Source organism: Streptomyces sp. NPDC047042 (assembly GCF_040644035.1).
Taxonomy (GTDB): Bacteria; Actinomycetota; Actinomycetes; order Streptomycetales; family Streptomycetaceae; genus Streptomyces.
This window is the reverse complement of record NZ_JBEYVP010000062.1, coordinates 1-48,485: the sequence shown is the minus strand read 5'-3', so window position 1 is coordinate 48,485 and position 48,485 is coordinate 1. Positions and strand designations below refer to the sequence as shown.

The window sequence follows — 48,485 nt, the reverse complement described above, 5'->3', positions numbered from 1 at the left end:
CAAGGCGACGGCCACCACGAAGTAGACCCACTCAACAGACCGGGGTCGGTCCCATTACATGAGCCGACCCCGGGAACATTCCGTGAGCGCCCACAAGCAGCGCTAGCGGTCCGGTGTACCGGTGCAGGATCGCGTGTGGGGCGCCGGCCTGCGCCAGTCGCTTGATGGTTTCGAGTTCGGCGCTGCGGCTGTGGATTGTCAGGGGGAGTGCGGTCGCACGCGGGTCGGACAGGATTGCTTCGAAGATGCGGAGTTGGGCGCGTCGGGATGGCCGGCGGGCGGGGGAGAGGTCCAGGCCGATCTCGCCGATCCAGGGGGCTGCCCGGGATCACGCTGCCCTCGAGCCGTTGCCGCCGTTGCCCTGTCTGGTGGCGGAGTGCGGCATCCCGCCCACTCCAAGCCTGGCTCCCGCTGCGCTTCAGCTGCTTGTGATAGGTGGCCTGGGTCAAGCCGAGACGACTGGGCCATTGCCGAAGTCGCGTTTGTTCAGGTGGGCCGCTGCCTCCTTGGCGAACGTGTCAATTGCTGAGTCCAGGCTGCTGAGTGCGGCGGGTGAGCGGCCTGGGTTCACGTGGTGCTGGCTGGGATCGGTCCAAAGTGACCTGTCAGGGTCCCGGAGTTTGGTCTGTCCGGCCTGGTCCAGGTAGTTCATGAGTGTCTGTGCGGAATCCCCCACCTTTATTGCGGCTCTCGCGACGTCGGTTTTGGCTGCCTCCAGCATCACCCGCTGGACGGCATTCGTGATCGCGCGGGGGTCGGTGGCGGTGGCGACCTGCTGCCGGTACGAGGCCACTATCGCCTCATCGAGCTCGGCATAAGCATGGCCCTCGTCGGCGAGCCGCTCAGCATGGTCCGCTGCCCTTTGGTCCCACCGCTCAGCCGCGACCACAGCAGCCTCGACGGTCCCCCTCCAGTCCTGGGTGGCGGCCAGGAGGCCTGCGAACACTTCGCGCTGCGCTGACCTGCGTGCGGTGTCGAGCGGGCCCAGGTAGGCCGATCGGGCGGCCTCCAGTGCGCTTGCCACCGCCGCCCGACTCGCATATCTCGCGGCCCACACAGCAGCTGCGCCGCCAAGTAGGGCGCCAGCCATGCCACTTGCTCCCCCGACGAGCGCTGCCGTCACTTCAGTATTCATGCGAGCATCCTGCCTGGACTGGAGGAGTTGTCGAGGCGCGTGAGTGGGAACCGGGCGAGCCGGCCGGACAGCCCCGCTCTCACATCGAGGAGGTCACCGGCCGCCTCGGTGAACTCGACGCAGAGGGGACCTGCGCAGCACCCTGACGCGACCCCGGTCCTGGACGCAGGCGAGTCCACCTCTGTTTGCTGATCCCGGCGCAGTTGTTCACGTCCTGAAGGTGTGCGGTCAATCTGCGCGGTGATGGCGTCCACGCCTCCGACTTCGCGGCGAACGTGCTGGACTGGTGGCGTCGTGTGCGTAACTCCCAGGGGGAGGAACCATGGGTGAGGCCGCCACGGCCGTGTCCGACGAAGTGTTCTCCGTACGTGTCGAGAACTTGGGCTACGTCCTTGAGGCCCGCGCGCTGCTGTGCGTCATCGCGCGGGAGGACGTCCAGGGTGAAGCCGTGGTGGAGGCCGCTCTCAGCCGCTGTGACGGGGCCGACTCCGTCGTGGTCACGACCGCTGTGCCGGGCAACCTCGCGGCGCTCCTGGACGCGTTTCACGCCGCCCTGCGCCTCGGTGCCCGGCCGCGACGGCTGGCCGACGCGCAGCGGGCTGTCGAGAACGAACTCGCCCGCCGTTCCTGGCCAGTTGTGTTCGTACGCGATGCCCATGTGCTGCGGACAGAAGCCCTGCAGTAGACATCCTTCTTCCCGTTTCGCCTGCTCCCGGGCGCGTGTGAGAGAGCGGACCGTTGCATGAGACAGGTGCAGGGCGTGTGCGAGAGGAAGCGTCCGCACAGCCAGACGGGCCTGCACGGGGCACCGCCTCAAGCCACGGGCCGGGTTCCTGGCTCGGATGTGCTGAAGCGGTTTCAACCGGCACGAACCCGGGCGCGTCAATGTTCCCTGCCAGAAGGGCCGCCAGCCCTCCCGGCAGATCCAGGACGTGTTTCACCAGCGTGACGTTCAGCTTTTCCTGGCTGCCCCACCCGGTGGAGAACGACCAGCCTGAGCACGGATGACCGCGCCGCACCGGAGCGAGCAGACCGGTCACCGTGACACCTGCCGCCTGGGCGAGGGTGGTGGTGCGGCCGACGTACTGAAGGCGGCCTTCGTCGTCGTTACCTGCCGAGCAGCAGCGTGCGGTGAACGGCGTGGGAGCCGGTGATCGCGCCGACGATCGCGTCGCTCCTCTCGCGGGGCTTGTATTTCTGCCAGGCCCTCACCGACGGGCGGTAGGCGTCGTCCAGCTGGTGTTGAGGTGTCCGTGGCTGTTGTCCAGTGTCAATGTGGATCGCGGGGTGGTGGGTGTGCTGCATTCGGCGGGGATCGGCGTGGCCGGGGGAGGTGATGTCATTCATGAGGGAGTTCGGCGGTCTGGATCAGCGGCTGGATGTCCTGGCGTGCACCCGCACGGTGGACATGGGCAGCGAGCCGGGCAAGCTCGATGTCGACGGTTACCGGACGCTGCGGCTATCCGCCCAGGGCTGACCTCTGGCTGGGCGGCCTACGGTGGCCGGCTCGTCCGGTCCTGCTGGTGGGGGCCAGGCGGTTCGGGCCCTGGTTCCCATGTCGGCGAGCGTGGTGGAGCCGGATGCGGCCGGTTTCAGGTGGGGCGGCGGACGGCCTCTACGGCGGTGTCGTAGAGCTCGAACATGTCGACCTGACCGCCCAGACGTACCCATTCCTCGTTGGCTGCCTGCATGCAGATGATCGCTGCGGCTGCGAGCGCGCGGGCTTGCAGGTTGCGCCGGCCGGAGTCGGGCAGTCGGGGCTCGATGTGCGGTGCGAACAGGTCCTGCCAGCGGCCTTGTTTCTCGGTGTGTCCGGCGCGTAGCGAGTCGTTGGCGAACAGCAGCGTGATGAATTCCAGGCGCCCTTCGGCTGGTATGTCCATCTCCTCGAGCACCTGGAACGCCGCGCGCAGCGCCGTCCAGGCATCCTCCTCGGCCGGGCGCTCGGCGAGGCGCGCGGCGATCAGCTCGCCCTGTTCGTCCAGGCCGCTGAGCGCGAGGTCCTCCTTGTTGCGGAAGTAGTTGAACAGGGTCCGCCGGGAGACGCCCGCGGCGGCGGCGACCTCGTCGAGGGTCGTGTTGTCGAAGCCCTTGGTCGCGAACAGCTCGATGGCGGTCCGGGCCAGCAGTGATCGAACCACGGAGCGGGTCTGTTCGCGGATGGGGGCCGGTTTCTGAGTCATGCACCGATGGTACGCCGCCTCACTCGATGCAGCTACTTGCACTCAGTGCAAAGATGTGCGTAGAGTGAATGTCATGAGCGACGTCGACTCCGTCCCCGCCGCCCTCATCAACAGCTAAGGAGCACGATCATGACCATCACCGACGTCGCCGCTCAGTCCACCGACGCGGAGCGCTTCCAGCACATCCTCCGGACCCAGCGCGCCGCCCACCTCCGTGACGGAGCGCCCTCCCTTCAGGCCCGGCGCGGCGATCTGAGCAGGTTCAGGGCGGCGCTGATCGCCCGGCGCGGAGCCATCGAGGAGGCGATAGACGCCGACTTCGGGCATCGCTCACGGCACGAGAGCGCGCTGATGGAACTGGTGGGCGTCGTGCAGGGCATCGACTACCTGCACCGCAACCTTCGCCGGTTCATGCGCCCGACCCACCGCCACATCGAACTGGCGCTGCGTTTCGGCCACAACCGCATCGAGTACCAGCCGCTGGGCGTGGTCGGCGTCATCTCCCCGTGGAACTATCCGGTCAACCTGTCGCTCATGCCCGTCGTCACCGCGATCGCCGCCGGCAACCGCGTCATGCTCAAGCCGTCGAAGCTGACCCCGGCGACGAACGCGGTGCTCGCGTCGATGCTCGGCGAGCTCTTCCCGCCGGAGCAGGTCACGATGGTCAGCGGCGACGGCTCCGCGTTCTCCTCGCTGCCGTTCGACCATCTCGTGTTCACGGGCAGCACCGAGGTCGGCCGGGCCGTCATGAAGGCCGCGAGCGACCACCTCGTCCCCGTCACCCTGGAACTCGGCGGCAAGTCCCCGACCATCGTGGCCAAGGGCCACGTCCGGGACCAGGCCGTGTCCGACATCGTCTTCGGCAAGCTCCTCAGCGGCGGGCAGACCTGCATCGCCCCCGACTACGCCCTGGTGCACGAATCCGAGATCGACGCCTTCATCTCCGCCTATGACCGACTGGTGAAGACCGCCTACCCCCACGGCCCGACCAGCAATGACTACACCTCGATCGTCGACGACAAGCAGTACGGGATCCTCACCGGCCTGCTCGACGACGCCCGCGCCCACGGGGCACGGATCATCGAGGTCGGACACCGCCCGGGCGACGCGGCCCGCCGCCCGCACACCCTCGCACCGACCGTCGTTCTCGGCGTCACCGACGACATGCGCATCGCCCACGAGGAGATCTTCGGCCCCATCCTGCCGGTCTTCGGCTACCGCGACATCGACGACGCCATCGACTACGTCAACGCCCGGCCGCGCCCCCTCGCCCTCTACTACTTCGGCGACAACGGCCCCGACCGCCGCAGGGTCCTCAACCGCACGACCTCGGGCAACGTCACCGTCAACGGCACGATCATGCACGTCGCGCAGGACGACCTCCCCTTCGGCGGCGTCGGCGCCAGCGGGATGGGCAAGTACCACGGCATCGAAGGCTTCCGCACACTCAGCCACCCCAAGGGCATCCACATCCAGGGCCGCTGGAACGCCACCCGCCTCCTGCACGCCCCCTTCAACAAGCGCACTGAACGCCTCCTCGACTTCTTCCTCCGCTGACGGAGCCACCCCCGGCACCCGCCGGTCCTCGACCATCGCCCAGGTGGGCTCCGAGCCCGCCTCGGCAACACATGAGCACCAGATGACGGTCACAGACCGTCGCAAGGATTGAAAGGAGAAGGGGCGGAGGTGCCCGCGAGGGCACCGCGTCCCCGACCGCCATGAACAAGATCGACTACCGTACCCAGACCACATTGATCACCGGCGCGAGCTCGGGCCTCGGCGCGGAGTTCGCCCGCCAGTTCGCCGAGCGCGGCTCCAACCTGGTGCTGGTCGCCCGACGTGCGGACCGGCTCCAGGTCCTGGCCGACGAACTGTCCGCGAAGCACAAGGTCACCGCCACGGTGGTGCCCTTCGACCTCGGCGCGCCGGCCGCGGGCCAGGCGCTGGCCGAGGAGGTGGCCAGGCGCGGGATCACCGTCACCAGCCTCGTCAACAACGCCGGCTTCGGCACCCATGCCCCCTTCCGCCAGGAGGACCCGGAGCGCGTCCAGCAGGAGATCGGCCTGAACGTGGCCGGCCTGGTCGACGTCACCAGGGCGTTCATCGGCCGGCTGACCGGTGTCCTGGTCAACGTCGCCAGCTCCCTCGGGTACCAGCCGTGGCCGAACGCCGCCGTCTACGGGGCGACCAAGGCCTTCGTGCTGAACTTCACCGAGGCGCTGTGGCAGGAATCGCGGGGGACCGGGCTGCGTGTGCTCGCTCTCTCCCCGGGCCCGACCCGCACCGAGTTCTTCGACACGGCCGGCTCCGACAACATGGCCCGCGGGGTGAGGCTGCAGACCCCACGCCAGGTGGTCGCCACCGCCCTGCGCACGCTGGACCGGCGCAACCCGCCGCCCAGCGTCGTCTCCGGCACCTTCAACTGGGTGATGACCCTGACCTCACGCTTCACCACCCGACGGGCCAACGCCCTGGCCTTCGGCGCGATGACCCAGTGGCAGATGCGCTCGAGCGGGCCTGGCCACTGACAAACATGCGCTCGGGCCACGGCCGCGGTTCCGGCAGGACCGCAGCCATGGCCCGCTCATGCTGTTCCTGGCTCACCCGACACCCGACACCCGACACCCGACGTTCGGCCTTGTCGGACCCAAGGAACTGGGGGTGCCGCCGGAGGTGTTCGGAGGCTGAGCCGGAAGTACCCGCTTTGGAGCCCCTGGCAGTCAAGTGGCGTGGGGGCGGCTACGCAGGCGGCGACGCTCGTTGGGTGGTGCGGAAGGTCAGGGGGGTGTGGCCGGTGTGGCGTTGGAAGAACTTGCCGAAGTGAGTGGCGCTGGTGAAACCGAGGTGGGTGGCGATGGTGGAGGCGGGTTCGGTGCCGTGGGCCAGGAGCCGCTTGGCCTCCAGGGCGAGGCGCTGGTCGAGGTAGTTTTTGGCGCTGAGGCCCACCGCGGCCTGGGTGGCGCGGGTGAGGGTGCGGGTGGAGTAGCCGAGTTCGCGGGCGTAGTCGTCGATGCGATGGGTGCGCGAGAAGCCTCGTTCGACAGCGTCACGGAAGCGCAGGAAGGGCTCGGGGGCGGATTCCGCGGCCCGGCCGTGCTGTCGCAGGTGGGCCAGGCGCAGGAGTACGACGTCGAGCAGGCGGTGCAGCAGGGCGGTGTGCACGGGCAGGGGATGGCGGTCCGAGTGGGAGAACTCCGCGGCCAGTTGCTCGGCCGCGGCTGCCAGTACGGGGGCCTCCGTGGACTCGGGGCTGTACAGGGGCATCGGGGCGGTGCCGGTGCCGAGTCCGGCCAGTTCCGCGGTCTCGGGGGCGACGAAGTCCTCCTGGAAGAAGATCAGGACAGCCTCGGCCTGGTCGGGGTTGTGCCACTGGTGCACCTGGCCGGGCCTGATCCACAGCCAGGAACCGGGCGGCAGGACGTACCCGGTGAAGTCGACGCGGTGGCGCAGGGTGCCGGCGGTGACCAGCATCAGGGCGTGGAAGTCCTGCCGGTGCGGGGTGGCGATGTGCCAGGGCCAGTCACGGATGCGGTCGCGGAAATCCGCCAGGGTCATGACCTCCAGGCCCGCCGGGGTTCCGGCCGGAGGATGGAAAACCACCTTCGGCAGTCCCGTCTCCCGCCGACCGGACTTCTGCCGCGCTTGTCGCCTGTGGACCATCACGAGACCGCAGCGTACCTCGCCGGACCTCCGGTTCCGTCCCAGGATGGAGTTGTTCCAGGGGCGTGGCCCGTGGGGACGGAAGGCCGGCCGTGTCCGCTACGGCCGATGGCCGATCGTGAACCGGCCAGCAACAATCCGCCCCTCCCCGCGTCCCCTCATCACCGCTCATCCGCATCACGACAGGAGCACAGCCATGCACGGCACCCTCACGGTCATCGACAAGGGCCAGGTCCGCGTCCACAGCTACGTCTCGCCCGAGGACGGTCTGGGCGTCACCACCCAGCTGATCGAGACGCCGTCGCGGATCATCGCCGTCGACGCACAGTTCGTCCTGGCCTACGCCGACGAGGTCGTCGCCTACGCCAAGAGCCTGGGCAAGCCGCTCGACCGCCTCGTCGTCAGCCACGCGCATCCGGACCACTACCAGGGCGCGGCCCGCTTCGGCGTCCCCGTGCACGCCCTGCCGGAGACCACCGCGGAGATCGTCGCCATGGGTGCCAAGACGGACCTGCCCACCGGCGCCGAGATCCCGCTCACCGACATGACTCCGACCGTGGAGATCACCCCGGGCACCGAAGTCATCGACGGGATCCCGTTCGTGTTCGAGAAGGTCACCGGCGGCGAGATCCACACCACCCTGGTGATCAAGCTGCCCGAGGAGGGTGTCCTGGTCGCTCAGGACGTCGTCTACAACCACACCCACCTGTGGCTCCTGGACAAGGACTTCGACGGCTGGCAGGCCAACATCGACCGCTTCGCGGCCGAGACCGGGTACGACACCATCCTGCCCGGCCACGGCGAGCCGACCACCCCCGCCGTCTGGGCCGAGCTCACCGACTACGTCAACGCCGGCCGGGAGCTCCTCGGTGACGACGGCGACGCCTACAAGAAGGCCATCACCGAGCGCTACCCCGCCTACCAGGGCGCAGCCCTCATCGACGTCGCCAACGCCTACATGTTCGGCCCCAAGAACTGAGGTCGCTCCGACCTTCCAGGTGCGATCTTTCGGCGTCGCGTCGGTGGTGGTGAGAGTCGGTGGTGGTGAGAGTCGGTGGTGATGTTCTGGGGTGGGGTGTTACAGGGCTGGTCAGCGGATGTTGTGGTGGGGTAAGTCGCTGTCATGAGGTGAGAGATTGATGGACGGGACCACTGTCGTGGGGCTTTATCGCATGGCAGCTGATGCTGTCTCAGGTTCGTGAGTTCTTATGCGCTGACGTGGGCTGGGCAGGTGTGATCGTGGGGTGGATCAAGGTGTAGGAGCCGGCCGTGGGGCTGTGCTGCCGAGGGGGTTGGTGGTGCGTCGTCTGCTGGAGAGGCAGCAGGTGGGAGAGTTGTCGACGCGGCATGTGCGTGCGGTTGCTGAGACGGTGGGTGTTTCGGAGCGTACGGTCTGGCGCTGGCTGGAGCAGGCGAAGGCGAAGGCGAAGGCGAAGGCGACGGGGCGGGCGGAGGCGCCGGTCCGGCAGGGATACGCGGTGTCGGACGAGGTTTGGGAACTGCTGGGTGAGGCGGGGGGCAATGTCTCGGAGCTGAGGCGTCGGCTGGTGGCTGCCGGCGGTGAGGTGCCAGTTCCGTCGATGTCGACGTTGAGCCGGGTGATCCGCAGGGACCGACGGGCGGGGCGGGCTTTGCTGACCGGGCGGGAGCCTGAGGTGGCCGGGCCGCGCAGGCCGGATCCCCTCAGCGAGCTGGGCCTGAACATGGTGGCCGCGAAAGGCGTCGGTGGGCAGGTGTTTCTGCGGGAGCAGGAGCACCTGGCGCAGGTCCCGGTCCTGGTCCCGGATGCCCAGGTGGTGCACACGCCTGCTGTGCGGTCGGTGCTGCGGACGGTCGCGCACGCGGCCGCGGTCGGGGCGGTGGTGTGTCTGTACGGCGACGCCGGCCAGGGCAAGACGGTCGCGTTGCAGTACGCTCTTTCCCAGTTGCCGCACCCGGCCCGGGTCCGTCGGGTCCATGTCGGTGTGCACCCGACGGTTCCGGAATTGCGCCGGGTGCTCGCGGATGCCCTGGAGCTGGGCAGGCGTCTGCCGCGTGGGGCGGGGGAGGCCGACCTGATGCTGGTGAACGCGCTACGGCAGCCCCGCGTGCTGGTACTGGACGAGGCACAGCGCCTTCCGGGGCCGGCGCTGGAGTTTCTGCGCGGGCTGTGGGACCACCCGGACACGGACACGGCCCTCGTGCTGGCGGGCGCGGGCAGCGAACGGGCGCTGCGCCGGGTGCCCGCGCTGGCCTCTCGGGTACTGACCTGGGAGTTGGTGCCGCGCCTCAGCCCGCGCGAGGTGGCAACCGTCATGGCTGCCTTCCACCCGCTGTGGGAGGACGTCAGCGAGGACGATGTCGTGTGGGTGGACGAGCATGTGGGACACGGCAATTTCCGAACCTGGGCGCAGCTCACCTCGCACCTGACCGCCGAGCTCTACGGCAAGAGCCGTGCGGTGGTGGACCGCCGGATGCTGGAGCGGGCCTGCGCACGGCTCATGGGGCCGCTGTGACCGGCGCGGCGGCCGGGCCGGAAGAGGGCACTCCCCGCTCCGGCGTGCACGGGGACGGTCCGGACACGCGGGGAGGTCTTCCTTCTTCCTCCTTGTCGGCGCTGCGCGGCCCTGCCGTGCGCCGGCTGCTCGCCCTGCGGCAGGACCAGAAACTGACGACCCGACATGTACGGCTGATGGCTCAGTCGTTGGAAGTGACCGAGCGCACGGTGTGGCGGTGGCTTGCCGCTGCCGAGCGTGACGAGTCCGCGGCGGAGCCCGGGGCGCGGGCCCAGAGCAAAGACCGCTTCTCCGTCACCCCGGAAGTGCGCCGCCTGCTGGCCTTGTGGAAGGGCAACGTCGCGGCGGTCCATCGTGAGCTGATCGCTCGCGCGGCCAAGGGCGAGGGGGAGCCGCCTCCGTCGATTCCGACGCTGCACCGGGCGATCCAGCGGGATCTGACGCCGGGGGAGCGGGCGGGGCTAGCGGGTGGGGAGCGGGCGGCGCGTAAGCATGATGTGTTCCTGGCCCGGCCGCGGGGCTGGCGCAACCAGGTGTGGGAGACCGATCACGTCCAGGCGCCGGTGCTGGTCGATGTCGATGGTAAGGCTCGCAGGCCGTGGATCACCTGGTTCACCGACTGCGCGACGAACGCGATCACCGGTGTCGCGGCCACGCCGGGGGATCCGTCGCGGGAGTCGGTGCTGGCCGCGCTGCGCTCCGCGGTCCTGCGCGAGGACCCCTACGGTCCGTTCGGCGGCGTGCCCGAGAAGGTACGGGTGGACCGTGGCAAGGACTTCCTGTCCCGGACGGTGACGGCCGCGTTCGATCTCCTGGACGTGACGGTGGAGGACCTGCCCGCCTACACCCCTCACCTCAAGGGCACCGTGGAGGGCCTGAACCGTGCGGTGGAGAGTATGTTCCTGGCCGCGCTGCCCGGCTATGCCCGCCAGCCGCGCCCCGGCAAACGGGCTTCTCGCCCGAAGGACGAGGTGCTGCTCGGCTTCGAGGACTTCACCGCCCGGCTTCTGTCCTGGACGCTCTGGTGGAACACCGAGCACTGCCCGGCGCCGTTGCGGGGAAAGACTCCGCTTCAGGCGTGGCAGGACGATCCCACCCCGCTGCGGGATGTGCCGGCCGCGGATCTGTGGACGTTCACCCTGGAGGATGCCGGCACCCGCACGCTGACCACCCGCGGCATCCGCTTCAAAAGGCGCGACTACGTGGGGCCGTGGATGACCGGCCAGGCCGGGATCCAGGTGAGGGTCCGCTTCATGCCCCACCACGATCACCGCATCGAGGTCTACCACGCGGCCACCGGCCGCTACTTGGGCCCTGCGGACCTGGCCGATCAGGCCACCGAGGAACAGCTCCGCGCGGTACGGCGGGCACGGTCCGTTCGCGCCCGCCGCCTGAAGAAGGACCTGGAGGCCTCGCAGCGCGAGCGCTACGCTGCTGTGAACCAGCCCGAGGTACCTCAGCGGCTCGGCGCGCTGACCACCGCGCAGGCCGAGGCCGAACTCGCCCAGACTGCCGACTCCGACCTCGCGCAGCTGGCGATGCCGGACCTCATCCCGCCCGCCGCGCCCCCGGCCGACTGGCGCACCCCTGCTTCCCTGGCCGCGCTGACCACGCCAGGCCCGCCCGTCCGGCACCCGTACAGCCTTGATGGCGCTTCCGCCCCGGACGGCCCGGGCGGGCGGGCCGCACCTCCCACCACCGACGAAGACGGAGACGCCTCGTGACCGCGGCCACCTACCAGTACTACGTCGACCTGCCCGATGCGTCCGTGGTCACCACCCGCGCCCTGCTCACCGCCCGGGAGAACATCTCCGACACGGTCGCCGCCCGCGCCATGATGTGCATCCACGGAGGTGCCGGCTTCGGCAAGACCCTCGCGGTCAACATCTGTCTGCGCGCACTCGAGCCCGGCGAGGACGTCCGCAAGATCACTTTCCGGGCCCGGCCCACCGCCCGCGCGGTGCGCTACGAACTGTTCACCGCGCTTGACCTGGCTGGCGAACCACCGCGCCATCCCAGCGAGTTCGACCGCCTGCTGAAGACGGCCCTGGCCGAACGCCCCCGCACTTTCCTTGTGTGCTGAGTCTCACTTCGGTGTCCGGTGAAGCTCTCATCCTGATGTGCTGCGCTCTTCTGTTGCTGCAGCCCTCTTCACGTGCTCACTTGCCGATCCTTGGCAGGATCAAGGACGGCAGTTGATGAGAAAATGATGTGACGTCACATGGGAAGATGCAGGACATTGAAATGAGAATTCTAATGGTGGTCCCCGGCTGACCTGCAGGTTCTTCTGGCTTGGGGTGCGGTTGCGTGGGGCTGGGCGCCCATGTTGGCATCGTCCTTGCGTGTTGGGGGGCGAGCCCATGTGGGGCTGGGCAGCAACTGGGTGTCATCCCTGCGTGTGCGGGGTGGAGTGGTACGAACCCGCCACCCAGCTCGCGATCATCGAGTCATCCCTGCGTATGCAGGGCGGAGACCCCGCGCAGTGACCGCACCAAGTGTGTGATCGAGTCATCCCAGCATGTGCTGGGCGGAGTATGTGTCGATCGAGGGGTACCTCGTGGCCGAGGAGTCATCCCTGCGTAGCGGGGCGCAGGACGAGGACGAACTGACCGGCGCCGACTGCATGGTGTCTTCCCTGCGTGTGCGGGGCGGAAGCGCCGCGTCAGCGCAGCGTGGACGAGCACATTGAGTCATCCCTGCGTGTGCGGGGCGGAGAAGCCGGACCTGATCGTCTACAGCGGCGATCTGGAGCCATCCCTGCGTGTGCAGGGCAGGAGTTTAAGCTCGACTCTCCCAACGTGGACACGAACGAGTCATCCCCGCTCTGCGGGGCGGAGAGGCCAGCGAAGAACCGGGTCATGCTGGTGCGGGAGTCATCCCTGCGTCTGCGGGGCGGAGCAGGTGCGCTGCCAGTCCAGCGGCCACGGCGGGGAGTCATCCCTGCGTGTGCAGGGCAGAGTGCAGATAAACCGCCACGATGATGCGGGCCATCGATTCATCCCTGAGGTGTGCGGGGCGGAGGCATACGACGCGGGCGAGCTCGCCGATCACGCCGCGTCATCCTGCGTGTGCGGGGCGAAGTGCCCGGTCTGGCAGGCCGTACGGCGGGGGGCGGAGTCATCCCTCCGTATGCGGGGGCGGAGGTCATCTCCGAAGACGCGGACCTCGTCCGCGAGGATGCGGGGCGGAGGCGCGGCGCGACTCAGTGAGCGGGCGTGCGGGGGAGTCATCCCTGCGTATACAGGGCGAGGTCGGCGGTCTCGGCGCCGCTGGTGGTACGGGGCGGGTCATCCCTGCCTGTGCGGGGCGGAGCGGTAGATCTGCGCTCACGAGCCGAGGCCCCGCGAGTCATCCCCGCGGATGCAGGGCGGGCGTCACCAGGGAGCCGTGCGAAGTGGGCCGGACGGAGTCATCCTTGCTGTGGGCGCGAGGCGGGCCATGCTGGGGCATCGGTGACATGTGGTTGAGTCTAGTGTGCTGACCGTTACGTGGTCGACTGGGGCGGATGAGCGGGGCTGGGGCTGAGGGGGGCTGCGGTGGGGGTGGTTGAGGATGCCCGGTTGGAGGGCATCGACCTCCGAGCGTGGGCGGAGTTTGACGCAGCGGCCTGGACGTCGTATCCGCTGCTGTTCCGGATGCTGGATGACGCGGCGCTTGCGGCGGTGCTGTGGGACCGGTTTTTGAGTTCTTCGCAGCGTGCGGTGATCGCCGAGGGTCTGGACGTGGGTATGGAGCAGGCGCGGTCGCTGACGTCGTTGCTGGCGGGTTTGCGGGAGCTGGGCAAGCTCGTGCCGGGTTTCCAGCAGCGTGAGCGTGTCGCGTGGGTACGGCTGGGTGAGGATCTGGTGGCCGGGGCGAGCCGTGTCTCGCCGGTACCGGTGGAGGTGGACCGGTCCTCGATGCACGTGGCGTTCGGTGTGCTGGGCGCGTTCGGCTTCACTGCGGGCGGCAACAGCAGTCCGGCGGTGCGCTGTGCGCAGGCGGTCGGGGGCATGGGGGGCCGGTTCCTGCAGGTCGATGTGAGCGGTGGCGCTGCCGTTCGGAGGGTCGCGGCCACGGCCGGCGGGCCGGCCTGGCGGGAGTTGCGGTCCCGCTACGCGGCGCTGGTGCGGTATCTGACCGGCGCGGCGGTGGTTCCAGAGCGTGTGTCGGTGCAGGCGGCGGTACTGATGACCGGGGTGGGGATGCTGGCGGGCCGGCTGTCCGGGCAGCGCGGGCACTGGCAGCAGGCAGCCCACATGCCGGCGTTCGGTGCAGCCGAACACTTCGCGGATGCCCGCGCGAGGGCGGTCGAGGCGGTCGGTGAGGCGGAGCTGGAGCGCGTCGACCTGGAGCCGGTGCCGTTCACCACCGCCCACCCGCACGTGAAGGGCCCCAACGATCTGCAGGCCTCGCTGATGGCACAGCTGCCCGGCCTGGTGGGCGAGTACGGCGTCGGCATCACGGTGATCGCCGACGGTACGGGATCGGGCAAGAGTGTCGGAGCCCTGGAGGCCGCCCGGATCTGCAACGGCGCGTGCGGTACGGCCGGCTTGGCGTGGCTGATGCCGACCACGGCGACCGCCGATGCCGCGTGGGAGATGCTGGAAGCGTATGTGCGTGCCCACCGGCCCGAGCGGGTGCCGGTCACGCTGGCCCACAGCCGGAGCCGGCTGAACCCCGCCTACACCGACGCACAGCTCGCCACCGAGGCGGCCGGCGGACACGCTGATCCTGCCGGTGCCCTGGCCGCGCTGATGCCTGACGGCACGCGCTCGGCCGGCACTCCGGCACCCGGCGAGGTAACTTCGACCGGCCTGGACAGCGGCGTGCCGGAGCCGACAGGGGCGGGGGAGTGGGCGGCGCGGGAGGTGACCGCGCCGGAGGGCTTCCTGCGCAGCCAGGACGCGGCGCTGCTGGCCCAGTTCAGCGCGGCCACCGTCGATCAGGCGCAGATGGCGGTGCTGCCGGTGGAGTTCAGCGCGCTGCGGTTGCTGGCCCTGTCGGGCAAGACGGGGGTCGTCGACGAAGCCCATGCCCTGACCCCGTACAGTCACCTGCAGTTGCTGCGGCTGCTGGGCTGGCTGGGGAGCATGCGTACGCCGGTGGTGCTGCTGTCCGCGACGATGCCCGCCTCGACCGGCAGCGCCATGGTGACCGCGTATCTGGCCGGAGCCGGGCACGATCCGGGCCGGCTTGCGGCCGCGGACTACGCGTCGGCCTTTCCGGGGTGGCTGTTCGCCGATGCCGCCACCGGCACCGCCCACCGGATGGAGGAGACGGCCCGCATCCGGCATTCCCGGGCCCAGAGCCGCCCCCTGCGCATGACCATGCGCCCGGTGACCTACCGGCGGCTGGGCGAAGCGGTCCGGGACGTGGAACCGGACGAGCGGCTTGCCGCGATCGGCCGGACGATCGGACAGGTGGCCCGTGAGGGCGGCTGCGCCATGGTGGGGTGCGCGACGGTCGCCGACAGCCAGGACACCTACCGGTATCTGCGACGGTCCTGGACCGGCGATCCGGGAGAACTGATGCTGCTGCACGCGCGGTTTCCCGGCTGGGTGCGCGAACAGCGCACCGGCTGGGTGCGCCGGGCTCTGGGGCCGGCCGGGCCCCGCCCGGACCGGCTGGTCGTGGTGACCACGAGCATGCTGGACACCAGCCTCGATATTGACGTGGACATGATGGTCAGTGATCTGGCCTCGATTGCCCGGCTGCTGCAGCGTGCGGGACGCCTAGCGCGCTTCCGCCTGGCCTGGCGGAACACCGGCCGCCGCCCGCCCTGGTGGAATGCCGGCCACGTGCCGCACCTGACGGTCCTGCAGCCGCTCGGCGCCGCAGGGGCCACCGCGGTCCCGGCCGAGTGGCGCACCGTGGAGCCGGCATTCCTGCTGCATGCCACCGCAGCCCTCCTGCAGGCCCAGAACTGTGACCTGTCACTCGACGTGCCCGGCGACGTGCAGGATCTGGTCGAGCAGGTCCACGGCGAACACTCCCTGTTCGCCGACGAGACGGCGAACCTGCGCCGGCTGCTGGCCGGACACCTGGAGCGCACCATGACCGAGGAACACCTCAGCGCCGTGCACCTGATCCCGCCGCACGACCGGGTATCGGCCCTGGCCGACCTGCATCGTCAGTACCTGACCGCCGACCAGGCCGCCACCCGCCTGGGCACCCTGCCCCGACGCCTCCTGCCCTGTTATCTAACGGCCGGCGGCGCACTGGCCCTGGACTGTGCGGGTACGCATCTGCTGCCCGACCGGAGGCACCTGAGCCCCCGCTGGGTCCACCAGATCCTGCAGCACACCGTGCCCGTGCCCGCTGCCTGGGTCGCCCGCCGCAGCCCCCGGCACTGTCCCCCCGCCGGCTGGGACCAGCATCCGCTGCTCGCCGATGTGGTCCTGCTGCCCGCCCCTGCCCGCGACCCCGCCCACACCGAGCACTACGGACGTCATCGCCTGCGCATGGATAACGAACTGGGCCTGGTCCACGACAGGTTGAGCTGACCTGCCCGATACCGGTGCGGCGGACCATGGCTGCCGGTACGGGTGCCTGGCGGACACGGGCAGGAAAGCACAGCGCCGGCCCGTCCAACGCCGGCCGCCGCACGGTGCCAGGACACGCCCGAACGCTATGCAGGGAATGACCGATAATCACACTTTCTCACGCATTGGACATGGTTGGTTACGGTGTGGTTATCTCGGGGGTGTTCGGCGAGTTCAAACGGCTCGGAAGCACCCGTCACGCCACAAGCATGAGTGGCGGTGTGCCAGTCTCCCTGAGCTGCGGCCGGCATGAACGCGAGGTCTGCCCGCCGAACCCGGTACCGCGCCGGGGTGCAGGCCGCCCACCCCGCCTGCCGGTCCTGACGCTCGGCCAGCACTCTTTCCCCTCCCGCCCCGGTCGTTCGCCGACTGGTGTGTCGACGCTCTTGCTCTCTTCGCTCTTCCTCTGCCTGCCTGCCTGCCTGCCGGACCCGGACAGCTGTCCAGGGCCAGGCGGTGCTGCGCCCTCATCTGTAGGAGACGCCTCTTGACGTCCTGTGTTTCTGCTCGTTTCAGCGCTGCGGACGATCCCTGGATCGATGTCCGGTACGGCACCATCTACCGCCAGGTGGGCCTGCGGGAATTGTTCCTCGGCGCCCACGCCATCGATGACCTGGCGATGCCGGTAGCACCGGCCGCGTCCGGGCTGCTGCGCATCGCTGCTGTCATCACCGCCCGCATCACCGCCCTGGACGACCCGCAGTTATCCGCCGACCAGTGGAACGCCCGCCGCCGGACTCTGCTGTCCTTGCCCGACGGCTTCAACTCCACCGCGGTGAACGCGTATTTCGACAACGAAGCCCACTGCTTCGAGGTATTCGATCCGGTGCGCCCCTGGCTGCAGGACCCGCTGCTGGCCTCCCAGTGCAAAGCTCCCTCGGGGATCAACAAACTGGTCTTCGGCCGCCCGGCCGGCAACAACCTTGCCTGGATGAGCCCGCACCACGACCTCGATCCGGTGCCCGTACCGACCGCTCAGGCCCTGCAGCACCTGCTGATCCACCATTACTACGGCGCCTGCGGCGGCGGCACCCCACGCACCGTCGGCCGCCGCGCCCCCCGGCACGTGGGCGGGCGCAGCGGCCCGCTGCGCTCGACGGTCTCCTTCCACCCGCTGGGCCGCACCCTGTACGAGACGCTCCTGGCCCAGATTCCCCAACTCACCGGCGAGCAGACCGGCACCGATCTGTGCCCGTGGGAAGACCCCGCCCCGCCCGCACCGGACGCCCCGCCCGCCCCGATGACCTGGCCGGGACGGATCCTGACCGGCCGCTCCCAGCACGCGCTGCTGCTGGTGCCCGGCCACGACGGCTCGTACGTCCGCGACGTGTACCTGACCTGGGCGACCGAACGCCCACCGCTGCCGGCCACCGACCCCTACCTGGTCATCCACACCAACGGCAACGCCAAACCCGAACTGCGCCGGTACCCGCGCCGAGCCGACGCAGACAAGGCATGGTGGCGGGAACTGGAGGCCCTGCTGCTGGCTCCGGACGAACGCCGTGCCTTCCGCCGACCGCAGATCTTCGACACCCTCAACGACCTGCCCGAACCCGTCCGTGCCAGCCTGCGGGTCCGTGTCCACGGCTTCGACCAGGACGGCAAGGTCAACAACCGGCGCTGGTACACCGCGATCACCCCGCCGATCTGGGCCTGGGCCCAGGAACATGACCCGGAACGCGCCGCACGGATCGCCGAATGCGTCGCGGCGGCAGAACACCACGCCGGGCGGCTGACCTACCTGGCCGGCCAGGCATGGAAAGACACCGTCAACGGCCCCGGCTGCCCGCAGGACGGCCGCACCCTCGGAAAACCCGAGAAGAAGTCGACGTCCCCGTGGGCGGCACCGGCCCGCGCGGCGTACTGGCCGCTGGCCGAGCGGGCGTTTTGGCGCCTGCTCGACCAGCCGGACCTTTCCGTCCGGCGGGCGTTCGCCACCGCCGCGGAGCGGGCGCTGCGTACCGCCACCACAGGCGACCGTGTCCGACTGCGGCATGCCGCCTGCGCGGTCGCCGCCGCCGTGGCCGAACTCCACCGGCCCCCGCGCACCCGACCGGAAGAGGAACGCCGCTGATGCCCACGGCCGCCGAACGCCGCCGCCACTACCAGGACTTCACCACAGAGATCCTCAAGCTGTGCGCCGACCCAGGCGTGCGCAGAGACCTCAGGGACGGCCGTGGCCGCCCGGTCAAGGAATGCCTGCGGATGCACAGATACCTGACCGTGCGCACTGCCGGCCATGGCCACCGCCACGCCCACTACACCGTCGCCTCCCTCATCGCCCTGGCCGACCCTCTTGAAGCACAGCGCACCCGCCTCACCCCCGCCCCGCGGCAGACCGCCGGCGAACCCGCCACGCAGCCCGCCGCAACCGCCCCTTGCCCGCCCCCCGTCACCGACCCCAGCAGCTCACCTGCGGCGCCCCCAGCCACACAGGCCCCTCTGCCCAGCCCACCGGACGCGCCTGAACCCGGGCAGCCCGACCCCGCCCCCTACACGACTGCAGCCTGGCGCAAGCGCCCCAACCTCGGAGTCACCCTGGCACGCGCGGTACGCCGTGCCGGCTTCAACGAGGACCGCACGGACGACCTCCTGCACGTCATCGTCCGTGTCGGTGACGACCACCTTCACCAGCACCTGCTGCCCTCTCTGACCGACCGGCTGCTGCGCGCGGGACTTGCCTGGGATTGGCCCGTCCTGCTCGACGACCTCGCGGTCCGCGTCTTCGACCCGGACCAGGTCGCCACCTGCTGGCTGGACGCGTTCTACCTCACCCTCAACCCCATCAAGGACTGATGACATGACCAGCGGCTCCCGTTTCCTGGACCTTCACGTCCTCCAGCCGGTCACTGCCTCCAACCTGAACCGCGGGGAAAGCGGCCACCCCAAAACGATCAAATTCGGTGACGCCGAGCGGGCCATGGTCTCTTCGGCAGCCTGGAAGCGGCCGGTGCGCCTGGAGATGGAGGACGAACTCGGCGAGAGTGCCGCCCGCACCCGCATGGTCCCTCCGGTTCTCGCCGACGCCCTGCGCCAGCAGGGCTGGCCGCAGGATCTGGCGGACTTCACCGCAGCCCAGGTGGCCCTGAGCGCCAAGACCGGCGGGCTGAAGACCAACCCGCAGCAAGGCCACCGCACCCAGGCCATGCTCTACCTGCCCGCCGACGTCACCGGCCGTCTGCTGCAGATCTGCACCGGCCACCGCGGCGAACTCGAGCAGGCTCTGGCCGACCAGAACGCCACAGGCAAGCAGGCCCCGCCCGTCCTGCCCACCAAACAGGTCGCGGCCGAGCTGACCCGCCGCACCACCACTATCAACCTGTTCGGGCGGATGCTCGCTGAGATTCCCACCGGACACGTCGACGGCGCCGTGCAGATGGCACCCGCGTTCACCGTCCACGACGCCCGCCCGCAACCGGACTTCTTCACCGCAGTCGAGGACTGGCCCCGACCGGGCGAGGCCGGCAGCGCCCACCTGGAGACCGCGTTCCTGACCGCAGGCGTGTTCTACCGCTTCGCCACCGTCAACGTCACCGCACTCATCACCAACCTCGACGGCGACACCGCCGCCGCGCAGAAGCTGATCGACCTGTTCGTCTGGACCTTCACCATGGCGATGCCCCAGGGTAAGAAGACCTCCACCGCACCTCACGGCGTACCCGACCTGCTTCACTACGCCGTGCGCGACCGGCGGCCGATCTCCTACGGCGCGGCGTTCGAACAGCCCCTGACCGCCCGTGGACAGGGCTACACCGCCCCCGCCCGGCAGACACTGGCCGACTACGCCGCCACCATCGACCGCCTGGTCGGCACCCGCCGCCGCATCGCGCACGGCCACGCCACCGCCGCTGGCCACCCCATCGACCAACTCGGCACCTGCCACGACGGATTCGAGGACCTGGCCGCAGCCTGCGCTGCCGCCGCACTGAACCCCACCCACCCCGCGCGGGACGCGGCATGAGCCGTGGGCTGGTACTGCGCCTGGCCGGCCTGCTGCAGTCCTGGGGAGAAACAGCCGCCTTCCCTCACCGCGACACCGCCGCCTTCCCCACCCGCTCCGCGCTCATCGGCATGTTCGCCGCCGCCCAGGGCCGCACCCGGGAACAGGCCCTGGACCCCTACCCGGACCTTCCCAGCACCCCCAGCCACCACGACCTGGTCTTCACCCTCCGCATCGACCGGCCCGGCACCCCCCACCGCGACTTCCAGACCGCAGGCGGCGGACGCCCCCACGGCACAGGCCTGCGCACCGCCGCCGGCGGATACCGCAGCCAAGCCAAATCAACCCTCGTCACCTACCGCGACTACCTCGCCGGAGCCGTCTTCACCGTCGCCGTGCAAGGACCTGCGCCACTGTTGCAGCACATCGCCGGCACCCTGGCCGAGCCCTGCTTCTCGCCCTACCTCGGCAGACGCAACTGCCTGCCCGACGAACCCCTGATCATCCACACCGACATCCCCGACCCGGTGGCCGCACTGCGCACCGCGGTACCGCTGAGCCTTCCGCGCCCACCCGCTCCAGGCGCCACGCACGTCCCGGTCACCTTCGTCCACGAACACCCCCCGGCCCCCGGCGACACCCCACACCGCGAAAGCCCCAGCCAGCCCAGCGACTTCGCCCCCCACAGCCGCACGCACCTGCTGCGGCCGCTATGGCAGACCACCGAAAACCTGCCCGCCGCCCTGTACGCCGGGCCCCAGCCGATCGAGGCACTCACCAACTACATCCTCAAGGACCCTTCATGCCCATGACCCTGACCCGCATCGTCGTCAACCGCGGCCACCGCCAGGCCCGCGTCGACCTTGCCAACCGGCCAGGAATGCACAAGACCCTCATGCGGCTCCTCGCCCGCCCCGAAGGCTCCACACCCCGCAAGAACGGCGGGCTGCTGTTCCGCCTGGAGCCCGGCCTTGACCCTGTACTGCTAGTACAGACCGCTGACCTCCCGGACCTGACCGGCCTGCCCGGCGGCTACGGCACCACCGACACCCGCGACCTGACCCCCATGCTGACCGCCCTCACCCCCGGGCTGCCGGTGCGCTACCGCATCACCGCCGCCCCCACCGCCTACCGCCCCACCGGCGCACCACCCGACCCGGTCACCGGCCGCCGCCCCCGAGGCAAGATCACCACCCTGCAAGGCCAGGACGCACAAGCCTGGTGGCAGCGCCGAGCCAGCACCGCCGGACTGCAGCTGACCGGACCCACCGAAACCCTCGACCGCCCCTTCCCCAGCCCCGAACGGCCCGCCCCCTTCTACAGACTCACCCAGTTCGATGGCACCGCCACCATCACCGACACGGACCGGCTCGCCACCGCACTGCGCGAAGGCATCGGCAAGGGCAAGGCATACGGCGCCGGCCTGCTCACCCTCGCCCCCGCCTAACCCCCGCCAGCACCCTCAGAAAGCACACCACGCACTGATGAAGCACACGCCCCCACCACCCCCCGACCCGACCCAACTCCGAGCCCTGGCCGTACGCTTGCTGCTGGAAGACGCCGCCGAGCACACCCCCACCAGCGGCCGTATGGCCGCCCTTGCCCGCGCACATGACGTTGATCCCCGCACCGTGCGCCGCTGGGTCGAGAACGCCCGTGCCAACGGCGGCACTTACACCCCGGCCGGCCGGCCGCACTTCGAACTCACCGATCACATGCTCGACGTACTGGCGCGCTGGCACGGCAACGTCAAACGCGCCCACCTGGAACTGAAAGCAGAAGCCAAAGAAGATCCCACGCTGCCCGAAGTGCCCGCCCGGGCCACCTTCCACCGAGCCGTGCACCGCCAGCTCAACCGCGGACAACTCGCGGGCCTGCGCGGCGGAGAAGCCGCCCGACGGCGCTTCGACGTCTTCGGAAAACGCGCACGCCACCACCGCAACTACGCCTGGGAGACCGACCACGTCGAAGCCAGCGTCAAAGTCATCATCGACGGCCACATCCGAAAACCATGGATCACATGGTTCATCGACTGCGCCACCGACGGCATCTGCGGCCTGGCCATCACCCCGCAAACCCCCAGCCGGGAAAGCATCCTCGTCGCCCTGCGCGACGCCCTGCTCACCACCTCCGAACACGGCCCCTTCGGCGGCCGCCCCCAACGCGTGCGCGTCGACGGAGGCAAGGACTTCCTGTGCAAGACCGTCGGCGAAGCGATGGACCTGCTGGGCACCGAACTCATCGTCCTGCCACCCCGCCGCCCCGACCTGAAACCCACCGTCGAAGCGGCCAACGGCGCCGTCAAGAAGACCCTCTTCGCCGACATGCCCGGCTACACCGAAGCCCCCACCCTGCCCGGCGGCAAACCCATCGACCCCGACCCCGAACTCCTCCACTTCGAGGTCTTCGTCACCCTGCTCCTGGACTGGGTGCGGCAATGGAACACCGAGAACACCATCCAGGATTTGGGCGGCAAGACCCCCGCCCAGGCGTGGGCCGCCGACCCCACTCCCGTCAGGACCGTCACCGCCAGGGACATCCACGCCTTCACCCTGGAACGCCTCGGAAAGCCGCTGCCCATCACCAGTAAAGGCGTCCGCTGGCGCAAACGCGACTACTTCGCCCCCTGGATGGTGGGCAAAGGCGGAGAGAAAGTCCACCTGCGCTACATGCCCCACCACGACCGCTACGTCGAACTGTACGAACCGACAACCGGCCAGTACCTCGGCTCAGCCGTCATGGCCAACCAGGCTCCCCCCGCCGTACGTCGCGAACTGGACCGCGCCCGCCGACGCGAAGCCGACGAACTGCGCCGATGCCTGGAGAAGGCAGAGAAGAGCCGCAAGGCCCGCTACGCGGCCGTCAACAAAGGCCCCACACACCGGCTGGACGCCATCACCCAGGACCGGGCCATCCAGGAACTGCGCGACCTGGGCGGCACCGACCTGAGCAGCCAGGCGCTGCCCGGCTTCCTGCCCCTTCCGGCACCCACCGACGGCTGGGCCGTACCCCGCCCCCGCACCAGCCCCACCAACTCCGACCAGCCAGAGGAGGACAACCAGTGAACACCACACCCACCGCCCCCTTCAGCGTCGGCCGCCTCCCCGGTGAAGCCGACGACCACTTCCTCGGCCTCGAACACGCCGTTCGCATGGCCACCGACGCCGCCCTGCTCACCGAAGCCCTTGTCGGCAAAGCCATCACCCGCACGGCCATCATCTGCATCCACGGACAAGTCGGCCTGGGCAAGACCTTCGCCGTCAACGCCGCCTGCCGCAAACTCGCCCCCGACACCACAGTGTGGCTGCAGTTCGCCCAGGCCCCTCACCTGGCACAGATCCGGGCGGCATTGTGGGACGGCCTGAACCTCCCCGGCCCAGCACCGGTCAACACCACCCACATCTGCGACGAACAGATCAGGAAGACACTGGCCAGCGCCTTCCACCTCCTCCTGTTCGACGAAGTGCAACACCTGGGCCCCGCCGCCCTTGAGTACCTGCGGGACCTGTGGGACAAGAACAGCAAAACGGCGAAGAGTCTGGCCATCGTCCTCGTCGGCAGCGGCAACACTCGCCAAAAGATTCTGCACCGCAGTGCCCTGCACTCCCGCGTCCACCGCTGGCAGCAGTTCAGCCCCCTCACCCCCGCCGAGATCCTCACCGTCATCCCCGGCTACCACCGGCTGTGGAACGACGCCGAGGACGACGTACTGCTGTGGATTGACGACTGCGCCGGACACGGCTGCTTCCGCACCTGGGCCAACCTCACCGTCATCCTTCAGGACACCCTTGACAACGACCCGAAACTGGCCTTCAGCAAGGACCTCGTCCGCTGGGCATTCAGCCAACTCGATCCCACCACCCGATTCCCCGGCCACGTCGGCATCGACCGCTGAATCGGGCCTCGTGCCCATAGTCCCCGAGGCATCCACCGCCTCGCAGCAACCGTGGATGCCTCGGCCGGGCCATGGAACCCTTTGCCAACGACGGCGATCTCAGGACGCCGCCCTGCGCGCCATCCACGACCACAAGCTGCGCCGCATTCTGACCTTCCATCACCGTGTCGCAGACGCCCGTGCCTTCGCCACCACCCTGGCGGAGACGGGCGCCGGAACGGCCCCCGCGACACACACGACGGACCAGGTCGTCTCGAGGTGTCAGAGCCCGAAGTCCCAACGTGGTGCGCGACGGTCGCCGGCAGCCGCGAACACCACGGTGAGGTAGGGGTCGATCTGGACCCGGAAGGTGCCGGTCTCCTCGTCACCGGTGACGTTCACGTCGTGGCTGGCGAGCAGTTGCCGAATCTGGTGCACGTCCGGCACCGCGACCCGCAACTGAGCGAGCGGCTCAGGCGGGGCGGGTGTGGCGGTACGGTCCTGGGTGAGGACGAGCTGACCGTAGGAGGCCCAGGTGGGGCCGTAGCGGTCGGGCGAGAGGCCGAAGAAAAACGACAGGACCCGGCGGACCTGTTCGGAGTCGGCGACCTGCACGTAGGCGCCTTGCAGCTGGGCCGCCGTCTGCGGGGTGGGCACCGGTGGCCGAGACGGCTCGACCCGGGCAAGGCCAGGGGACGAGGCGACGTCGAACAGCGCAGCCTGACGGTTCTCGGGTCGGCGTAGATGGAGGGTCTGGCCGTCCTCCGTCACCGCTACCAGCCACCGCTCCGCCTCGTCCTCCGGGGCCGGACTCACGTGGGCGTTGCGACGGTCGGGCAGCCGCAGCGTGCGCGGGACGCCCGCCGCACGCGACAGCTGTTCGGCGAAAACGGTCCGGGCCCCCAGCGCCTGCTCGTGGGTCGGGGCCTGCATCCGAGCCTTCTCCGGTGCTGCGATAAGGCCCTCGGCCAGGTCGACGAGCAGGGCGCGGTCCTGGACGGTACGGCCCATCGCACCGAGCCATTCGGTGCCGAGCGCCGCGCCGAGCAGGGCACCGGTCATCGAGGCCAGGGTGTCGGTATCGGCGCCGTCGAGACGGGCGGCGGTGGCAAGCGCCAGGTCCGGGCTGGAAGCCGACCGCGTGGCCAGATAGGCCGCCGCGACCGCGCAGAGCGTCCCGGACCCGCGACTGTCCTTGGCAGTGAGGCCCTGCCGAGTGAGGAACAGCGTCGGGGCGCTGACCGCGCCCTCCTTCAACTCCCTCTGTGCGGCGCCCAGAAGTTGCTCGGCCTCCGTCGCTGCTGCAAGCCACGCCTGATCGAACCGGCCCTCGAAGTGGCCGGCTGCACGGTCCTGCCACGCCTCCGGCAGGACGCGCCAGAACGGCTGCTGCCAGTGCTTCGCGTCGTCCAGCAACGTGTTGACCAGCCACCCGTAGGGCAGTGGCGGAGACTCGCGCAGGCTGACCCACAGCGCATAGGCGTGCGCGACCGCGCCGAGCAGCGCCCTCGGGTGGCCGTGGGTGGTGGCCGCGTCGCGGACCACGTCGGTGGCGAGTTCATCGAACCGCAGGTTCTGGTGGTGGACCAGTACATGCGGGGCAATCCGCATCGCCGCGCCGTTCGCGCCGGTGGCGAAGTACCGGGCCACCGCCGCGGCCGGCCCGTCCCACGGGGCGCGGTCACGCGCCCAGGACCGGCAGGCGGCCTTGACACTGGCGCCTGCGCCACGCTCGTAATCCAGTAGGAAGGGCCACTCCACCCGCTCCAGCCACCTCAGCCACTGCGGGCCGGCCGCCAGCCGGGCACGGGCGACCGCGATCGTCATCTGCGTGTCGTCGCTGTAGTCGCCTGCGTCGACGTGCTCGGGAACACGCTGCTGCCGCGAGCCCGCGAACCGGTCCCAGGCGAAGAAGCCCCCCGAGGCGGGCACCTCTCCCAGCGGGCGGGTGCGGTCGCGCCGCTCGTAGGGCCAGCCCAGCGCGTCGCCAGCCGCTGCCGCCAGCAGCGTGCCGGTGGCGCGGTCACGCCAGGGGTGAAGGGCGGGCGAAGCATTCACGGGGTCACTCTGCCAGAGTCGTTCATGGGCTGACGGGATGCTCGGCGGGACGCTGACCGGCCCGCACCAGGTTGCTGAGCTGATACTTGTCGAACAGGTCGGGGGCCACCAGCATCGGCGGCAAGAGCTTCCCCGTGACCAGGTGGTCGGTCAGTCGATACCGCTCAAGTTCGGCCTGCTCCTTGGAGGCGACGATCATCGAGGTGATGGCGGTCGCGGACACCGGCCCGGGGATCAGCACCTCGGCCTGGTCGTCGGTGGGCGCCCACAGCGGGTGCGCGGGCCCACGCCGCCGGGGGGCGTTGCCGGTCACCTGCGGTGCGAACATCGCCTCGAATGCAGCCAGGCCCCCGGCGACGTGAACTCCTTCGTGGCGGGCGGCGTTGAAGGGGCAGAACCCCGTCCCGGTCAGATCCAGCAGCCGCAGGTCGAGGGTGAGGATCACCCACTCCTGGAAGTGCGGATCAAGTCCCCGGGCCTTGTCCAGGTACCAGGTGTTGGGGTACTCGACGCTGCAGTTGATGTGGTGTAGGTAGCCGTCCAGGCGCCGCTGGTCGGTGGGGCGGAATCCCTCACTGCTCTCCCGCAGCTCCGCCGCCCCGCGCAACTCGCCCGTGGACAGGATGTGGCCCAGGCCCACGGCTTTGGTGAAGTGGCACAGCCGCGTGATGCCGCGCTGCTGCGCCCGCGCCCAGATCCCAGTCATGTCGGAAGGCTATAGAACAGGTCTGACATCGCGTCGGGCAATAGGGGAGTCAGCGGCCCGGAGCGCAGAATGACCAGTTCGCTGCGGGCACGGGTGACCGCCACGTACAGCTGCCGGGCCTCTCTGGCCAGTGCCTCCTCCAGCCCATGGGCGGCGACCTCGGTCGGCTTGGGCAGCTCGTCCACATCGCACAAGGGAAGGATCACCGAGTCGAACTCCAGGCCCTTGGCCGCCGAGTAGGTGCCGTAGAACACCCCCGGCCCCTTGGGCCACGACGGGAGTTCGCGGTGGATGCGGTAGTGCCGGTGCCGCGGATCCAAGTGCTGCCTGAGCACCGCCTCCTGGGCACGGGTCCGCATCAGCACTGCGACACGCCGGTCGGCGGCCAGGCCGTTAGCGTAGGAAGCCGCCTGCCGCAGTTGATCAGCTTTCGAGGCCACCGTCACGAGCGTGGGCAGCGGGCCGTCAGCCGTCGGTGCCCTCGGTGCCACCAGGTCGACCTCGTCGCGGAAGTGCGGCATCTCCGACATCGCGTGCGCCAGACGGGCGATCTGGCGGCTGTTGCGGTAGTTCTGCTCGAACTCGATCTTGCCGGACACCGACAGGCCCAGCGACCGCCAGGACATGCGGCTGCCGTAGATCTGCTGGGCGTAGTCGCCGAAGAATGTCAAGGACCCGTTCGTGGGGATCGCTGCGGCCAGCGAGCGGATCATCTCCGGAGTGAAGTCCTGCCCCTCGTCGATGACGATGTGGCGGTACAGGCGCGGCCGCGTGTCGGTCCTCAGGTGCTCCAGCACCTGGCTGGCCGCGTCGTCCCAGTCCAAGTTCAGGCCGGCCGCGGCGCGCAACTCGAGGTAACGGCGGTACACCTGGTACACCACGGCCCGGTCGGCCGGGGCCAGAGGCGTGCCCCGTCCGATGCGCTGCACCCCATTCAAGTAGGTCGCCTGCCCGGTCACCCCGTGGCCGGCCATCCAGTGCAGCTCGTCCAGGAAGAAGTCCAGCGGCCGGGCGGCCACCGCGCGCTGCGTGGTCGCTCGGACCTCCGCGAGGGCCTTCTCGACGAGCGTTTCCTTGGTCTTGCAGACCCAGACCGGGCCGCCGGTCACCGAACTCAGGTAGCCCAGCGCGAACTTGTGGTAGTTCTCCACCGTCAGATGCGGCGCCCGGGCGCCGATCGACTTCAGGTAGGTCACCAGCGCTTTGTTGAACGTCAGCAGCAGCGTAGGCCCACCGATCCCGGGAGCCCCGGCCAGATACCTCGCGCGGTGGACTGCCATCGTCGTCTTGCCGCTGCCCGCCGTGCCGAGCACCACCGTGTGCCCCTGCGCAGCCAGGTAGACGACCTCGCGCTGCTGTCCCTGCGGCTCTGGAAGATCCACCCCCACCATGGGAGCAGTATGTCGTGTGCACGGAAAGCGCGGCGGGCAATCGGCGGCATTACCCCTTCGCATATTCGATGGGTCCAGGAGTCCGGCCCCATGAGAAGACAAACACCCGCGGGGCGCAGCCTGGTGGCGCCCGGAAACGGTGCACGAGGTGGCTGTGGCCGGGCCCTAGCTAGCGCCGCTCGGCCGAGCGGCCCACCGGGTTGCCTCAGGAGATGTACTCCTCCATGAGCTTGCCCAGGTGGAGGATCATCGGCAGTCGCGTCGCCTTGCTGGTGTGGGCGTGGAAGCGGCGCAGTGACTGCACGTACAGCGCCAGCAGGTCCGGATCGTCGCCGTCCTGCAGGAAGGAGGCGTGGATGTGCAGCGAGGTGGGGTTCTGGCCGTTCTTGCTGTCGTTGCCCGGCCCGGACAGCTTGCTCACGCCCTTGGGCAGCTGGCTGGTGTCGGGGCGGGGATTGATGGCCAGGTAGCCGCGGTCGTTCCACCGCGCGACTCCGGAGAACCGCCCCCATCCGTATGGCAGTTCGGGCAGCACCGCGACCGACTCCGCCTCCTCGGCATCACCGCCGTCGCCACCGCTCGCGCCGTCGCCCGCTGCGCCTTGGCCCTGGGCGGCTCCCAGGTGGGACTCCGCCTGGTCCTGCCTGTCGCCGGCATCCTCGATGCCGGCGACAGGCTCGGCCGCTTCCGGGGCCGGACCGATGCCGAAGCCGTGGGGCAGCTCGTCGTTGTCGTCGTTGATCCGCACAATGCGCAGGCCCGGCAGGCTCGTTGGTGTGCGGGGGACGGGCACCGCTTCGGGGTCGGTGAGCGAGACCCCTGGCCACACGAGTGCGTCGGCGGTGATGTGCTGGTTGGACAGCCAGGGCCAAAATCCCTTGTTGCGCAACGTCGCGGCGCGGGCGATGAAGAGCCGGTCGTGGGTGTCGTCCTCGGCGAGCGCGCCGCGCAGGAAGCGGGCAAGTGTTTCCTGGTCAGTCCGCTTCACCTTCCCGCGGCCCTCGGCCAGCGCCGCGGGAAGCAGTTCGAGAGGGATCTCTGCTTCGACGGGGTGGTTCTGGCTCGGGATCAGCTGACCGGTCGCGGTGCCGTCGGTACGCATCCTAAGCAGCATCGGAACGAAGTGAGGACCTGCGTGGGCCAGCCACAGCGCGGATACTTCCAGCGGTGCGGTGCCGAACAGCGGTGGGAGCGTGGGGAGGCGGCCCAGCTGCCTCAGCAGGTCCAGCACTGCAGCGGTGATGCGCTCGATGTCCTGCTTGCGTACCTCGGTGTTCTCGAACGGGTGCAGACCGGCGCTCTTCGCGTCCGGGTTCGGGTCTCGGTTGACGGGCTTGATGATCTGGACCAGCCGGTTGCACCGGGGCGGCAGGGCGTTCTTCAGCGGTTTCTTCGGGTCCTCCAGCCGGGCGGCCTTGTAGTAGCCCGGGCCCTCCAACTCGATGAGGCAGCCGACCGGGCGGTCCTCGGGCGGGAACGCGTCCTGCCACAGCCGGGCGCGTTCCCCGAGGGCGGCCTGACGGGCCCGGCGGCGCTTGTCCGGGTCGCTGTCGGTGGCCTTGGGCCAGCCGGCCAGCAGCAGCCCGGGCTTGACCAGGCGCAGCCGGACACTGAACTCGTTGCCGCGGTAGCAGCCCACGACCGCGTCGCCCTTGTGGGCAGTGGTGGCGTGCTCCAGGCCCAGGATCCGGGTGAGCACGAGGTGGACGGCGTCGGCGGTGCGCGGCGTCGCGTGCCACAGCTCGATCGGGTGCTCGACGCCCGCCTTGGTGCGCTTCTTCGGCAGCCGCCGTGAGCGCGGCTTCACCTCCGCCGCCGGGGTGACCGGCACGAGGTGGTGCTCTTCAAGGACCGGGGCCAGGGCTTCGAAGACAGTCAGGTGGTCGATCGGCTGGAAGCCGGTCCCGGTGGGATGCCCACCAGTCTCCCGCGTCCCGTCGTCGTTGTTGTCCTCGTCGTCTTTGAAGTAGTTGTAGCCGGTGCTGTGTTGCAGGAACGCCCGGGGCTTGGGCGCTTGGTCGCCCCCGGCCTCGCTCGGGGAGGCGAAGCGGGCCGGGTCCTTGCGGACCTGGTCGGGTAGCGGGAACAGGTCGGGGCTGGGGAGCCGTGACAGGATCTGGGGCAGGCCGGGTTTCCACGTCCACCGCATCTCGTCTTTGATACCGGTCACGGTGACCGGGGCGCGCAGCAGCGTGTCCCGCTCGGTGCCGCGCAGCACGCCGCTCGGTGCGTACAGCAGCATGGTGGCGGTGGCGGGCTCGTACTGGCTGCGCCTTGGGATGTAGGCGGGCTGGGTGACGGCCATGCGCGCGACGTGCGGGACCACGCGCAGCAGCAGCCGTTCGTCGTGGGGGAGTGTGACCACGTTGAAGCGTAGGTAGTGGGTGCTGTAGCCCTGCTCGCCGCCTCGTGAGAGGCGGGTCGGCGGCCACAGGAACACTGACCGGTCACCGTCGGGCGAGGCCGGGCCCATGATCCACGAGGATCCCTCGTCGGTGTCGCGGCCGCCCAGTTGGCGGCCTCGGTCGACCCAGCTGGCGGCAAGAAATGTCGCCAGCATCTTGTAGGCGGCCTCGCTGGGCTCGGCGGTGCCGTTCGGTCGCACGCCGCGTTCGAGCAGATCCGGCCGGGCCGGTTTCCACTGCAGCTTCAGCGCCTCGCCGATAACCTCGCCCCATGGGACGTCGGCCTGGTGGGGGGCGACGTGCCCGCAGACCCAGGCCTCCAGCGCGAGTGCCACCACGGTGGTGTCGGCAAGCGGGCGCATCGCGCGCAGCCAGGTGCCGGTGCGCAGATCGGTGGAGACGGCCAGTAGCTGCGGCTCTAGCTCCAGCAGCAATTCTGTGAGTGCCCACGTCGGCAGGCGGTCCTTGTGGCGCGCTTTCGGATTGGAGGCCCAGGCCCGCTCCAGGCGGGGGAGCAGGGCGCTGGGGAATGCCGCGCTGTGCAGCTCGCACGGCCACCACTCGTCCGGTTTCGCGGCGAACAGCGGGAACTGGATCCCGCTGAAGGAGATTTTAGGTCGCTTCGGTCGCTCGGTCATCGGCCCCAGTCCATGGTCTCGAAGAGGTTGCCCAGCAGGCCCCAGGTCGCACTCGCGATCTCGTGCTCGAGCCGCCGCCCAGGCAGCGCGGTCGGGGGAGGGGGATCAAGCAGGCGGTTGATCAACTGCCGGCCGGCGACCAGCACGCTGGTGCGGTCGGTGTCCTCGGCTGTCTCGCGCAGGTTGGCGGCCCGGGGCGCGAACGCGGCGTCGATGAGGTAGATCCGGGTCGGCACGTTGCCGCGGATCGTGCGTCCGAGCGTCTGGTACAGCTGCACCATCAGGTCGCTGACGAACGCCCGCCGAAGGTCGACGCGGGCAAGGCGGGAGAAGAACAGCGGTTGCCCCATCAAGGTCAGCCACAGGCCGCGGGCATCGGCGCGCAGCAGTTGGGCCTGCTTGCTCAGGTTCACACCCGGATCCGTGCCGTCCACCGGGTCCAGCAGCCGCTGCATCGCGTACTGGTTGAGAACGGCGAGCGGGAACGACAGGTCGTCGGCGGGTGGGTGCAGCCTGGCGAGGTAGAACAAGGCGCCGAACGCCGCCACCCCCCGTTCATTGAGGACGTTGTGGCCGCGCTGCAGCGACCCCTCCGGGGCGACCATGACGTCGGCGTCCGTCGCGGCGAAGCGCCCGATCCGCCGGTAGGCCAGCCCATACCGGCCAGGGGCCTCGGAGTCGGGGGTGACGTGGCGGGCCGCCAGGCGGGTCTTGAGGTTCATGTGCAGGGCGCACGCGGCCGCGTCCTTGCCGCTGAGTGTGACGAACGCGAGCCGCTGACGATCGGGGTCCAGCCGATCACGCACCTGGTCGACCAGCGACCTGGAGGCTCCGGGCGCGGGGTTGCAGATCGCGTCCAGGACGGCGCGCAGGGCGTCCTCACGCTGCTGGCGGCCACCGGCGCCGGATACGAAGGTGCCCTTGTGGTCGCCGGGTCGGTACTGTGGCCGAAACAGCATCCGGCTCTGGCGCAGCGCCTGCGCGCACGGCTCGGGTTCGCGCAGGATCAGCTGCGGAGTGATGGCCACGTGGTAGCGCGCCGAGCCCGGCATCCAGCTCGTGGCAGAGGTGAGCACCACGTTGGGGCCCTCGATGCCCTCGCACCCCAGCAGGTCGTGCAGGTGGTAGAGCAGCCAGCGGCCCACTCCGCGCAGCCACAGGATCTCCAGCGAACCGCTGGTGGCGTCCCGGTTCGGTTTCCACTGCAGGGCCAGCATGTTGCCCATGGCCTGCTCCGGCACGAGCATCTGCAGGTCGGGCGGCGGCTGGTGCTTGAAGAAGCTGTCGGCCGCCTCCATCGGCATCTGCTTTTGGACCGCGGGCAGCAGCGAGTTGGCGCCGAAGAAACTCGTGGTGATCCGCGCCGACCAGATGCCGGCCATGAGCAGCCGTACCAGCTGCGGCAGCATCTGCTCCACCCAGCCGCTGACGTTCCCCTCCTTGTCCTTCGGCGCGTGTTCGAGCAGCCATCCCCCGGCCGCTTCCTTCCCGGACCACTCGGTGTCGTAGCCGGCCGTCATCGCGGTCAGCAGGCGGTCCAGGTGACCGGGAGGCGCCTTGAACGGGTCCCGGGCAGGCGGCGCGAGGAACTCGTCGAAGAACCGGTCCGCGGCCTCTTCCTCCTTGGCCTGGTCCGGCCGCTCCTGCAAGGTGGTAATCCCGTGCAAGGACCGGGCCAGCCGGTTCAGCAGCGAGAAACCGCTGAACGGGCCCTCCGCGACGATCTCCAACAGCAGATCCTCGCCGCCCCGGCCCCTGCCGCTCCCGTCCTTGTCCTGGCTCTTGTTCCTCTTGTCCGGCGGAGTAACTAGCAGCGGGTACAGGCCGGCCAGCGCCTGGTAGTGCCGCAGCATGTAGCCCTGGTAGCGGCGCACATCAGGATGGGTCAGCGGCTGATGCCAGGCGGCGTCGAGACTGTCATGGCAGGCGATCGCCGTGCGGGCGCTCCAACCACCGGGAAAGGTGAGTGGCTCCTGCAGCATGAACCGCTGGTCGAAATCGCCCATCACCTTGTCGGCCTCGTCGACCAGCAACAGGCCCAGCTCGTGCTGGATCGCCTCGATCTGCCGCGCCCGGTAGGAAGAGCCCTCCATCCGGCTGCTCACCAGACCGGAGGATGTCATCACCCACACCTGCGCATCCGGGACCGCGCGCGCCGCGGCCTGCTGCGGGCACACGTGCGTCAACGGGCAGTCGTGCAGTTCGCGCTTCGTCGGCAGCTTCAGCCGCCCGCGGCAGGGGAAGTCCTCCTCCCGCAACGGCGCGTCACCGCGCCCGGCACCGGTACGCAGCGGCTCGAGCAGGCACATCGACGTGGTGAACTCCGCCGCCGGATCCAACTCCGGACCGGGCAGCGCGTGCCCGGCGTCCACGTCGTACAGCTCGTCGCGCCAGTAGCTCTCTACGTGGCGTTCGCGGGTGGTACGGCCGATCAGCGGGACCGCGCGGATCCCCAGCGCGCGCAGGAACCGCACCTTGGCCAGCGCGGCGCTGATCGACGGCATCACGTAGCCCACCCGCAGTCCGCGCCGGACACCGATGAACGCCAGCCCGTCCAGCAAGGTGCTCTTGCCCGCGTTCATCAACCCCACCGTGTGGGCGATCCCGTCGACGGTGAACACCCCCAGGCCGTCGACGAGTCGCCCAGCCGTTTGGTCGACACGCGAGAACGTCATGTTCTGAAAGCGCCGCTCGAAGTCGCGGTCACTGATCTGCGGGTGTGACTCCAGGGCCCGGTCCATCTCCTTGAAGGCCTGGGCCAGATCGTCACGGGTGACAGGGAACGGTTCCCGGACGCGGCTCGCGCGCGCAGCGAGCCGTGCGGTCGGTGGGGCGACCCGGAGCCAGGACGGGATCCGCAGGCTCTCGACCGCGCCGTCGCGCCGTTTGAAGAAGCACTCGGCGCCCGGCGGCACCGGTTCGTGGGTCGGCTCGATGTCGTAGGGAACCGCGTCGGCGAGCGCAGCCCGGTAGGCGCCTTCTCGCTGCGGAAGATGCGGCGAGGGGTACCGCTCGAAGAGCGTGTCGTTGAGGACCCGATGCCCGGGCGGGCCGGCGGTGGTGAACATCCGCAGCTCGACCGGGACTTTGCGATACTCGTTTAGCCGCTCGCGCCACTGGCCGCCGCGCGCCGCGTCGCCCATCCGAAGCCGCACCCGCCGGACGACCTCCAAGCCCGTCGGCCCCAGGTCCGCATAGTGGTTGAGCGCCGTCCACAGTGCGCCGACCGGCTGCCCGGTCAGGTGCTGGTCCAGATAGAACAAGCCGAGCTCGAGCTGGCAGAACTCCGCCGGCGACAGGTCACCCAACCGCGCGTCCAGGCCGGTCTGCTGGAGGTCGGTGACCAGGTCCTCGTACCACTGCGAGCCCATCCTCACCACGGTGTGCCTCCAAGAGCCCGGGCACGGGCCTTCGAGATGAAGTCACCCTCGGAGATGACCCGGACGCCGTCGCTGCGGCCCTGCATCTCCCGCCTGAGGTCGTCGACATAGTGCTTCTGCTCAAACCGGTGCTGGGGCAGGATCAAGAACCGATGCCGTGCCCGCATGCGCTGGTCCCATTTGAACGATCGCCCCAGCATCGTCGCGCTCGTGCAGTCCTTGGCGTCCCCAGCCCACCACTCGGACCGATCCGGATCATCCGGCGCGGCCGGATCGCGGAACTCCACGGCGACGTCGCAGGCGTCCATGCCCGGCCACTTGTGAAGCCGCGCCCGACCTTCCGGGAGATGCCCGAGCGCATCGAACAGGCGCTTTTCCACCAAGCCCGGGTCGTGCATGCAGGCCCGCACGCCGCGGTGCTGCACGTAATAACCCTCCAGCACCTTGAGCTGCCTGATTACCGGAACCCCGGTACAACCGGGCGTCCCGCACATCTCAACGCCCTCGTGCAGGGGGTTGCCGCAGTCGCTGCAGACTCGGCAGGACGCAGGCCCGCCGGTCTTGCGGTACTGGTAGGCGGCGTCGAAGAAGTCCCGCACATACAGGCGACCGTGACGGTCCACCTCCTTGAACCGCCCCGTGAGCTTGTTCAGCTCGAGGTCGGATACCACCGGGGTCTCGATCAGGAACAGTCGCAGCGCCACATAGGCCTGCTGGACCTCCTCCTCCGTGCGCCCGTGCAGCTCCGCCGTAGCCTGCAGCTTGGCGAACGCCCGATTCTCCGTGAGCTCCGCCTCGGCATCCGACCTGGGCGCGAGCCGGGCCGCCTCATCCGCGAACGCCGACAATTCCTCGCCATCGATCAACAGGCTCTCTGCGTCGCTGTCAGAGACATCCAGTCGCACAGGCCAGCCCCCCAGCGGCAGTCGGCACCAGGCGAACACCTCCATGTCGCTGATCGGCGGACTACTTCCCTGCTCCAGCGCACGCCACCACAACCGTGTCACACCCGTGCGCCACGCTTGCGGGAGCAGGCCGGTCGTGGGCTCCGCCCCTTCACGGACGCGCTGGCGCTCCCACAGGATCCGTGCCAGGCCGGCCGCCAGCAGTTTCAACGTCATGTAGTCGTCGGCGATGTTGCTGCCGACCTCGGCCAGCCGCTCGTGGGCTGCCTGGTGCACCGTCACCCGCGCACCGTACACACACACTTACGAACAGCAACGTTTCTGTTGTTGCAGGTCACCCCGTGGAGTGCTGAGACATGAATGTGCAAGGGTGAGTGTGGTAAAGCGACGATGGCCGAGCCTGGTCCACAGCAGCGGCCGCTTCGCTCTGTCACGGTTCTGGATGCTCGCCGCAATGACGTGGACGGTCAGGGGCAGGCCGAGACTATCGGTGACGATCAACCTCTTGCGGTCCTTCAGCCGCGGGGACCGTGTCGGCAGTGCGGACGGATTGCGAGTCGATCAGCCCCGCGCTCGGCTCCGTGTGGCGGCCGCCAGCTTCATGGACCCTGCGGTTTGAACGGGCTCCACCAGGGCGACTTGGGTTCGAGAGGTGGTTGCAACTGCTCCGAGCCGGGAACTCCCTGCGCGCCATCGCCCGGGACCCGGCCACGATTAGCCGGGAAATGCGCCGTAACCGCAACCCAAGCACCGGCAAGTACCGCCCCTTCCAGGCCCAGTGCCGGGCATCCGTGCACCGCGCCCGTTCCAAGGAGGGGAAGATACGGCCATCTTCAGCGCCGACGACCTCGCCTTCGTCGCCGCCGAACTCAACAGCCGCCCCCGCAGGACCCTCGGCTGGCAGACCCCCGCAGACCTCTTCGCAACACTGGAATGATCACTGTGTTGCGATGATCGCTGGAATCCGCCCCTCACCGCCCTGCGCACCCGCGCACTGCTCGGCGTCGCCAGTGACCTGCTCGGACACATGTCCGACGAGCGATTCGGCTCCGCCGACAGCCTCGACATCATCAGCCGCACCTCCAAAGTCGCTCACCCCCCAAACCGACTGTCCGGGGGAGAGAAATTCCAGGCATCGCTCGCCTTGGCCCTGGCGCTTGCTGAACTGCATTCCCCCAGCGGGCCGGCTCTCGGCTCCCTGTTCCTTGTCGAGGGCTTCGCAGCCCTCGACACCACCGCACTGGACTCGGCCCTCGAGGTGCTGCGCACCCGGGCCGGCAGCGACCCGCCTTGTCATGGTGATCAGCCACCTGCACGCCGTCGCCGAGGCCGTCGACGACGTGCTGTTGGCGGAGCGAACCGCTGCCGGGTCATCCGCCCGCTGGCTCACACCGGACGAGCGCGAAGAACTGGCACAGGCTGATCTGGCCAGCGGCCTGCAAGCACTGGCACGGTAGTCCGGCCACATCGTGCGGTGTTCCGCCCGGGCAGCCTCCGGTTCGCTACTGCGCCCGGGATGCTGGCTCGGCGCTTCAGCGGTGGCGCAGCCGGGCCAGGAGCCTGCGCCAGCGCCGCCACCGGCGCGGTTGGAATTCCCGGGCGGCGGGTTCGGGATCGGGCGCCAGACCGGCAGCTGCCGGGGTCTGGGTGGAGAGCTGGGGAATCTGGTCCGCGGCGGAGATGGTGCTGTCGGGGGAGGTGGCGGTGCCGGCGGGAAGCGGGAGGGCGAGCTGCTGCGGCCGGGCGGGGACGAGCCGGGTCTGCTGCTGGGAGTAGCGTTCGCGGGCCTTGCCGCGCCGGTATGCCTCGCGGCCGGACTGCGCTGCTTCCAGGTCGGCCATCGCGGTGACCGCGGCGCCCAGCAGGGCGGGGGCGGCCAGGGCGCGCAGGGGCAGGGGCAGCAGGCCCCACCAGGCGGCGCCGTCGGTGGGCCTGGGCTGGCTGATCTTCCAGTCCCGCTGCCAGGAGGCTGCCGATCCGCTCCAGTCCTCTCCGGCCCGGGGCGGGTAGGTGATCGGGTGGCTGCCGAAGGGCAGCAGCAGTGTGCCGTTGTCGCGCCAGGCCAGGACGAACTGGGCCTGGGCCTGGGCCAAACGCCGCTGGCCGGAGGTGGGGATGATCTTGTCGATGCGCTGGTCCTGCCGGCGGCAACGGACCCGGACTTGGCCGGCCGATCGGTAGTGGGCGCCGTCGTGGCGGTCGAACATGACCCACTGCCGCGTCGCGGTGTCCCGGCTGGCCAGGATTCGGTCGACCTGGTGGTCGCTCAGCTCGCCGTGGGGGAGGTGGATGACGCCGGCGCCGGAGGAGGTTTCCAGCCGCAGCGCTAGCACCGGCATCACGTCCGGCTCGGCGGTGGCGGTCACCGTCACCCAGATGCGCACTCCGGGCGCGGCGGGAACGAGGTACTTGGCGAGCGCCTGGGCGTCGGCGACGGCGGCACGCACACGGGCTAGGCGCTCGGGGCTGGCCGGGCAGCGGTCGATCTCGTGCCGGGTGTGACGGAAGCGGGCGGTGAAGTCAGTGTGATCGCGGGGCCCGCACAGCTCCAGCACCCGCCCGCACGCCAGACAGCTGTAGCGGCCGGAAGCGCGCCCGCGCGGCAGATCGCGGACGCTGTCCGGCGCCTGGCGAAGGTCGACGAGCAGGCCCATGGCGGTGTCAACGGCTATGTCCCCGTGCCTGGGGCGCGGGCGGCGGCGGGCAGGGGGCACGGCGCGGGCAGAGCGGCGGACGGCGGAGGAACGGCGGCTCGCAGCGGCGGCGGTGCGCATAAGTCAGCTCCCGGAAACGGCGGTTGGGGTTGAGCGGTACGCCTTGAGCCTGCGGCGGCCGGGAATTGTCCACACCACCGACGGAGGGTTCACGCAGGTCGACTCTGGACATTGCTTGGTATGTCCAGGACAAATAAATGCGCTGATGGGGGCATGGATGGCGGGTGAGGGAAAGAGGGGTCGCAAACCGGCTGCGATCCGGGCGGAGACGCCCCAGGCGCGGGCGTTAGCCGAGTTCCTCCGGGAACTGCGCGAGAAGTCCGGCAAGACCTACGACGACCTGGCCAAGGAACTCAGCTGGTCTCGCTCCAGCATCGGCAACCACCTGTCCGGCACGGTCCCGACGATGGACGTGGTGCTGAAACTGGTCGAGGCCACCGCCCCAGCCGGCCAGCTCGATGCGATGAAGACGCGGGCCCTTCGGCTGTGGGAACGGGCGACCAACCCGCCTGCCGGAGACCTGGCCGTGCGCCAGCCGCCGCAGGGTGCCGCGCCGGCCGCCGTACGGTTCATCGCCGAGGGCCGCGGACGCCTGTCCCAGGCCGATGCCCACAGCCACCGCCTGGCACAGGACCTGGCCACCGCCCAGGAACTCGTGGTTCTGCTGACCACTCTCAACGCCCAGCTGAGGGTCCAGATCGAGCAGCTCGCCGCCGTCTCGCCGGAGAGCGAGAACGCCGACCAGGCCCAGGAGAAACTCACCCGCGCCATCGAGCAGCTCAAGCAGACCGAACAGGACCTCACCGAAGCCCGCCAGGCCCGCAACGAGGCGGAGAAACTCGCCGCCACCGCCCGCCACCGTTGCCTGGAACTCGAAGAAGAACTCGCCCTCCTCCGCCTGGTTGGCCCCGACAAGGAAGAGGCCGCCGCACCACAACCGGAAGAGCACGCCCCGGACTTGGACCAGACGGCATTCCTGGCCGACCCGGCCCAGGCCCTGCGCACCGCCCGCATCCTCCTCGACCAGGGCCACGCGCTGCGCACCGAAGTGGCCGGCCAAATGGGACTGGCGGCCACCACCGCCGCCACCGACATCACGGTGCGGCGCAGCGAGCGTTGGCACGCCGCCACGACGCTGCTCGGCCGCACGCTCGGCTGCCTGATCGCCGCCGCCGGCGCCTCGCTCCACCTGGTAGCTCTTGCCGCGCACGCCCCCGGCTGGATCGTGATCACCGACCCGGTCGCCCTCTCCGGGCTGGTCCTGGTCGCCGAACCCTGGCACCTGATCACGCGCCTGTGGCCGTGGCTGCGCGCCGCCGCCCGCAGCGAACCCCTGCCTCGACCGCTGCCCATCACCTACGCCACGCTCGCCCCCCGCGCAATGCGCTGCCTCACCGCCGCCCTCACCGCCGCCGGCGCCGCGGCGAGCCTGCAGGCCGGCATCTCCTGGGGCCCGTGGTGGTGGCTGCTCACCGCGCCTTGGACGATGCTGTTTTTCTCGATCACTGTCGTGGGCTACGACCCGGCTCTGCGGCGCACCACCCGCGCAGCCCTGGCCGACCTCGCCGCCGACCTGCGCGCACCCAACCTGTCCCCGAACCATGCCGCCGACCTCGCCAAGAAGCAGCCCTGGCTGCGCGTGATGGACGCGCAGTGGATCGACCGCCGAGCCGACGAACTCCACACCGTACTGTCCGGCAAATGGCGTGAGGCCCCCGCATGGATGTGGATCTGCCTGACCCCGATCGTCCTACCCGGCCTGTACGGCATCGGAGTTGGCCTCGCCCAGGCCGTCGGAGCTCTCGACCTCGGCCACCACGCCCGCCTGGCGGTGCGCACCCTCGACGAACCGGTCACCCGGTTCCTTCACACCCACACTGCCGGTCTGCCGCTCACCCCCGGGACGGGGCACGCTCTGTGGATCGGTCTCGGCATCCTGGCACTGGTGCTCTCCACGGTCGTGCGAGCCTTCGCGGCCAGGCTGACGTGGGTGCTGTGGGGGGTGGGCACCGTCGCGATGACGTGGTTGGGGACCGGACAGGCCGCCCGGGGCACCGCGGCCGGCCTGGTGGCCGTCATCTGGGGGCTGGTGTCGATCATCGCGCTGAATGGCGTCGGACAGCGACCCCGGATCACCACGATCAACCTGTTCGGCGATGTACGCGCGGCCATGCAGCCTGAGAAGGACACAAGCGCGGAAGAGACCGGTGCTGGAGAGAAGGCCGCCCGCGAGTGAGGTGGGCATGTATGCATCAACGGCCACGGCGGCCCCAGGTGCCGGTTGAATCACCCCGCGGCGTCGCCCAGCCAGCAGATTCATTCCCCGTCGCAGACTTGCCCAGAAATGGCAGGAGTGCCGTGCGAGGATACGAGTCGTGGCGAGGCGGAGCGGTGCGGTGGTGCGGTCGTCGGGGGAGGTGCCGACGAGCCTGCGTGTTCCTCCTGCGGGCGGTGTTGCGCCACCGGTCGCCACCAAGGCCGACTATCTGCCGCTGGATCAACTGCCGTGGCCGGATGTGGAGAGGCTGTTTCTGCGGCTTGCCGAGCGCGACGGCCGCGCCGAGTACGCCGAGTTGTACGGGACGGCAGGGCAGGGACAGGAAGGCATCGACCTGTTCGTTCGCAACACCCGCGCTCCGGCTACGTCCGCCGGCACTGATCCCGGCCGCCGCTACACCACCTTGCAGTCAAAGCGCGTGGCGACGTTGACACCGGCGGACATCATCAAAGCGGTCGACAAGTTCCTGGCCGGTTCCTGGGCCAGTCGCTCGGAAGTCTTCATCTACGCCACCACTCATGCCCTGCGCCTCACCACGCTGGCTGAGGAACTTGAGCGCCAGGCGGACAGGCTGCACAAGGCGGGGATCCGGCTCGAGCGCTGGGGACACGAGTCGGTGAGCGAGCGGCTACGGCACTTGCCCGAGATCGTCGACGACTTCTTCGGCCGCTCCTGGGTGGCCGAGTTCTGCGGTCCCGAGGCCGCACAGGCTCTGGCGGGTCGGCTGCCGGGCCAGGATGTGGTGGCATTGCGCGCGGGCCTGCGCAGCCTGTACCGGGCCTCCTTCGCTCTTCAGGACACAGGGGCGGTCCTGATGGCTCCGGCCGTGTCCGCGCACCCGCCGAAGCCGCTTGAGTACGTCTTGCTGGACATCACCGACAGCGGTGGTGAGTTCTTCGGTCGTCCGCCGGGCACTGTGGGCGAGCAGCCCCTGGCGGACGAGCGCCGAGACGGGCACGGTCTGCCCAGCGCAACAGGCCCGGGTGCAGCAGGAACAGCGGAGAACGAACAGGTCGTTGGCGGGGACGCCCCCTGGACCTACCGTGACGCCGTACCCGCCGTGGACCGCTTGCTGGAGCGCGGCCGGGTCGAGGACGAGCTGGGTGGTCTGGAGGTGACCCGCAGCGCCTGCGACGAGTGGCTGGCCGACGGCGACCTTTCGGTCGTGGCCGGCGGGCCAGGGGCGGGAAAATCCAGTCTGCTTCGCTTCGTGGTGTCCGATCTCCTGGACGACAGGCCCCGTTCGGCAGCCCTGGCTGCGAAGTTCGGCTCGCATCTGCCGGTGTGGTTGCCGTTTTCGTTTCTGAGCGAATACCTCAAAGGGGACGCCGAGCGGTCGGTGGAGTCCGCTGTCCGGGCCTGGCTCACCCGCTACTCCGCGCAGCACCTGCACGATCTGGCGGCGCGGGCTCTGGACGATGACCGGCTGCTGCTGGTCGTCGACGGTCTGGACGAGTGGACCGACGAGGACAGCGCCCGCCCCGCCCTGACCCTCCTGGAGAACTTCGTCCGCAGCCGCAACGTCGCCGCCATCGTCTCCAGCCGCCCCTATGCTCTGCGTCGGCTGATGCCTGTGGCGGGATGGCGGGTGGGAAACCTGGCGTCGCTGTCTGTGGCACAGCAGCGGAGCATGACACGGGCTGCCTTCGCCAGGGCCGTGACCGCCGAGCCGGCCGCTCCCGCAGGCGAACAGAACGCAGGACAGGTCGCGCAGCGCCTCATGGATGAGACCGCCGAACGCTTCCTGGACGAAGTCAAGGCCGTGGCCGACCTCAAGGCGCTGGCCGCCGTTCCGCTGTTCCTGCTGATGCTGGCCGGGATGTGGTCCAGCGGCCCGCTGCCCACGCGACGCATGGAAGCCTACCGGCGGCTGGTCGACGTCCTGCTCGAGCAGCATCCGGCCATCCGGCGGCGCGACGTTCGCCGGCCAGCGGGCGGACTGGACGCCCGGGACATCCGCCAGGTGCTGGCCGCTGTCGCCTACGAGCTGCGACAGGCCGACACAGGACCTGCCGCCAGCATCCGGGTGTGGCGCGTCGGCGTGGTTCGGGCACTGTGCGATGACGACCTGTTCGGCTACGACAGTGCGGAGGCCCGCCGTCTGGCACCGCAGATCATGGAGGTGGCCGAAGGAGATCTCGGCATTCTGCTTGCCCAGGGAGCTGGCACTTTGGGCTTTGCCCACCGTGCTGTCGCCGAGCAGCTATCCGCCGAGCACCTGATGACCCTGCCCCTCGCCGACCAGCAGGCCGTTGTCCGATCCAGGGCGGGAAGCCGGTCTTGGCGGGACGTGCTGCTTGCGTTGCTGGCGGGGCAGGACCGCCCGAGCGACGCCGCCGAACTCCTGCAGACGGCCCTCGACGCAGGCCCGAAGAACTCGGCGGCGGAACTGGGCGGCCACGAGCTGGCCGCGGAGGCCCTGGCCGCCGGTGTGCGCATGCCCCATCGGGAGGTCACCCGCCTCGCCCTGCTGCTCTGCGCCCGCGTCGAGCAGCACCCCTGGATGCCCCATCGGGCACGTCTGCTCGCCGCCCTCACCGGTGCCCTGGCTGAACCCACTGCCCGCCGAATCTTGCTGCCCTGGTTCGCCCGCAAGACCATCGCCACCACTGACGAGCCGAACGCCTACTGGTCATTGCGCCGCGTAGACATCGCCGTACCGGACGCTGAGACGATCCTCCTGCAGGCACTGCGCCACCCCTCCGACGCTGTCAAGCACGCCTCGGCAAAAGCCCTCGCCCAGCGCATGGCAGGCACCGATGAAGTGGCACAAACCCTGGCCGTCCTGACACGCGAAGGAAGCGACACCACCATCCAGGCCGCCGCGCTCGAAGCACTGGCCACCGGCTGGCCCGGGCATATCCAGACGACGGAACTGATCTCCTGGGGCCTGCGCCAGGGCGCCATCGGCATCCGGGCCGTCGCACTGCGCGCGCACCGAGCCCTGCTACGCGATACCCCCCAAGGCACAGAGCCCTACGACGAGAACGACCGTCAGTGGCTGCTCAGCCTGCTAGAGCGGGACTCGGTGGGGGACACCCTGGACCGGGTCACCGCAGAGATGGTCAGTGACGCAGCCCAGGGCGACGAATCCGTGCGAGACCTCTGCCTTGCCATCCTCTCGGGCACTCCCGGCCGGCCCGGCACCCCTGGATGGAGAGAGCTCGCCTGGTGGGTGCTGCTCACCGCATTTCCGCACGATGCGAAGGTCGTCCAGTGGGCGGCGCGCACGATCGCCTCTAACGACTACTTGGCCTACCCCCTGGCCCACGCGCCAGCCGCTTGGGCAGATGAGCCTGCCATCCGTGAAGCTGCTCAGACCCGCATCCTGCACGAATCCTTCCACTCGGTAGACAACAACGCCTTCCACCTGACCAGGCTGGCCCGCACCACCCCCGTCCGTGACCGCTTGATCAGTGCCCTCGACGCATCTTTCGGTACAGCCGCGGCCGCCCGGGCTCTGCAAGAGCACTACGGCGACGACGCCCTTGCCCAAGAAGCACTGCTGCGCAAAATCAACGGTCCTGCCGACGAAGCCGTGTCCTTCGTCGAGGTCGTGGCCAAGGTCCTGGGTCCCGCAGGCAGCATCGATCGCCTGATCCAGCTGATCCAGCAGAGCCCCCGGCCAAGCGGCGTCGAGCACGCCATCTCCGCCCTCGCCAGCCTCTGGATCGACTGCAAGAACGCCGTACGTGGCGAACCGTCTCCCGTCCTGTCCGCTCAAGCCGAACAAGCTCTGGAACACCACGACGCACAGGCACTTGCCCGCGTCTGCCTTGATGCGGTGCCGACAGAGAACTTCGGCACCGCGCGCGGCTGGATCATCGGAGCATGGCCCGAAGTCCCCGAAGTCCTGAACTACGCCCGCCAGTGTCTCACCGGCGCAGATCCCGAAGTCGGCCCAGCTCTCATCGGCTATGGCCCGCTCACCAGCCCGCAGGCCGCACAGATCGTCACCGAAGCCACGGCCCTGCTCAATCCTCTGCCGCCCGCTCTGCGCGCGCTGATCGCCCAGCAGCTCACACAGCGCGGCATCGACACCGAGACCGTGACCGACCTGCTCAAGGAATGGCGCCACGACACCTCGAGCCCAGTCCGCCGGGCCGCCGCGACAGCACTGGCCCGTGCCCTCGCCGTCACCCCGGTCACGGGGTCCAGTAGCGACGGCGCGACACCGGAAGCCACCACAGCACACCCCGGCTGGCAGCAGGCACGGGAGAGGCTGCGCGCCGAATGCCGTCAGGAACTGATCTCCTACGATCTGAACACGGGCGACGACCGCCGACGCACCGCCTGGGTGATCATGCTCCTGCTCGGTGATGTCACTCTTCTGGAAGGTGTCGTCGAGCGCAGCAACGGTCGACCCGCCTCCGTTGAATTCGACGATTCCCTCTCCGGCCCTGACCTCCAGCTCACCGAACTAGTCGCAACCCACTGGACCGGGCTTCAACAACAGTGCGGCAACCGGCTGCCCGAGCGCCTGGCCGGACGGCTCAGCCGCACCCCTCCGGACCTCACCGAGGTATGGGCCACGCTGGCGACCGTTGCTACCCGGCACCCCGAAGTCGACCGCGCACTGGGCGATGCCGTGCGCGCCGACCCCGAACTCCTGCGCGACAAGAATGTGTTTGCCTGGTACGCCGACACCAACCCGGACGATCCAGGCCTTCTCCACCAAGCAGTCCAGGCGGCCCGGACCGACAACGACCCCCAACCCGTGCTCCACGTGGCGGGCAAGCTCCACCCGCTCGACGCCCATCAGCATGAACTGCTGGAACTCCTGACCAGCTCACCAGGCAGAATGCCGCCATCACAACTGATCAATGACGACGACATCGACATGGCCGTCACCGGCTGGTGTCGCATCGCCCTGGCCCGCCTCCTGCCGGACGACCCACACGCGCACAGCCTCTACCGCGCCCTGAAACAACACCTCGCTGGCACCTACCGAATCGACTGGACCTGGCCCGAAGCCATCGCCGTGACGATCAACCTCGCCCCGGCGGCCCACGTACCCCACCTCACCCTGCGCATCGCCGAACGACTCCAGCGCCGCGATGCCGACTTTGCCGCGCCCGCACTCATCGAGGCAACGGCCCACCGAATCCGCCGCGACCCCCGAGCCGAACAAGCCATGATCGATGCCATCACCAGCCCCGACACCATGGACACCAGCGTCGCCCCATGGCACCTCCACGGGCGTACGTACACTTCTGGCCCCAGCCGACCGGCCCACGAGCAGATCCTGCTGGCTGGCATTCTGGCCACCGCCACCGGGCTGCCCGCCGACGTCGCAGCGGCCCTGGCGCCGCTCGCCGACAACGACAGCGTCCTGCACGACAACCCCCTGATGACACCGAGGCCGATCAGGCTTGCCGTCCTCGATCTCCTCGACGCCGTTCGCTGAACGCGCGCCCTCGCCCGCCCGCCTCCCTCCTCGGCCTCGCCCTCCGGGACGACCCTCATGCAAGATCGAGGCTAGAGAGAGGCTAGAGATAGCGGATTAGGGCCACGATCGCGGCCCCGATGAAGGCACTCCCCAGCATGAGTGGAGCGATCACGATCTGTGCCAGAGCGGACTTTGCCGCATCCCTCAGGGACACCTGCTCTCCCCGCCCGTGCCCTTTACGCCAGATTGCCCAAGTCCGGTGCCACACCAGGCCAGCGATGAAGCAAAGCGGCTGATTTTTCACCATCACGCCGATCAGCTTGTCGCCGGTTTTCTTCACTGGCTTGGCGTCTTGGTCGGCCAGCAGTTGGGCATCGCTTTTCGTCGTCAGATCCGCCAGGCGCTTTCGCATCCGTTCAGTGGGGCTATCCACTTCTTCGCCAGGCAGTTCCTCGGCAGCAAGGATCGCTTCGTGAAGGGTCCTCTCCTCTTGCCTGTCAGCCTCGTCCGGGAGCAGCAGGGGCAGCAAGTAGTGGGCTGCGTCTAGACGACCCCAGACAAAGTCTGACTGCCGCCACTCCTTGTTGATGAAGGCACCGAAGTGGCGGAACCGGATGCCGTAGAGCTTCTTGTCGCCAAGGCGCGCCGACCAGTCCTCGTGGAAGAGCGGCCCCATGTCGTCAGGCCCCAGCCGTAGGAACTTGAACTTCGGCGTTAGATTGTCGATGACCTTCGCAGGCGGCGCGAATGCTTGGGTGAGCACTTCTACCGTCAGATAGGCGGAAATCACGTCCTCTTGCTTCCGATAGTGTGGGCCCGGTGTGGTCTGTTTGAGAGTGCGGAGGAAGCACGTGGCCGCCTCGTTAACGAGTCGGCCGACCACCTCCGGCACGTTCAGCTCGTTGAATACCTGATCGGCCAGTAGGGCCGCCTGCATCTCGCCCAGTCCGCCGTCCAGGAGATGTCGACTACCCAACTCAGTCCTGACTGCTTCCCTGACAGCAAGTGCCTCACGGAGCCGGGTGCTGATGTTGGCAGTCCCTTCGACGAGCACCGCCTGCTTCTCCGGTGAGAGATTCGGCGCGCGACCGTGCGTGGGCCTAAGGAGTTCATGCAGGTAATGACCAAGGGTCTGCAGGAGCCGCTCGGCAGTGATGATTCCCCACGGCCAGTGGTCGACGTTGGGATCGCTGAGCTGCTCGTCCCCTGGGGGAAACCAGGAGAGCGGCCGATCGAGGATGTCAGCGATTGCATCGTCGTCCATTTCAGGCAGAGGCGCGAGAGAGGTCACCGCTCCTGTGCTCGTGTACCCGACCACTGGGTCCAGCAGGACGGCGTTGACGCGGCTTCGCCGGTACTCGTCGAGCAGACTCTGGGCGGCTTCCTGCATCTGTTTTCGGTGCTGCGTGCCGGTATCAGTGACGAGGCGTTCGAACAGACTCTCGCGGGTGCCGCGTACGCTGGTCTGAACCCGCTGGCCGATGTCCTCAGTGCCGGAGCGGAGATCCACCTCCTGTGGGTAATTCAGAGCGCTCAAGCCCACGACGCCGGGGTGAATTTCGTGGCAACGCTGCTGCGTGACCTTCTCATCTTCCAGCCGCGCGGCGGAGGGGACGACGAAGACGAGGGCGCGTTCCACCGGCCGCCTGGTGACGCGGCGCTTCGTGATTTCGTCGAGGACAGGGCTGAACGGCGCGTTGTTGAGTACGCCGCCGTCCATGACGCAACTTGCTGGGTCTCCGTATGTTGGGTCGGGGCGCACGCGATGGTCCAGCAGGGGGAGCTCGCTGACGGGTTGAAAAGCGATCGGGAAGCTAGCGGTGGCGCGCGCGGCCCGTAGCAAGGCGAACTCGTTGATGGAGGCGAAATGCTTGGGTTCATCCGGCCCGAACTTCCACGTACCATTCTCTTTCCTGTACCTCTGGGCGCCCCCTCCAGGCCGCTGGTTCTTGAAGCGGTACACACGCCGGTGGTCGCGAACATCGAAGTGCTGGTCGAAGCTGTCCTTGAAGGCGCGACTCTGGCCGTCTAGTGCCGTCGCCGTGAGGAACAAGGTGATCGTCTCGGTGTCGGGCTCTGGCATTTCCGGGACGGCCGCGAGGGCCTCGCGGATTTTGTTCTCGAGTGACTGCCCGCTGAGGACGCTCTCATCGGAGTCTGAGGCCTGTGGCAGTAGGGATTCGAGCGAGGCCGACCTCCACATCTCCCGAAGGTCTGGCAAGGCCGATCCACGACCGATCGCGGTGGCCAGCAGCATGCCGTTGAGACCGCCGGCCGACGTTCCTGAGATGACGTCAATCCGTACTTTCTTGCGAGCATCGTTTGCCAGTCGCTTCCAGAGTTCGAAGACCTGCCTGTCTTCAACCGCCACGCCTTCTGCGTCGTCACCACGGGACGCGCGACGCAGTAGGTCGAGCTCATGGGCGACACCTCCCATCCAAACTGCAAGGCTGACACCGCCGTTCATTACCAGGGCGAGCCGGACTTCGGTCGTTTGAGCGTCAGCCACCTGCACACGATCCATCTCGTCCGCGGCTGGCGTGCAGCGGAGTGGGAGGAACCTCATGATGGCTGCCTCGCCACTCTTTCTCCCGGCCTGACGTCGTGGCCCACGCGATGCTCCTTGGTTAGTTCGCCGCCCTCCCCCGGTTGCGACGATTGCAGCTCCTCGTGCGGCCCGCGATTGCACGGGACCGCAGTACGCCCGAACGGAGGTACTCAGGTTGAATCGGTGATGTCCGGGCGGTCGTGACGAGTGGTGATCCCTGCGGTACGACGGTCTCATGCGGTATGCGCAAGGGGGCGGGCTG

General features: G+C 69.3%; 33 protein-coding genes and 2 pseudogenes. 21 read left to right on the top strand and 14 right to left on the bottom strand.

Annotation, left to right across the window (positions count from 1 at the left end; translation table 11 throughout):
- Positions 1 to 31: 31 nt before the first annotated feature.
- Both ABZ855_RS44655 and ABZ855_RS44650 read right to left on the bottom strand, forming a co-directional pair.
- Positions 32 to 301 (bottom strand): TatD family hydrolase, encoded by a 270-nt coding sequence (locus ABZ855_RS44655; protein WP_360818556.1) that lies wholly within the window; start codon positions 299 to 301, stop codon positions 32 to 34.
- 144 nt (positions 302 to 445) lie between these two features.
- On the bottom strand, positions 446 to 1,135 hold the full coding sequence (locus ABZ855_RS44650) for a hypothetical protein (protein WP_360818553.1): 690 nt from the start codon (positions 1,133 to 1,135) through the stop codon (positions 446 to 448).
- A gap of 322 nt (positions 1,136 to 1,457) precedes the next feature.
- Between ABZ855_RS44650 and ABZ855_RS44645 the strand changes: the two genes are divergently transcribed.
- Complete coding sequence (locus tag ABZ855_RS44645; RefSeq protein WP_360818550.1) at positions 1,458 to 1,820, top strand: hypothetical protein; 363 nt, start codon at positions 1,458 to 1,460, stop codon at positions 1,818 to 1,820.
- Positions 1,821 to 2,242: 422 nt separating this feature from the next.
- On the opposite strand, the gene ABZ855_RS44640 is transcribed toward ABZ855_RS44645, so the two are convergent.
- A complete protein-coding gene (locus ABZ855_RS44640) occupies positions 2,243 to 2,482 on the bottom strand; it encodes a hypothetical protein (RefSeq protein ID WP_360818547.1) in 240 nt (79 codons plus the stop codon).
- On the opposite strand from ABZ855_RS44640, the gene ABZ855_RS44635 reads away from it, so the two are divergent.
- Positions 2,481 to 2,612: a hypothetical protein gene (locus ABZ855_RS44635; protein WP_360818544.1), complete on the top strand. Its 132-nt coding sequence runs from the start codon at positions 2,481 to 2,483 to the stop codon at positions 2,610 to 2,612. The two genes, ABZ855_RS44640 and ABZ855_RS44635, sit on opposite strands and share 2 nt — an antisense overlap.
- Before the next feature lie 115 nt (positions 2,613 to 2,727).
- Here ABZ855_RS44635 and ABZ855_RS44630 read toward each other — a convergent pair whose 3' ends face one another.
- Positions 2,728 to 3,318: a TetR family transcriptional regulator gene (locus ABZ855_RS44630; RefSeq protein WP_360818541.1), complete on the bottom strand. Its 591-nt coding sequence runs from the start codon at positions 3,316 to 3,318 to the stop codon at positions 2,728 to 2,730.
- 129 nt (positions 3,319 to 3,447) lie between these two features.
- Here ABZ855_RS44630 and ABZ855_RS44625 point away from each other — a divergent pair, with 129 nt between their 5' ends.
- Both ABZ855_RS44625 and ABZ855_RS44620 read left to right on the top strand, forming a co-directional pair.
- The gene (locus ABZ855_RS44625; RefSeq protein WP_360818538.1) at positions 3,448 to 4,875 is read left to right on the top strand and encodes a coniferyl aldehyde dehydrogenase; all 1,428 of its coding nucleotides are present in this window, start codon (positions 3,448 to 3,450) and stop codon (positions 4,873 to 4,875) included.
- A gap of 161 nt (positions 4,876 to 5,036) precedes the next feature.
- Entirely contained in the window at positions 5,037 to 5,846 is an 810-nt protein-coding gene (locus ABZ855_RS44620) for an SDR family oxidoreductase (protein ID WP_360818535.1), read from the top strand.
- Positions 5,847 to 6,057: 211 nt separating this feature from the next.
- Here the strand turns inward: ABZ855_RS44620 and ABZ855_RS44615 are convergent, their stop codons facing one another.
- Positions 6,058 to 6,918 carry an AraC family transcriptional regulator gene (locus ABZ855_RS44615; RefSeq protein ID WP_360818532.1) on the bottom strand — a complete coding sequence of 287 codons (861 nt, stop codon included), beginning with the start codon at positions 6,916 to 6,918 and terminating at the stop codon, positions 6,058 to 6,060.
- 256 nt (positions 6,919 to 7,174) lie between these two features.
- Between ABZ855_RS44615 and ABZ855_RS44610 the strand changes: the two genes are divergently transcribed.
- The 12 genes from ABZ855_RS44610 (at position 7,175) to ABZ855_RS44555 (ending at position 23,832) form a co-directional block, all read left to right on the top strand.
- The gene (locus tag ABZ855_RS44610; protein ID WP_360818529.1) at positions 7,175 to 7,957 is read left to right on the top strand and encodes an MBL fold metallo-hydrolase; all 783 of its coding nucleotides are present in this window, start codon (positions 7,175 to 7,177) and stop codon (positions 7,955 to 7,957) included.
- 319 nt (positions 7,958 to 8,276) lie between these two features.
- Positions 8,277 to 9,473 (top strand): ATP-binding protein, encoded by a 1,197-nt coding sequence (locus ABZ855_RS44605; RefSeq protein WP_360818526.1) that lies wholly within the window; start codon positions 8,277 to 8,279, stop codon positions 9,471 to 9,473.
- On the top strand, positions 9,470 to 11,197 hold the full coding sequence (locus ABZ855_RS44600) for a Mu transposase C-terminal domain-containing protein (protein ID WP_360818523.1): 1,728 nt from the start codon (positions 9,470 to 9,472) through the stop codon (positions 11,195 to 11,197). The genes ABZ855_RS44605 and ABZ855_RS44600 overlap by 4 nt, the downstream gene beginning before the upstream one ends.
- Complete coding sequence (locus ABZ855_RS44595) at positions 11,194 to 11,556, top strand: hypothetical protein (protein ID WP_360818520.1); 363 nt, start codon at positions 11,194 to 11,196, stop codon at positions 11,554 to 11,556. The genes ABZ855_RS44600 and ABZ855_RS44595 overlap by 4 nt, the downstream gene beginning before the upstream one ends.
- 1,453 nt (positions 11,557 to 13,009) lie before the next feature.
- Positions 13,010 to 15,958 (top strand): HD domain-containing protein, encoded by a 2,949-nt coding sequence (locus tag ABZ855_RS44590; RefSeq protein ID WP_360818517.1) that lies wholly within the window; start codon positions 13,010 to 13,012, stop codon positions 15,956 to 15,958.
- Between the two features lie 526 nt (positions 15,959 to 16,484).
- Positions 16,485 to 18,071, top strand: a complete 1,587-nt coding sequence (gene casA / locus ABZ855_RS44585) for a type I-E CRISPR-associated protein Cse1/CasA (protein WP_360818514.1) — start codon at positions 16,485 to 16,487, stop codon at positions 18,069 to 18,071.
- Positions 18,071 to 18,793: a hypothetical protein gene (locus tag ABZ855_RS44580; RefSeq protein ID WP_360818511.1), complete on the top strand. Its 723-nt coding sequence runs from the start codon at positions 18,071 to 18,073 to the stop codon at positions 18,791 to 18,793. The genes casA and ABZ855_RS44580 overlap by 1 nt, the downstream gene beginning before the upstream one ends.
- Positions 18,794 to 18,797: 4 nt before the next feature.
- Entirely contained in the window at positions 18,798 to 19,958 is a 1,161-nt protein-coding gene (gene cas7e / locus ABZ855_RS44575; RefSeq protein ID WP_360818509.1) for a type I-E CRISPR-associated protein Cas7/Cse4/CasC, read from the top strand.
- Positions 19,955 to 20,749, top strand: coding sequence for a type I-E CRISPR-associated protein Cas5/CasD (cas5e, locus tag ABZ855_RS44570; RefSeq protein ID WP_360818506.1), 795 nt, complete (start codon positions 19,955 to 19,957; stop codon positions 20,747 to 20,749). The genes cas7e and cas5e overlap by 4 nt, the downstream gene beginning before the upstream one ends.
- Positions 20,740 to 21,384 (top strand): type I-E CRISPR-associated protein Cas6/Cse3/CasE, encoded by a 645-nt coding sequence (locus ABZ855_RS44565; protein WP_360818503.1) that lies wholly within the window; start codon positions 20,740 to 20,742, stop codon positions 21,382 to 21,384. Before cas5e ends, ABZ855_RS44565 begins: the two co-directional genes overlap by 10 nt.
- Before the next feature lie 37 nt (positions 21,385 to 21,421).
- Positions 21,422 to 23,002, top strand: coding sequence for a Mu transposase C-terminal domain-containing protein (locus ABZ855_RS44560; RefSeq protein ID WP_360818500.1), 1,581 nt, complete (start codon positions 21,422 to 21,424; stop codon positions 23,000 to 23,002).
- Positions 22,999 to 23,832: an ATP-binding protein gene (locus ABZ855_RS44555; RefSeq protein WP_360818497.1), complete on the top strand. Its 834-nt coding sequence runs from the start codon at positions 22,999 to 23,001 to the stop codon at positions 23,830 to 23,832. Before ABZ855_RS44560 ends, ABZ855_RS44555 begins: the two co-directional genes overlap by 4 nt.
- A gap of 261 nt (positions 23,833 to 24,093) precedes the next feature.
- Here ABZ855_RS44555 and ABZ855_RS44550 read toward each other — a convergent pair whose 3' ends face one another.
- The 6 genes from ABZ855_RS44550 to ABZ855_RS44525 all read right to left on the bottom strand — a co-directional run bounded on the left by ABZ855_RS44550 (position 24,094) and on the right by ABZ855_RS44525 (position 35,576).
- The gene (locus ABZ855_RS44550) at positions 24,094 to 25,869 is read right to left on the bottom strand and encodes an ADP-ribosylglycohydrolase family protein (RefSeq protein WP_360818494.1); all 1,776 of its coding nucleotides are present in this window, start codon (positions 25,867 to 25,869) and stop codon (positions 24,094 to 24,096) included.
- A gap of 22 nt (positions 25,870 to 25,891) precedes the next feature.
- Complete coding sequence (locus tag ABZ855_RS44545; RefSeq protein WP_360818491.1) at positions 25,892 to 26,575, bottom strand: DarT ssDNA thymidine ADP-ribosyltransferase family protein; 684 nt, start codon at positions 26,573 to 26,575, stop codon at positions 25,892 to 25,894.
- On the bottom strand, positions 26,572 to 27,957 hold the full coding sequence (locus ABZ855_RS44540) for a 3'-5' exonuclease (protein WP_360818488.1): 1,386 nt from the start codon (positions 27,955 to 27,957) through the stop codon (positions 26,572 to 26,574). Before ABZ855_RS44540 ends, ABZ855_RS44545 begins: the two co-directional genes overlap by 4 nt.
- Positions 27,958 to 28,171: 214 nt before the next feature.
- Positions 28,172 to 31,009, bottom strand: coding sequence for a DUF3962 domain-containing protein (locus tag ABZ855_RS44535; protein ID WP_360818486.1), 2,838 nt, complete (start codon positions 31,007 to 31,009; stop codon positions 28,172 to 28,174).
- Positions 31,006 to 34,380, bottom strand: a complete 3,375-nt coding sequence (locus ABZ855_RS44530; RefSeq protein ID WP_360818483.1) for a hypothetical protein — start codon at positions 34,378 to 34,380, stop codon at positions 31,006 to 31,008. The genes ABZ855_RS44535 and ABZ855_RS44530 overlap by 4 nt, the downstream gene beginning before the upstream one ends.
- Positions 34,381 to 34,382: 2 nt before the next feature.
- Entirely contained in the window at positions 34,383 to 35,576 is a 1,194-nt protein-coding gene (locus tag ABZ855_RS44525) for a hypothetical protein (protein ID WP_360818480.1), read from the bottom strand.
- Positions 35,577 to 35,956: 380 nt separating this feature from the next.
- Between ABZ855_RS44525 and ABZ855_RS44520 the strand changes: the two are divergent.
- A pseudogene (locus ABZ855_RS44520) lies at positions 35,957 to 36,070 on the top strand (IS30 family transposase); the annotation flags it as partial.
- Between the two features lie 161 nt (positions 36,071 to 36,231).
- Here ABZ855_RS44520 and ABZ855_RS44515 read toward each other — a convergent pair.
- Positions 36,232 to 36,465, bottom strand: a complete 234-nt coding sequence (locus ABZ855_RS44515) for a hypothetical protein (RefSeq protein ID WP_360818562.1) — start codon at positions 36,463 to 36,465, stop codon at positions 36,232 to 36,234.
- Here ABZ855_RS44515 and ABZ855_RS44510 point away from each other — a divergent pair.
- A pseudogene (locus ABZ855_RS44510) lies at positions 36,439 to 36,501 on the top strand (hypothetical protein); the annotation flags it as partial. The gene ABZ855_RS44515 and the pseudogene ABZ855_RS44510 overlap by 27 nt on opposite strands.
- A gap of 88 nt (positions 36,502 to 36,589) precedes the next feature.
- The gene (locus ABZ855_RS44505; protein WP_360818559.1) at positions 36,590 to 36,751 is read left to right on the top strand and encodes a hypothetical protein; all 162 of its coding nucleotides are present in this window, start codon (positions 36,590 to 36,592) and stop codon (positions 36,749 to 36,751) included.
- Between the two features lie 75 nt (positions 36,752 to 36,826).
- Here the strand turns inward: ABZ855_RS44505 and ABZ855_RS44500 are convergent, their stop codons facing one another.
- Positions 36,827 to 38,068, bottom strand: coding sequence for a hypothetical protein (locus tag ABZ855_RS44500; protein ID WP_360818477.1), 1,242 nt, complete (start codon positions 38,066 to 38,068; stop codon positions 36,827 to 36,829).
- Positions 38,069 to 38,225: 157 nt separating this feature from the next.
- Here ABZ855_RS44500 and ABZ855_RS44495 point away from each other — a divergent pair, with 157 nt between their 5' ends.
- Both ABZ855_RS44495 and ABZ855_RS44490 read left to right on the top strand, forming a co-directional pair.
- Positions 38,226 to 40,244, top strand: coding sequence for a helix-turn-helix domain-containing protein (locus ABZ855_RS44495; protein ID WP_360818474.1), 2,019 nt, complete (start codon positions 38,226 to 38,228; stop codon positions 40,242 to 40,244).
- A 181-nt stretch (positions 40,245 to 40,425) separates the two neighbouring features.
- Positions 40,426 to 45,693, top strand: coding sequence for an NACHT domain-containing protein (locus tag ABZ855_RS44490; RefSeq protein WP_360818471.1), 5,268 nt, complete (start codon positions 40,426 to 40,428; stop codon positions 45,691 to 45,693).
- A gap of 82 nt (positions 45,694 to 45,775) precedes the next feature.
- Here ABZ855_RS44490 and ABZ855_RS44485 read toward each other — a convergent pair whose 3' ends face one another.
- The gene (locus ABZ855_RS44485) at positions 45,776 to 48,199 is read right to left on the bottom strand and encodes a DUF3376 domain-containing protein (protein WP_360818468.1); all 2,424 of its coding nucleotides are present in this window, start codon (positions 48,197 to 48,199) and stop codon (positions 45,776 to 45,778) included.
- Positions 48,200 to 48,485: the final 286 nt, after the last annotated feature.

What these genes read in the sequence shown, in the direction of transcription:
- ABZ855_RS44650 (WP_360818553.1), bottom strand. Translation starts at nt 1,135, where the DNA reads ATGAATACTGAAGTGACGGCAGCGCTCGTCGGGGGAGCAAGTGGCATG.
- ABZ855_RS44645 (WP_360818550.1), top strand. Translation starts at nt 1,458, where the DNA reads ATGGGTGAGGCCGCCACGGCCGTGTCCGACGAAGTGTTCTCCGTACGT.
- ABZ855_RS44635 (WP_360818544.1), top strand. Translation starts at nt 2,481, where the DNA reads ATGAGGGAGTTCGGCGGTCTGGATCAGCGGCTGGATGTCCTGGCGTGC.
- ABZ855_RS44640 (WP_360818547.1), bottom strand. Translation starts at nt 2,482, where the DNA reads ATGAATGACATCACCTCCCCCGGCCACGCCGATCCCCGCCGAATGCAG.
- ABZ855_RS44630 (WP_360818541.1), bottom strand. Translation starts at nt 3,318, where the DNA reads ATGACTCAGAAACCGGCCCCCATCCGCGAACAGACCCGCTCCGTGGTT.
- ABZ855_RS44625 (WP_360818538.1), top strand. Translation starts at nt 3,448, where the DNA reads ATGACCATCACCGACGTCGCCGCTCAGTCCACCGACGCGGAGCGCTTC.
- ABZ855_RS44620 (WP_360818535.1), top strand. Translation starts at nt 5,037, where the DNA reads ATGAACAAGATCGACTACCGTACCCAGACCACATTGATCACCGGCGCG.
- ABZ855_RS44610 (WP_360818529.1), top strand. Translation starts at nt 7,175, where the DNA reads ATGCACGGCACCCTCACGGTCATCGACAAGGGCCAGGTCCGCGTCCAC.
- ABZ855_RS44580 (WP_360818511.1), top strand. Translation starts at nt 18,071, where the DNA reads ATGCCCACGGCCGCCGAACGCCGCCGCCACTACCAGGACTTCACCACA.
- cas7e (WP_360818509.1), top strand. Translation starts at nt 18,798, where the DNA reads ATGACCAGCGGCTCCCGTTTCCTGGACCTTCACGTCCTCCAGCCGGTC.
- cas5e (WP_360818506.1), top strand. Translation starts at nt 19,955, where the DNA reads ATGAGCCGTGGGCTGGTACTGCGCCTGGCCGGCCTGCTGCAGTCCTGG.
- ABZ855_RS44565 (WP_360818503.1), top strand. Translation starts at nt 20,740, where the DNA reads ATGCCCATGACCCTGACCCGCATCGTCGTCAACCGCGGCCACCGCCAG.
- ABZ855_RS44560 (WP_360818500.1), top strand. Translation starts at nt 21,422, where the DNA reads ATGAAGCACACGCCCCCACCACCCCCCGACCCGACCCAACTCCGAGCC.
- ABZ855_RS44545 (WP_360818491.1), bottom strand. Translation starts at nt 26,575, where the DNA reads ATGACTGGGATCTGGGCGCGGGCGCAGCAGCGCGGCATCACGCGGCTG.
- ABZ855_RS44535 (WP_360818486.1), bottom strand. Translation starts at nt 31,009, where the DNA reads ATGACCGAGCGACCGAAGCGACCTAAAATCTCCTTCAGCGGGATCCAG.
- ABZ855_RS44530 (WP_360818483.1), bottom strand. Translation starts at nt 34,380, where the DNA reads ATGGGCTCGCAGTGGTACGAGGACCTGGTCACCGACCTCCAGCAGACC.
- ABZ855_RS44515 (WP_360818562.1), bottom strand. Translation starts at nt 36,465, where the DNA reads ATGCAGTTCAGCAAGCGCCAGGGCCAAGGCGAGCGATGCCTGGAATTT.
- ABZ855_RS44505 (WP_360818559.1), top strand. Translation starts at nt 36,590, where the DNA reads ATGGTGATCAGCCACCTGCACGCCGTCGCCGAGGCCGTCGACGACGTG.
- ABZ855_RS44500 (WP_360818477.1), bottom strand. Translation starts at nt 38,068, where the DNA reads ATGCGCACCGCCGCCGCTGCGAGCCGCCGTTCCTCCGCCGTCCGCCGC.
- ABZ855_RS44495 (WP_360818474.1), top strand. Translation starts at nt 38,226, where the DNA reads ATGGCGGGTGAGGGAAAGAGGGGTCGCAAACCGGCTGCGATCCGGGCG.
- ABZ855_RS44485 (WP_360818468.1), bottom strand. Translation starts at nt 48,199, where the DNA reads ATGGATCGTGTGCAGGTGGCTGACGCTCAAACGACCGAAGTCCGGCTC.